This is a genomic window from Mesobacillus selenatarsenatis SF-1 (genome assembly GCF_000813125.1).
In the GTDB taxonomy this organism is placed as follows: domain Bacteria; phylum Bacillota; class Bacilli; order Bacillales; family Cytobacillaceae; genus Mesobacillus; species Mesobacillus selenatarsenatis.
Genome location: NZ_BASE01000025.1, coordinates 1 through 54572, shown reverse-complemented (window position 1 = coordinate 54572; position 54572 = coordinate 1). Strand labels below are relative to the sequence as shown.

At 41.3% G+C, this 54572-nt stretch carries 52 protein-coding genes and 1 pseudogene; 18 read left to right on the top strand and 35 right to left on the bottom strand.

All coding sequences use genetic code 11. From position 1 onward, the window contains the following. Positions 1–205 precede the first annotated feature (205 nt). The 4 genes from TY49_RS05930 to TY49_RS05915 all read left to right on the top strand — a co-directional run bounded on the left by TY49_RS05930 (position 206) and on the right by TY49_RS05915 (position 3581). Positions 206–1174: an ATP-binding protein gene (locus TY49_RS05930; protein ID WP_052442100.1), complete on the top strand. Its 969-nt coding sequence runs from the start codon at positions 206–208 to the stop codon at positions 1172–1174. A 105-nt stretch (positions 1175–1279) separates the two neighbouring features. After that, positions 1280–1468: a hypothetical protein gene (locus tag TY49_RS05925; protein ID WP_041964986.1), complete on the top strand. Its 189-nt coding sequence runs from the start codon at positions 1280–1282 to the stop codon at positions 1466–1468. Between the two features lie 575 nt (positions 1469–2043). After that, positions 2044–3210, top strand: coding sequence for a CapA family protein (locus TY49_RS05920; protein WP_041964985.1), 1167 nt, complete (start codon positions 2044–2046; stop codon positions 3208–3210). A gap of 77 nt (positions 3211–3287) precedes the next feature. Further along, entirely contained in the window at positions 3288–3581 is a 294-nt protein-coding gene (locus TY49_RS05915; RefSeq protein ID WP_023614220.1) for a HesB/YadR/YfhF family protein, read from the top strand. Between the two features lie 29 nt (positions 3582–3610). Here the strand turns inward: TY49_RS05915 and TY49_RS05910 are convergent, their stop codons facing one another. From TY49_RS05910 to TY49_RS05865, 10 genes are all read right to left on the bottom strand, one after another. Further along, positions 3611–3907, bottom strand: coding sequence for a hypothetical protein (locus TY49_RS05910; RefSeq protein ID WP_041964984.1), 297 nt, complete (start codon positions 3905–3907; stop codon positions 3611–3613). Position 3908: 1 nt separating this feature from the next. Next, positions 3909–4352 (bottom strand): acyl-CoA thioesterase, encoded by a 444-nt coding sequence (locus tag TY49_RS05905; RefSeq protein ID WP_041964983.1) that lies wholly within the window; start codon positions 4350–4352, stop codon positions 3909–3911. 30 nt (positions 4353–4382) lie between these two features. Then, the gene (locus TY49_RS05900; RefSeq protein ID WP_041964982.1) at positions 4383–6704 is read right to left on the bottom strand and encodes an AAA family ATPase; all 2322 of its coding nucleotides are present in this window, start codon (positions 6702–6704) and stop codon (positions 4383–4385) included. Between the two features lie 117 nt (positions 6705–6821). Next, a complete protein-coding gene (gene tlp / locus TY49_RS05895; protein ID WP_041964981.1) occupies positions 6822–7043 on the bottom strand; it encodes a small acid-soluble spore protein Tlp in 222 nt (73 codons plus the stop codon). Between the two features lie 193 nt (positions 7044–7236). Next, positions 7237–7380 carry an acid-soluble spore protein N gene (locus tag TY49_RS05890; RefSeq protein ID WP_023627804.1) on the bottom strand — a complete coding sequence of 48 codons (144 nt, stop codon included), beginning with the start codon at positions 7378–7380 and terminating at the stop codon, positions 7237–7239. Positions 7381–7447: 67 nt separating this feature from the next. Next, a complete protein-coding gene (locus TY49_RS05885; RefSeq protein ID WP_041964980.1) occupies positions 7448–7579 on the bottom strand; it encodes an FbpB family small basic protein in 132 nt (43 codons plus the stop codon). A gap of 167 nt (positions 7580–7746) precedes the next feature. Continuing rightward, the gene (locus TY49_RS05880; protein ID WP_041964979.1) at positions 7747–8268 is read right to left on the bottom strand and encodes a peroxiredoxin family protein; all 522 of its coding nucleotides are present in this window, start codon (positions 8266–8268) and stop codon (positions 7747–7749) included. Positions 8269–9081: 813 nt separating this feature from the next. Further along, positions 9082–10131 carry an S-methyl-5-thioribose-1-phosphate isomerase gene (mtnA, locus tag TY49_RS05875; RefSeq protein WP_041964978.1) on the bottom strand — a complete coding sequence of 350 codons (1050 nt, stop codon included), beginning with the start codon at positions 10129–10131 and terminating at the stop codon, positions 9082–9084. Positions 10132–10286: 155 nt separating this feature from the next. Then, entirely contained in the window at positions 10287–10823 is a 537-nt protein-coding gene (locus tag TY49_RS05870; protein ID WP_041964977.1) for a DUF3231 family protein, read from the bottom strand. Positions 10824–10884: 61 nt separating this feature from the next. After that, positions 10885–11775, bottom strand: coding sequence for a LysR family transcriptional regulator (locus tag TY49_RS05865; protein ID WP_041964976.1), 891 nt, complete (start codon positions 11773–11775; stop codon positions 10885–10887). A 136-nt stretch (positions 11776–11911) separates the two neighbouring features. Between TY49_RS05865 and TY49_RS05860 the strand changes: the two genes are divergently transcribed. Further along, positions 11912–13198: an NCS2 family permease gene (locus tag TY49_RS05860; RefSeq protein ID WP_041964975.1), complete on the top strand. Its 1287-nt coding sequence runs from the start codon at positions 11912–11914 to the stop codon at positions 13196–13198. Positions 13199–13388: 190 nt separating this feature from the next. Here TY49_RS05860 and TY49_RS05855 read toward each other — a convergent pair whose 3' ends face one another. The 3 genes from TY49_RS05855 to acnA form a co-directional block, all read right to left on the bottom strand. Continuing rightward, positions 13389–14258, bottom strand: coding sequence for a DMT family transporter (locus TY49_RS05855; RefSeq protein WP_041964974.1), 870 nt, complete (start codon positions 14256–14258; stop codon positions 13389–13391). Between the two features lie 334 nt (positions 14259–14592). Next, positions 14593–15141, bottom strand: coding sequence for a hypothetical protein (locus TY49_RS05850; RefSeq protein WP_041964973.1), 549 nt, complete (start codon positions 15139–15141; stop codon positions 14593–14595). A gap of 357 nt (positions 15142–15498) precedes the next feature. Further along, entirely contained in the window at positions 15499–18207 is a 2709-nt protein-coding gene (acnA, locus tag TY49_RS05845; protein WP_041964972.1) for an aconitate hydratase AcnA, read from the bottom strand. Between the two features lie 332 nt (positions 18208–18539). Here acnA and sspO point away from each other — a divergent pair, with 332 nt between their 5' ends. Next, the gene (gene sspO, locus TY49_RS05840; protein ID WP_041964971.1) at positions 18540–18689 is read left to right on the top strand and encodes a small acid-soluble spore protein SspO; all 150 of its coding nucleotides are present in this window, start codon (positions 18540–18542) and stop codon (positions 18687–18689) included. Positions 18690–18725: 36 nt separating this feature from the next. Here the strand turns inward: sspO and TY49_RS05835 are convergent, their stop codons facing one another. Next, the gene (locus tag TY49_RS05835) at positions 18726–18983 is read right to left on the bottom strand and encodes a hypothetical protein (protein ID WP_041964970.1); all 258 of its coding nucleotides are present in this window, start codon (positions 18981–18983) and stop codon (positions 18726–18728) included. A 114-nt stretch (positions 18984–19097) separates the two neighbouring features. Between TY49_RS05835 and TY49_RS24165 the strand changes: the two genes are divergently transcribed. After that, entirely contained in the window at positions 19098–19241 is a 144-nt protein-coding gene (locus tag TY49_RS24165) for a small acid-soluble spore protein P (protein ID WP_023614207.1), read from the top strand. 81 nt (positions 19242–19322) lie between these two features. Here TY49_RS24165 and selA read toward each other — a convergent pair whose 3' ends face one another. Together selA and TY49_RS25545 are read right to left on the bottom strand one after the other, a co-directional pair. Next, positions 19323–20729: an L-seryl-tRNA(Sec) selenium transferase gene (selA, locus tag TY49_RS05830; protein ID WP_041964969.1), complete on the bottom strand. Its 1407-nt coding sequence runs from the start codon at positions 20727–20729 to the stop codon at positions 19323–19325. Positions 20730–20892: 163 nt separating this feature from the next. Then, positions 20893–21081, bottom strand: a pseudogene (locus TY49_RS25545) (Rdx family protein); the annotation flags it as partial. 191 nt (positions 21082–21272) lie between these two features. Between TY49_RS25545 and selD the strand changes: the two are divergent. Further along, positions 21273–22325, top strand: coding sequence for a selenide, water dikinase SelD (gene selD, locus TY49_RS05825; protein WP_084135392.1), 1053 nt, complete (start codon positions 21273–21275; stop codon positions 22323–22325). Positions 22326–22355: 30 nt separating this feature from the next. Here the strand turns inward: selD and TY49_RS05820 are convergent, their stop codons facing one another. Together TY49_RS05820 and TY49_RS05815 are read right to left on the bottom strand one after the other, a co-directional pair. After that, positions 22356–23300: an L-threonine 3-dehydrogenase gene (locus TY49_RS05820; protein WP_041964967.1), complete on the bottom strand. Its 945-nt coding sequence runs from the start codon at positions 23298–23300 to the stop codon at positions 22356–22358. A gap of 66 nt (positions 23301–23366) precedes the next feature. Next, positions 23367–24557, bottom strand: coding sequence for a glycine C-acetyltransferase (locus TY49_RS05815; RefSeq protein WP_041964966.1), 1191 nt, complete (start codon positions 24555–24557; stop codon positions 23367–23369). 472 nt (positions 24558–25029) lie between these two features. On the opposite strand from TY49_RS05815, the gene arcA reads away from it, so the two are divergent. Further along, entirely contained in the window at positions 25030–26262 is a 1233-nt protein-coding gene (gene arcA / locus TY49_RS05810; protein ID WP_041964965.1) for an arginine deiminase, read from the top strand. A 199-nt stretch (positions 26263–26461) separates the two neighbouring features. On the opposite strand, the gene TY49_RS05805 is transcribed toward arcA, so the two are convergent. The 3 genes from TY49_RS05805 to TY49_RS05795 form a co-directional block, all read right to left on the bottom strand. After that, complete coding sequence (locus TY49_RS05805; RefSeq protein ID WP_041964964.1) at positions 26462–26743, bottom strand: AbrB/MazE/SpoVT family DNA-binding domain-containing protein; 282 nt, start codon at positions 26741–26743, stop codon at positions 26462–26464. A gap of 254 nt (positions 26744–26997) precedes the next feature. After that, on the bottom strand, positions 26998–27726 hold the full coding sequence (locus TY49_RS05800) for a YqcI/YcgG family protein (protein WP_041964963.1): 729 nt from the start codon (positions 27724–27726) through the stop codon (positions 26998–27000). 110 nt (positions 27727–27836) lie between these two features. Then, positions 27837–29240 (bottom strand): LVIVD repeat-containing protein, encoded by a 1404-nt coding sequence (locus tag TY49_RS05795; protein WP_041964962.1) that lies wholly within the window; start codon positions 29238–29240, stop codon positions 27837–27839. Positions 29241–29541: 301 nt separating this feature from the next. Between TY49_RS05795 and TY49_RS05790 the strand changes: the two genes are divergently transcribed. From TY49_RS05790 to TY49_RS25195, 5 genes are all read left to right on the top strand, one after another. Beyond that, positions 29542–31095, top strand: a complete 1554-nt coding sequence (locus tag TY49_RS05790) for an ABC-F family ATP-binding cassette domain-containing protein (RefSeq protein WP_041964961.1) — start codon at positions 29542–29544, stop codon at positions 31093–31095. Between the two features lie 238 nt (positions 31096–31333). Continuing rightward, positions 31334–32206 (top strand): putative selenate ABC transporter substrate-binding protein, encoded by an 873-nt coding sequence (locus TY49_RS05785; protein ID WP_041964960.1) that lies wholly within the window; start codon positions 31334–31336, stop codon positions 32204–32206. Between the two features lie 9 nt (positions 32207–32215). Next, positions 32216–32962, top strand: coding sequence for a phosphonate ABC transporter ATP-binding protein (locus tag TY49_RS05780; RefSeq protein ID WP_041964959.1), 747 nt, complete (start codon positions 32216–32218; stop codon positions 32960–32962). A 1-nt stretch (position 32963) separates the two neighbouring features. Beyond that, a complete protein-coding gene (locus tag TY49_RS25200; RefSeq protein ID WP_041964958.1) occupies positions 32964–33764 on the top strand; it encodes a PhnE/PtxC family ABC transporter permease in 801 nt (266 codons plus the stop codon). Then, the gene (locus TY49_RS25195; protein WP_041964957.1) at positions 33761–34597 is read left to right on the top strand and encodes a PhnE/PtxC family ABC transporter permease; all 837 of its coding nucleotides are present in this window, start codon (positions 33761–33763) and stop codon (positions 34595–34597) included. Before TY49_RS25200 ends, TY49_RS25195 begins: the two co-directional genes overlap by 4 nt. 27 nt (positions 34598–34624) lie before the next feature. Here TY49_RS25195 and TY49_RS05765 read toward each other — a convergent pair whose 3' ends face one another. Together TY49_RS05765 and TY49_RS24915 are read right to left on the bottom strand one after the other, a co-directional pair. Next, complete coding sequence (locus TY49_RS05765) at positions 34625–35047, bottom strand: hypothetical protein (RefSeq protein ID WP_041964956.1); 423 nt, start codon at positions 35045–35047, stop codon at positions 34625–34627. A 192-nt stretch (positions 35048–35239) separates the two neighbouring features. Continuing rightward, a complete protein-coding gene (locus tag TY49_RS24915; RefSeq protein WP_198135591.1) occupies positions 35240–35392 on the bottom strand; it encodes a hypothetical protein in 153 nt (50 codons plus the stop codon). 213 nt (positions 35393–35605) lie between these two features. Between TY49_RS24915 and TY49_RS05760 the strand changes: the two genes are divergently transcribed. After that, complete coding sequence (locus TY49_RS05760) at positions 35606–36691, top strand: AI-2E family transporter (protein ID WP_041964955.1); 1086 nt, start codon at positions 35606–35608, stop codon at positions 36689–36691. A 43-nt stretch (positions 36692–36734) separates the two neighbouring features. Here TY49_RS05760 and TY49_RS05755 read toward each other — a convergent pair whose 3' ends face one another. Then, a complete protein-coding gene (locus TY49_RS05755; RefSeq protein WP_041964954.1) occupies positions 36735–37463 on the bottom strand; it encodes an esterase/lipase family protein in 729 nt (242 codons plus the stop codon). 212 nt (positions 37464–37675) lie between these two features. Here TY49_RS05755 and TY49_RS05750 point away from each other — a divergent pair, with 212 nt between their 5' ends. Further along, a complete protein-coding gene (locus tag TY49_RS05750) occupies positions 37676–38179 on the top strand; it encodes a YhcN/YlaJ family sporulation lipoprotein (RefSeq protein ID WP_041964953.1) in 504 nt (167 codons plus the stop codon). 223 nt (positions 38180–38402) lie between these two features. Here the strand turns inward: TY49_RS05750 and TY49_RS05745 are convergent, their stop codons facing one another. Beyond that, positions 38403–38951: an HD domain-containing protein gene (locus TY49_RS05745; protein ID WP_041964952.1), complete on the bottom strand. Its 549-nt coding sequence runs from the start codon at positions 38949–38951 to the stop codon at positions 38403–38405. A 144-nt stretch (positions 38952–39095) separates the two neighbouring features. Continuing rightward, positions 39096–42575: a hypothetical protein gene (locus TY49_RS05740; RefSeq protein ID WP_041964951.1), complete on the bottom strand. Its 3480-nt coding sequence runs from the start codon at positions 42573–42575 to the stop codon at positions 39096–39098. 288 nt (positions 42576–42863) lie between these two features. Here TY49_RS05740 and TY49_RS05735 point away from each other — a divergent pair, with 288 nt between their 5' ends. After that, positions 42864–43223, top strand: coding sequence for a hypothetical protein (locus TY49_RS05735; protein WP_041964950.1), 360 nt, complete (start codon positions 42864–42866; stop codon positions 43221–43223). A 243-nt stretch (positions 43224–43466) separates the two neighbouring features. Here TY49_RS05735 and TY49_RS05730 read toward each other — a convergent pair whose 3' ends face one another. The 3 genes from TY49_RS05730 to TY49_RS05720 form a co-directional block, all read right to left on the bottom strand. Further along, on the bottom strand, positions 43467–44183 hold the full coding sequence (locus TY49_RS05730) for a 3-ketoacyl-ACP reductase (protein WP_041964949.1): 717 nt from the start codon (positions 44181–44183) through the stop codon (positions 43467–43469). A gap of 149 nt (positions 44184–44332) precedes the next feature. After that, positions 44333–45004 carry a hypothetical protein gene (locus TY49_RS05725; RefSeq protein ID WP_041964948.1) on the bottom strand — a complete coding sequence of 224 codons (672 nt, stop codon included), beginning with the start codon at positions 45002–45004 and terminating at the stop codon, positions 44333–44335. Positions 45005–45015: 11 nt separating this feature from the next. Next, positions 45016–45897: a carbon-nitrogen hydrolase family protein gene (locus TY49_RS05720; protein ID WP_041964947.1), complete on the bottom strand. Its 882-nt coding sequence runs from the start codon at positions 45895–45897 to the stop codon at positions 45016–45018. 236 nt (positions 45898–46133) lie between these two features. Between TY49_RS05720 and TY49_RS05715 the strand changes: the two genes are divergently transcribed. Continuing rightward, positions 46134–47360 carry an MFS transporter gene (locus TY49_RS05715; RefSeq protein WP_041964946.1) on the top strand — a complete coding sequence of 409 codons (1227 nt, stop codon included), beginning with the start codon at positions 46134–46136 and terminating at the stop codon, positions 47358–47360. A gap of 49 nt (positions 47361–47409) precedes the next feature. Here TY49_RS05715 and TY49_RS23860 read toward each other — a convergent pair whose 3' ends face one another. From TY49_RS23860 to TY49_RS05685, 6 genes are all read right to left on the bottom strand, one after another. Next, a complete protein-coding gene (locus TY49_RS23860) occupies positions 47410–49455 on the bottom strand; it encodes a sensor domain-containing diguanylate cyclase (RefSeq protein WP_052442099.1) in 2046 nt (681 codons plus the stop codon). Positions 49456–49623: 168 nt separating this feature from the next. Continuing rightward, positions 49624–50427 carry a serine hydrolase gene (locus TY49_RS05705; protein ID WP_041964945.1) on the bottom strand — a complete coding sequence of 268 codons (804 nt, stop codon included), beginning with the start codon at positions 50425–50427 and terminating at the stop codon, positions 49624–49626. Between the two features lie 14 nt (positions 50428–50441). After that, positions 50442–51452 carry an ABC transporter ATP-binding protein gene (locus tag TY49_RS05700; protein ID WP_041964944.1) on the bottom strand — a complete coding sequence of 337 codons (1011 nt, stop codon included), beginning with the start codon at positions 51450–51452 and terminating at the stop codon, positions 50442–50444. A gap of 2 nt (positions 51453–51454) precedes the next feature. Further along, positions 51455–52384: a C40 family peptidase gene (locus TY49_RS05695; RefSeq protein ID WP_041964943.1), complete on the bottom strand. Its 930-nt coding sequence runs from the start codon at positions 52382–52384 to the stop codon at positions 51455–51457. After that, on the bottom strand, positions 52371–53477 hold the full coding sequence (locus TY49_RS05690) for a dipeptide epimerase (protein ID WP_041964942.1): 1107 nt from the start codon (positions 53475–53477) through the stop codon (positions 52371–52373). Before TY49_RS05690 ends, TY49_RS05695 begins: the two co-directional genes overlap by 14 nt. A gap of 20 nt (positions 53478–53497) precedes the next feature. Beyond that, entirely contained in the window at positions 53498–54418 is a 921-nt protein-coding gene (locus TY49_RS05685) for a S66 peptidase family protein (RefSeq protein ID WP_041964941.1), read from the bottom strand. Positions 54419–54572: the final 154 nt, after the last annotated feature.

The following is a 54572-nucleotide window of genomic DNA, read 5'->3' as shown; positions in this document are numbered from 1 at the left end:
AGTTCTTTTTAAAATATTTTTTGTTCTTTATAAAAAATACACACTTTTGCTGGTATAATTTAAATGAATATGTCATATACATTCGAAAGAAATCGAATTTAGGTTGCCCAGGTTAAAAATTGTGAATTCCTGTTGAAATTACCCGAATCTAGATTGCTTCAAACAAACACAGTTCAAAAGTACATTTAAAAAAGAAGGGATACAGATGGAAGCTATGAAATACTCCCCACGCTCACAATTCTGTGCTGGAATGGAGAAGAAACGGTCATATGCAAGGAGCTTAATCTTACCAGGACCAGAAAATCCTGTTTTATTTCCAACTTTCTTATCAATCGAAAGCTCTTTCCCATATCTTAACCTGGCAATTACGAAGGATGAGTTGACAATGGTTGATTTATATCAAGAAAAGGCAATTCTCGAAAGCAAAAATCTAAAGCTCGAACAGGAAATTTTTGAAAAACAGCGAACCTTAAAGAATTTACAACTGGCCATTCAATCAGCCACAAGTGATTTTCAATCTGCTTCAGCGAGCCATTTGGCTGCTGGGTTAGCCCATGAAATAAGGAATCCGCTGACAACGTTCAAGGGTTTTATCCAGTTGCTCCAGCCGGAGCTTCAGGCTGCCGGCAAGCAGGAGTTCGCAGATGTAGCTCTTGATGAACTTAATCGAGCCAATAGCTTACTGACTGAATTTCTTTCCGTATTGAAACCTGCCTCCTCTGAGAAAGAGAAGATATCTGTTAACCAGTTAGCTGCAAGTATGTTCAAGCTTTTTTCAAGCGAGTCCATTCTAAAGGATATCGAAATAGATATTGAACTTCCTGATGAAGAGTTGTATGTACTTGCAGATGAAAATGCGATCAAACAAGTGTTAATCAATTTATTGAAAAATGCCATAGAGGCTGTTGAAGGAAATCGAGGGAATAAAGGTTCTATAAAATTGGTCGTGAATGAAGATGGTGGATTCGTTCACGTTAGTGTATTAGATAATGGCAAGGGAATTGATGAATACTCTCTGAAAAAAATCTTCACTCCATTCTATACAACAAAATCTGACGGAACCGGTATGGGACTGGTAATCAGCAAGCAAATAATAGAAAATCATGGAGGAGAAATGACTGTTACCACTCAACCCTTTAAGACCATATTCGAATTTTCCCTCCCCGCTATTTAAATTACAGCTTTTCGATTAGTCGAAAAATTGTCAAATTGAACACATTTCACCCCTTCTTTCACTGGTAAAATGTAGGTAAGAACAGGAGAAAGAAGGCGGATTGAAATGGAAGAAGTTATAAAGCTGGCTGAAAATTATGTGTACACAACCACAACAGCTGATGTAACGTCGCCAGATGATTTTATTGTAGAATTTCTGGCTGATATTCATGACAATGACAAAAATGATCCTTCTACAATAAAAATAAAGAATATGAACGAACTAATGGATTTCCTGGAAAAAATGGAATGGTAGTATAGTTTCCTTCTAACTTAAACCTTACGAGCCCTGCAAATAGTCCATGTGCTGATACCAAATTAACAAAATGCGGTCCCTAGAGTACCGCATTTTTGGCTTATACAAAATTACACTTTAAGGAGTTTAAACTTTCCCGAACCAAAAACATCTTTTAGATAATCTAGTTTGGTATTATTGAAGTAAACTGAATCACCCTCATGAATCAGGATTGAAACCTCGTCAAATGAAAAAATCTGATCATTTGTTAATGGCTGCTCCTCCAGAGCAACTCTAAGCTGAGGCCCTCCTCAGCCGATTCCCATCGTCAGTCGGACATAAAGCTTTTCCCCATCTTCGCTTTCCTTTTTGATGGCCTTGAGCAATATTTTATAAGCGCTATTAGTAATTCTAAACATATCCGCTCTCCCTCTCTTAGCAATTATTATCAATATACTTTTTTTAAATAAATTATCGAATTATGACAAAAACATGAAAATCATACTGAAATTTATACATTTATCACCATTCTTATAATATATTATCCTTAGGGGCTTAAAAATAAAAATGCCTCATTCTAATCTGGGGAGATTAATATGAGAAAAAAGAAGAAAAAACCTTTTGGACTGGCCTTGTTTGCTGGCTTAGGTGTTTTGGCATCTGTATTAACATTTCAGATGTATCATGAAGCCGAGGCCAAGGCACCAAGTATTAAAATGAAATCTCAAAAATCACATCTTGAGAGAAGCTATGATGTTTCTGGAAAGAGCTTTGTGGAAACGGTGAAATTAGGAGCAATTGGTGATATCCTGATCCACGATACGGTTTACGAAGATGCCTTCGTGAACCCTGGGTATGATTTCAAACCGATGCTCAGTAATGTTAAGGAATATTTAATTGAACCTGACCTATTGCTGGCGAACCAGGAAACGCTTCTTGGCGGAGTGGAAATCGGACTGTCAAGCTATCCTATGTTCAATAGTCCTGTTGAGGTTGGTGAGGCGTTTATAGATGCCGGAGTGGATATTGTATCCAATGCGAATAACCATTCGCTTGATAAGTCTGAAAAAGGTGTGATGGCTTCTATTAAAAACATGGAAGCTGCTGGGCTCCCTTATGTAGGTTCATACAAGGATGATGCCGACAAGCAAAAGTTGCGCATATTGAATAAAAATGGGATTAATGTTTCCTATCTATCATACACCTATGGAACGAACGGGATTCCAGTCCCTATAGGCAAGGATCATCTCGTGAATCTCATTGACAGAGAAGCAATGAAGGCTGAGATTCATCGCGCTAAAGCAGAGTCTGATGTTGTGGTCATGAGTATCCACTGGGGAAATGAATACCAGCGTTTCCCTACAACTGAACAAAAGGACCTTGCACAATTTCTCGTCGACGAGGGTGTTGATATCATCTTTGGCCATCACCCGCATGTTCTTCAGCCTATGGATTGGCTGACGGCGACAGACGGCAGAAAAGCATTAGTTGTCTACTCTCTTGGCAACTTCCTGTCAGGTCAAATGTGGGATTATAAAGACATTGGCGGTCTTGCCACTGTGGAAATAACTAAAACCATCACACCGGAAGGTAATGAAATCGTATTAAATAACCCTGAATTTATCCCGACCTTTGTTTCAAGCAGCAGGCAAAGGAATTACCAGGTGGTTCCTTTGCAGGAAGCCGGTAAATTCGGTCTTGCTGGTGCAGAAAATAAATATAATGAGATCATGCATCATATGACTCAATTTATAAAAGAATAAGGTGTGAGTGCCCGGTCCATGAAGACCGGGCATTGCTTATGTTATAATTGGTCTATCTGGTATGGAAGGAGAACAATATGAATATTACAATTAATGATGATGCAGCAGCATGGTATGAAAATGAAATGGACCTTTCATCCGGAAGCTATTTACGATTTTTTGTCCGGTATGGCGGCTTCAGTTCAATTCAGAAAGGTTTTTCATTAGGTGTCTCCAAGGAAGAACCGGATCACATTGGCGTAAAAACAGAAAAAAATGGGATCACCTATTATATTGAAGAGAAAGATATTTGGTATTTTGACGGCCATGATATGACCGTGGAACTCCACCCGGTTGGCCAGGAACCTGATTTCAAATTCGAAAAGAAATAAGGCAGACGCATTTAGCGCCTGCCTTATTTCTATCCTTTTAAAAAAGGATTCACAATGCCCTCTTGTTTCAAAATTTCAGCTTGCTTCGTTCCTAAAAGATCGAAATGAGGATAATTCGTCTTCCTTTTGTCGATCCACTCCGGCCTCAAGCCATATTTTCTTCCCCACTCAGCTAACTTTTCAAGGTCCCGGCAACCTACTTTTGTAACCGTTGAACAATCTGGAAAGCGGTCATCAATCCAGTAATGGGTCAGGAAGGCGAGCTGTCCACTATCGATTTTAGCTTTCCACTCCTCAAGCTCATGACGCTTTATCCCGAAAGCCAAATCAGACTTTCTCCTTTTCATCTTCTGGCTTCTTCATTGCCTTTAGATAAGCTTCATGCCAGTCAGGGTAGCTCCTCTTTAACGAAATCGGCCGGAAGCTATCCTTTTTAACACAGACATGTTTTGAGCTGCCAGTCAAAGCAAGCTCGCCCTCACCATTGAAGATTTCATATTTATAGACGGAGCGAATGCCATCATATTCCTCCACCCAAGTTTTGATTGTAGCTGTATCTCCATATCTCAGTGGTTTTTTATAGGAAGCTTGGATATCAAGAACAGGTGAGATGATTCCATCCTTCTCCATTTCTGCATAATTAAAGCCAAGCTCTTTAATCAATTGAGTTCTGCCCAGCTCCATCCACACCAGATAATTAGCGTGATACACGACACCCATCTGATCTGTTTCCGCATATCTAACCTCGATCTCCCTAGAAGAAATTTTCATTGATAATCCCCTTTGTTTTTTCTTGTAAGTTTAATCTATCAGTTTTTTTAAAGCCGCTTCAAAATCCTGTTTTTCCAAGTATAAAACATCTTCACCTAAATTCTCAAAATTTTCGCCGTCAATCAATCGATATGCCTGGGATTGAATCGCTTCATCCACTAAGTTAGTAGCGAATCGACCGTTTCCATTGATTTCTGTTTCTGATAGCTTTGCAGTTAAAAAAGCTTCAGCTTCCACCTTTATCTTATATTGATATTTTCCAGCGTAGTTCTTAATGATGAGCAGCAAATCACTCACATTATAGTCTGGAAAATGGAAAAACTTCTTGAACCTTGACCTGAGACCAGGATTGCTTTCTAACAGCATATCCATTTCGGCAGGATAACCAGCCAGGATTACAACAAGGTTTTCATTATGCCTTGTCATTTCATCGACAAGAGTGTCAATTACTTCCTTGCCAAAATCACCTGAGCTTTGACCCAGCAATGAGTATGCCTCATCTATGAATAGTACTCCTCCGAGTGCCTCCCGGATTTTTTTCTTTGTTTTGATGGCTGTCTGTCCGACATAACCAGCTACAAAATCCGCCCGGCTGCTGACAATTAGATGACCGCGCTTTAGCATACCGCATTCCTTCAGGAGCTCAGCGTAAATCTTTGCGACAGTAGTTTTTCCAGTGCCCGGATTGCCGGTAAAGACGGAGTGAAGCTGTATCGGCACAGCAGGCAATCCCTTTTCCTTTCGAAGCTGCTGCATCCTCACGAAGGAGATCAGGGAGGTAACCTCTGATTTGACAGTATCTAATCCGACAAGAGCATTCAACCTGTCTAGTGGTTTCTCCGCTGAAGGATCCGAAGGTGATTCAAAGTCTTCTTTTTCCAATAATGTATAGGTCGAAAAGTCATCTTCTTCAAAAGGCCGGGACCCCTTTTTGAAAATTGCTTCTAACACAAGGTTGCGTACCGTCCTGGCATTTCCGAAGGTATCGTCGACTCTTTCCTTTTCAATACGATCACTAAGCTCGAGCTTCGCTGATTCTGTCATGGCATAATCGTTATCCTGCGCCGCTTGCACAGCAATTTGCAAGAGTTCATCATCCGAATAATCCGGGAGATGGATTAAATTCGATTGAGGGAATCGTGACCTTAATCCTGGATTGGCATCAAGAAATTGGCGCATTTCTTCTGGATAACCAGCAAGGATTACTGCGAATTTGCCTCCATACTCATTTCCTGTCATTAAGGACACTAGTGTATCGATTGCAGTTTGACCATAGTCATTTCCAGTCTGGCCTTCTCTCTTAAGACTGTATGCTTCATCAATAAACAGTACCCCTCCCAATGCTTGCTCGACGACCTTCCTGACATTTTCTTCTGTCTGCCCAACATAAGCACCGACAAGCTGGGACCGGTCAGCCTCAATTATTTCTTCTCGCGGCAATACTCCAAGCTGATGATATATTTTGGCAAGCAATCGGGCTAACGAGGTTTTTCCTGTTCCCGGATTCCCGGTCAAGACCATATTCAAGCTTTGATCATCCTTCGTTTGCAGACCAAGCTCTTTACGTTTTTGCTGATACTTCAAGAACCGGTAAAAATCATTCACTCTCTCCTTTACTGACTGTAGTCCAACCATTTTATTAAGTTCAGCCAGAGGATCTATTTCAGACTGTGTTTGGCTATCCAAATCCTCCGCAAACTCTTCTTCCCATTGCACCCTGATCTCTTCAAGGCTTTGAAGTCTTTTCTGCATTTCTTCATAATGGACAGCTGTGTGGAAAACCCCGGTAACTGACTCTTCATATAGCTCTGTGGCTTTTAGGAGAGCTGCCGTCTCTTCTATAGCCTTTTCCAGCAAATGAGTCAGCCTGTTGAACTTCACCTCAACTTCAGACCCTTTTTCAAGATTCTGGGCAGTTAGGTCATCAAGTTCTTCTTCAGCGTGTGAGAGGAATTGCTGTGAAATATCTATGTACTGCTCTGCTGTTTTCTTTTTTAATGCCCGATTATCCGTTTCCCTGATCCGAGGGTAGACAAGCTGGTCAAAAAGGTTCCCTTTATTTTTCCATTGATTCCTGGCGAGCAAGGATTTTGCCTTCTTGTTTGCCGGGTCGTGTTCAATCGCAGTCTTTAGCCACTCGAGGACAAGAGAATCATAACCGTTTTGTTGGGCCCTCGATTGAGCAGCCAGAGTCAAAGTTTGAGACAGTTTCTTAATCTCTCCACTTTTTGTCAGTATCCTGACCACGGTGATCAAACTGGCTTTATCCTGAATATATCCTTTTGTATTTATCTCTTCTTCCCATAGCAAAATCTGTTCATCTATAGGAATTTGTTTTTTTTGTCGATCCATCCAAATCACTTCTTTATCTAAAGTTAATTACACGCGATATCTTAGTTCACATTCCGTATATTATCACATTTTTAGCGAAACGGAAAAAGACCCGCCTGTTGACGGGTCTTTTCAGAATTACTGCTGGTTGTGCGCTTCATCCTTGATCTCAGCCCTAAAGGCATCAATGCTTTCTCGGCGGCGCTCATTTTTTTCCTTGATTCTTTGCTGGTCTTCAGGACTCGAATTGACCATTGCAGCTTCAGCATCCTCCATGTTCTCAATCGTATGATGGATCATGGACTGCAGCTTTTCCACATTATCGCTTCGATCGTCTGGCTTTGGTGTATGATTTGCCATTGTAATGTACCTCCTTTTAAAAAGTACAACAATAGTATGCGACTACTCACTTTGATTATTAGCGGAAAACAGTGGATAACTTTAAGAAAAGCGAAAGTGCTTTGGTCAGCCTTAACACAATCGCTGGAGCTAGTAACTAATTTAAGTGTAAAATGAAATAAAGCCCGCCAAAAAGGCAGGCATATTCATTCCGTTATTCACCTTTAGTTTGTATTACCTGGGCATGTTCACCCGACTTATCATTCATTTTCTTTCCTTTATTGCCACTGAATCCACGCGGCTGCGTTCCAAGGTGGCTTGGAACATAGTGCTTGCTGTCCCTTTTAGGATTGCTCATGTATATCCCTCCTCTAGAATAAGTTTTTCCTAAAGAAGAGGTTTTCATAAATGGTAATGTATGATATTTACTCAGCTTTACCCAGGTGTTTTTGCTCTAATTTAGCCTCGATCCTCTCGATCGCATCACGGTCATTCAGAAGTTGGCGTTTGTTTTCCATTACAAGCTCTTGAAAAGAACGCTTTCTAGGTTTTCTCATCGTGTTCACCATCCTTTGTCATCATTGTAACAGTTATTATGTCCGGAAACGGTTGCAATTATTACAACTTTTTGAAAATTTAATCGTATTTTATTCTTACCCGATATTTCCGTGTATCCTCCATGCAATTTTTTCCATAAAAAAACCACCAGTAGCCTGTACTGGTGTCACTTCATTAGTTCCTGCATTTGTTCGAATGTCATGGAACCAATATGCTTTTTTAGTATCAACCCCTGTTCATTAATAATGAATGTGGTAGGAATTGAAATGATTGAGTATGTTTGCTGAGTGGTTCCATCTTGATCAAGTAATATGGGGAAAGTTAATTCATTGTCCTTCACAAACGACTTAACATTGTTCTGGGGATCCAAATTGACGGCAAGAATTTCGACTTCCTTTGAATTCTCTTTATAAAATTGCTCCATCGCCGGCATTTCCTCTTTACAAGGCGGACACCAAGTAGCCCAGAAATTCAGCATTACCTTCTTACCTCTGTAATCTTTCAGGCTAACCTCTTCACCAGCAAGGTTTTTCAGTGTAAAAGTAGGAGCTACCATCCCTGCACCGATTCCAGTTGTTGCTTTTGAAGCTTCAATCGCTTGTGGCTCCTCCGTTTTATAAAAATGCTGGACTAAGGCAAACAAAACCAGACCAGCAAGAATACCAGCAGCAATCGCTTTTTTGACCATAGGAAAACCCCCTTTGGTTTATTTACAAGTAGGATATCCCAAGTATACAAAGATAATGAACGTGGAAAAGTGAGAAAATTTGAGGATTATGTGAATTTTAATTAAAAAGCTATGGCTGGTCGATTACTGTGTAACTCCTTCAGACAAACAATGCCGTCACTCCCGATGATTTGTCCGAACTCGGGTCACCTTCGGACAAATAGTACCGTCACTACCGATGATTTGTCCGAACACGGTTCACCTTCGGACAAAACGTGCCGTCACTCCCGATGATTTGTCCGAACACGGGTCACCTTCGGACAAATAGTACTGCCACTCCCGATGATTTGTCCGAACTTGGGTCACCTTCGGACAAATAGTACTGACACTCCCGATGATTTGTCTGAACTCGGGTCACCTTCGGACAAAAAGTGCTGTTACTCCCGTAGATTTGTCCGAACATGGGTCACCTTCGGACAAATAGTACTGCCACTCCCGATGATTTGTCCGAACTTGGGTCACCTTCGGACAAAAAGTACCGTCCCACTCGCTGATTTGTCCGAACATGGGTCACCTTCGGACAAAAAGTACCGTCACTCCCGATGATTTGTCCGAACTTGGGTCACCTTCGGACAAAAAGAGCGTCCCACTCGCTGATTTGTCCGAACATGGGTCGCCTTCAGACAAAAAGTACCGTCCCACTCGCTGATTTGTCCGAACTTGGTTCTCCCTCGTCCAAAATCTGAGCCAGGATTCTAAATATCAAATGCAGATCACTTAATACAGCCATAAATAAAAAAATGCCAGGGTTACTGCCCTGGCATCCAAATATGCTTATTTCTCAAACAAACGCGCCAATTCTTCGCTGTAGTTTCCTCGCATGATCCCTTTTTCTGTAATGATTGCGGTAATTAAGTGATGTGGTGTGACATCAAAGGCTGGATTGAAAACCTTAACGCCTTCAGGTGCTGTCGATTTTCCGAAACCAGCAGTGATTTCCTCTGCTGCACGTTCCTCTATAGGTATTTCATCGCCTGTTTTTGTTTCAAGATCAATTGTCGATAGTGGCGCGGCGACATAGAACGGGATGTTGTGTGCTTTTGCTAATAAAGCGACGCCATATGTTCCAATTTTATTGGCTACGTCTCCGTTGGCTGCTACACGGTCACAACCTACAATGACTGCTTGTACCTTGCCCTGTTGCATGACCATGGCCGCCATGCTGTCAGTGATAAGGGTAACATCGATTCCAGCCTGCATTAATTCCCACGCAGTCAGACGTGCTCCCTGTAGCAATGGACGGGTTTCATCAGCATAAACTTTGATATCCATTCCGCGTTCCTTAGCCAAATAGATTGGCGCGAGCGCTGTTCCATATCTTGCTGTCGCAATTCCTCCGGCGTTGCAATGCGTTAAAACGGTCATACCGTCTTCGAATAAGCTCAAAGCATTCTGGCCAATGGAACTGCAGACATTTTCATCTTCCTGGCGGATTAAATGTGCTTCTTCTTCCAATAGCCTCTTAATTTCCTTTACCGGTTTGCTACTTTCAGCTTTTGTACGTCTATTCATCCTTTTCAGTGCCCAGAACAAGTTGACAGCGGTAGGACGGGATGTAGCAAGATAATCTTCTTTTTCTTTGAAAAACTTATAAAATGAATCAAAGTCATTTTCGGGTGAATCCTTAATACCAAGAACCAGCCCGTAAGCAGCTGCGATGCCAATTGCTGGAGCACCCCTTACTTTTAGCTGTTTAATCGCATCCCATACATCTTCAATATTGTCGATTTCCAGGAACTCAGTGACCTGGGGAAGTTTTGTTTGATCTAAAATATATAGTTTTTCACCGTCATATTTTACTGATTGTAAATATGTTTCTTCCATGGTGATCCTCCTTATGGCTTTTAAGACAATTCTGAAACTACCTATCATTTTATCAATTATAAGCCACAGAGCAAATGAAAATTATATTTACAGCATTTTTCACCCACCATTGTGAAAATCGGCGCATTCAAAAAGCAGCGCCATTGACGCTGCTTTTACTCTTTACCAGTAATATAGTATGGTGGCACCCTTAGCCAGCCCTTTTCCTGCATAAGCGTTTTAAGTGTCAAGGAAAAGGTAATTTTCATCATATGGTATTTTGCAAATAAGTAACCAACATCCGATCGTACAGATTCAGTAATTCCCCTTGTTGCTGACGTGATTCCTACTACGAGATTGTATGCGATCAAATTGGCGATTTCCTCATCATTCATCCTTGCCCCTTCAGGAAGTGCCTTGAATTCCCCGACGACTTTTTCCGCTCCGACATCAGGGAGCGGGATTCCTTCATCCTTGAAAAACTGGGTCAATTCATTGATCATTGGTCTGTGTACATTTTCGATGATATCTGCGATCTTTTCTTTGAGTTCAGGGTCCTGGGCCAAATTGTATGCGTGCTGATCGTATCTGAGGGTTTGCTCAGTCCCATGTAGATAAAACCAAAGATTCATTACTTCCCCGACATGCAAAGGCTTTTTGTCCCCGTCCATAAAAGGACCGAAAGCATCCTTCATCACTTCAAAAAGATTCAAAGCAGGACACCTTCCTTTCTGCAACAGAATTTGGGGTTATTATTAGATTTATAAAGCTATTCTATTCACCATTATTATCGGATAACCCTAGTCTTTGCTTGACCAATCCAATGAAATTCCTTGCCGGTCTCGAAAGGTGATGCTGCTTTAACCAGATTAAACCAACAGATGATACCAACTCGGCATCTGAAATATTCCGGGTGTAAAGATTCGAGTGTCCGTATGATTGAAAAACAGAGGCAGGAACTATCGTTGAACCAATCCCTGAGGATACCATTTGCATGAGCACATTCATATCTGAGCATTCACAAATAACCTGAAGCGGAAGCTGGGATTTTGTAAATGCGTCGTGGATGATATTGTAGCTCCCTAGTCCCTCTGTTGAAGGAAGAATTAACGGATAATTGCTTATTTCTTCTATTGATATCTCGTCTTTCCCACTTTGCTTGCAAACGAACACAAATGATTCATTATATAAATGAAGGTAGTTAAGATCTTGATTAGCCAATGGCAGCCTGACCAGTCCCAGTTCAATTGTTCGATTTTTTACAAGTTCAGCCAAGTAGGCAGAGTCATTTTGGACAATCCGCATGTAGACAAGCGGAAAGGATGTGTGAAATGCTTCCAGCCATTCAGGAAATTCCGGCACAGATAGAGTGTTGATGCCAACCGATAAATTTCCCTTCCTCCCTTCATCCGTCTCTTGAAGTTCATTTTTCACTTCCTCAAAGGAATGGACAATGTTTAGGGCATGTCTATATAGCAACTGACCCTTATCAGTCAATTCAAGCTTTTTTCCATGCCGCTCAACCAGCATTACTCCTAGTTCTTCTTCCATTTGTTTTAATTGAAGGCTTAACGGTGGCTGTGACATATGAAGTCTATGTGCTGCAGCTGTTATATTCTTTTCTTCGGCGATCGCGATAAAATATCGCATTTGTCTAATATCCATAAAAACTCCTTCTATTTAAAAAAGATATGTTTTTAATACAAATTATATATTTTAAATATACCTAAGGTCTATGGTACGATATTTTCATTCGTTTCAAAACGGAAAAAATTTATCTGTAAAAGAGAGAGGAGAAAAAATGGATAAATTATTTCAATTAAAGGCACATGGTACAACGTTTGGAAGAGAGTTATCTGCAGGTCTCATATCCTATATAACAGTTGTATACATCATCATTGTCAACGCAACAATATTAGCAGCAGCAGGCATCCCACTCGAAGCAGGAATCATCGCTACGATTCTTACAGTATTCGCAGGCTGCTTGCTCATGGGTTTCTGGAGTAACACTCCGATTCTAGTGATTCCTGGTATGGGATTGAACGCGATGTTTACATATACAATCGTGCAGTCCGGCGGTTTCACATGGCAAGAAGCTCTTGCAATGGTTTTTGTTTCGGGTATCCTGTTCATGCTTTTAGCTTTTACTCCGCTGGCGAAGACAATCATCGCATCCATACCTGATTCATTGAAAGAAGCAATTACAGTCGGTATAGGGATTCTTTTGATTTTGATCGGTTTTGATAATAGCGGAATTATCACAAGTTCAGAACATACCCTACTAGAAATCGGGGATCTAAGCAGCTCAACTGCACTCATCACATTGATTGGTCTAATCGTCACAGTTGTCTTATTTATTAAAAATGTTCCAGGCAATCTATTGCTGAGCATAGTCTTCACGTCTGTACTTTCTCTTATTTTCGGTAATTTTGGAAGTGGTGGAGTTTTGTGGAACATGCCGTCTATAGGTGAGTATACATCGGTTTTCGGGCAGCTGTCATTTGCCCAGGCAGGTAATTTCGTATTCTGGCTGACAGCCTTTTCCCTTGCAATGGTCGTTATTTTTGAAAACATCGGTCTGATCCATGGCCATACAAAAATGCTAAACCAGACTCAAAAAAGTAAGAAGGCACTTCAAGCTAATTCGATTTCGGTTGCCACTGCAGGTATTTTCGGCACGAGCCCAACAGTATCATCTGTAGAAAGTGCTGCTGGGATAGCGGCTGGCGGCAGAACTGGTTTAACGAGTATTACTACAGGTGTCCTGTTCCTGGCTTCGATCGTACTAATTCCTGTTATAAAAGTCGTGCCTGAAAGTGCGGTATCACCGGTATTAATTTTAATAGGGATATTGATGCTTCAAAATATAACGAACATCAAGCTTGATGATTTAATGGAAAGCTTCCCAGCACTTCTGATTATTGTTTTGATTCCATTAACCTACAGCATTGCAGATGGCATGGCGATTGGTTTTATCCTTTATCCGCTCTTAAAGCTGCTTATGGGAAAAGGTCGGGAAATCCAGCCAGCACTTTATATGATTGCATTGCTGTTCCTTGGTAACTTCGTGTTGCAATATGCACTATAAGAGCTACGGAAATGATCTTTGGAATTTTATGAGTACCTGAAAGATGTTACATGCATAAAACAATAAATAGACCAAAGAAAAAGGACGGCAGGTGTAAATTATACTGCCGTCCTTTTTCTTTGGTCGTTGTGTTTTAAAACGAAAATGCCGTTTCACAATAAAATGATCCATTAAATTAGTTGAAGATTGCTCAGTCGGACTGCTTCACACTAAGTACAGTGATCGTAACCAAGATGACCATCATTCCAATAAGTTGAATGGTGGTCAAATGATCACCGATAATTAGAACGCCAAATATTGAAGCTGTAACCGGCTCTACCATAGCAACCATTGAAGCAGTTGTTGGGGCAGTCCTACGAATGCCAATCACATAAAATATAAATGAAATTCCAGCACCAACGATACCTAATAGAAGAAACCATCCTATGTCGCTTGACGTCACCACAGAAACTGCTTCATCTTTGTCTGCAAAAAGAAAAAGGATGAGACATAATGAAAAGAATGCAATGGTTAACGTGGTTTGCGGCTTTCCGATAGAAGAGGCATTTTTAAACCCGAAGATAAACAATGCATAGGAAAGACCAGCAGCTAGCCCAGCAGTCACTCCTAGAAAACTCACTGAAACCGATTGGGTGTTGTAGGCACCTGTAAGAAGGGTAATTCCTATAAGTACGCCTGCAATGCACCCCCATTTAAACCAAGTTGAACGTTCTATTCGCAACAAAAAAGATATTAAGAGGACGAAGACAGGCGCCGTGTACATTAAAGTAGCAGCAACAGCAATGCTTGAAGCTTGAATACTTAGAAAATAAAAAGTGAAATTTCCGGCAACTCCAACACCCGCCAATAAGGACCACATGTATAAGCGAGTGGAGAAGGTCCAATTTTGACTAATGCGAAAGAGAAACCAAGCAAAAAAACATATAAAACCAACAGCCCCTCGGTATAGTGAAATCACAATAGGATCCCAGCCTCTGGTCATTAAAATATCGGCAATTCCTCCACTAATGCCCCAGAATATTGCGGCTAGTATAACCAAGCCTACCCCTGCAAATTTCATCATGTGCCCCCTTATGAGAAGTATTGGTTTGAATTTTTTGATCCCGCGCCATTATTCTCAAAAATTTTCAAACAAATAATTCTCTTTAAGATCCTCATTATCAATATATGTTTTAAAAAAGGTATTTACGATAATTCCCTTGTTTTCCTAACTAAAACCTGCTGACATCGTTAACGTTGCTGGTTTATGGTGAATAATATTGTTAATATTCTGGATACGGAAATATGACATAAAAATGGCGTGTCAAAACTGATATCAGTTTACACGCCATTTCATTGTCTTTATAAGTTATGCAATCTAAAACGGTACAGTTTAAAAAATCCCCGGGCCGGTTTTAATTTGCCTTTTTCAGAATATGTGATGAAGCGATTGTATGAACGTTCGGAATGAACTTTGAAGCCTCCTGCAACAGATGGGTTTGAGCTGCCTGTGCCTGGTCAGCAGTCCCCATGCCATAAATCTTCAAAGACTTCTCAAGTACAAGCATCGATTCATGACCGTTTACATAGTAGAGACTCTCACCAGTACGAGGGTAATAGGATTCAAGAGGCTTTATATTGGATATGACATGATACTGTGCTTCCCCGTTTTGTGAGTATCCCGCGACCACTGCTTCAAAGGGCCGTTCATCCACCATGAGTATAGAATTCTTGATTGATGACTGGATTGATTCAGCCAATTCCTTAAGACTCATTCCTTGATTAACGAGAATTTCAGCAGCACTTGCGGCCATCAAGGCATATTCTTCATCACCTGAGAAAGCTATTACTGCTGTATTTGGTATCAATTCTTTAAATCTGATATCATCGGCCTTCTGATGAGTCCCATAATCTGTTACCAATGAAATAAAATCCTCTCTTGCTACTATCGATACAAGGCCCATAAAAACCACTCCTTATGTTCCATCTATCTTAAACATACCTTTTTGCCAGCAAATATCAATAGGAGAAATTGTCGTAACATTGGAAGTTTTCGCGGATTTTGTAAGACTTGTTAATAAAGAGAGGAAACAAGGTTAAAAAGCGAAAGACTAAGAGGATTGAGCCAGCTAGCGATCCCTTATGCTAGCACTTCCTCCCTCATAAGGGTACCGTTCTGGCAGTATCATACCCTTATGCAAGTCATTCCCATCACCCACTGAAAAACAGTTCAAATTAAACTGGTATTCTCATAGGTTTTATCCCAAATACACCAAAAACCCCCTGGTCAGCATAATGGCCAGGGGGTTCAGTTTAATTATTTAAGCTTTTAGTTTATCACGAAGAACCATTTGCAGGATTCCGCCGTGACGGTAGTAGTCGATTTCGACTTCTGAATCGAAACGTACAAGAGCTTCGAAAGTTTTCTTGTTTCCGTCTTCGTCAGTAGCTGTCACAGTGATGATATCGCGTGGGCGAACCTTTTCATCGATCTGGACGTCGAATGATTCTCTTCCTGTCAGGCCAAGAGTTTCTGCGTTCTCACCAGCTTTGAATTGAAGTGGCAGTACGCCCATCAATACAAGGTTTGAACGGTGGATACGCTCGAAGCTTTCAGCGATAACAGTCTTGATTCCTAATAGGTTAGTACCTTTTGCAGCCCAGTCACGGGAAGATCCCATGCCATAATCTTTGCCTGCGATAACCATCAGGCCAGTGCCCTGCTCTTTGTACTTCATGCAAGCATCAAAGATGGACATGACTTCGTTCGTTGGCCAGTAAGTAGTGAAGCCGCCTTCTGTGCCAGGAGCGATTTGGTTCTTGATACGGATGTTTGCGAATGTACCGCGCATCATGACTTCGTGGTTACCACGGCGTGAACCGTAAGAGTTGAAGTCACGAGGTTCTACACCCTTTTCACGCAGGTATTTACCAGCTGGTGTATCTTTGCCGATTGCACCTGCAGGAGAAATATGGTCAGTTGTTACAGAATCACCGAACTTACCAACAATACGCAAGTTGTTTAATGGAGCAACTTCCCCAGCCTCTGGAGTTAAACCTTCAAAGAATGGTGGGTTTGCGATATAAGTTGAATCCTCATCAAATGTATAAAGTGGATCGCTGTTTGTTTGGATCTCATTCCACTTTTCATTATCAGTAAACACAGTTTCATACTCTCTGCGGAATAGCTCTGGAGTTACAACTCGGTGAACGACTTCGTTCACTTCTTCAGTTGATGGCCAGATATCTTTAAAGAATACATCGTTTCCATCTTTGTCTTTACCGATAGGGTCATTCTGAAGATCTACGTCCACTGTTCCAGCAAGAGCATATGCAACAACCAATGGCGGTGAAGCCAGGTAGTTTGCTTTTACAAGTGGATGGATACGTCCTTCAAAGTTACGGTTTCCGGAAAGGACAGACGTAACAAGAAGGTCACTTTCAGCTACAGACTTTTCGATTTCAGGCTTTAATGGACCGGAGTTACCGATACATGTCGTACATCCATAACCAACAAGGTTGAAGCCAAGAGTTTCAAGGTAAGGAAGCAATTCTGAATCACGAAGGTATCCAGTTACAACCTTTGAACCAGGTGCCAATGAAGTTTTAACGAACTTAGGAACTTCCATTCCTAGCTCAACAGCTTTCTTGGCAACAAGGCCTGCGCCTACAAGTACGTATGGGTTAGATGTATTTGTACAGCTAGTGATCGCTGCAATAGCGATTGCACCAGTCTTCATTGTTGTTTTGTCACCATTAGCGAACTCAACAACAGCTTCTTTCTCGATTTCTTTCTTGTCTAAGCCAAATCCCTGGTTTCCTGCAGGTGCAGTCAATGCTTCTTTGAATGACTTTTGCATATCTGAAAGCGGGATCAAGTCCTGTGGACGCTTAGGACCGGAAAGGTTCGCTTCGATTTCTGAAAGGTTAATTTCTACAACATCTGTATAAACTGGCTCTAATGCAGGATCGAAGAATAGTCCGTTCTCCTTGCAGTATGCCTCAACCACTTTAATGTGATCTTCTGTGCGTCCAGTTAAACGCATGTAATCCAATGCTTCTCCGTCAACTGGGAAGAATCCGCAAGTTGCGCCGTATTCTGGTGCCATGTTGGCAACTGTCGCACGGTCAGCAAGTGGAAGTGTAACTACGCCAGGTCCAAAGAACTCGACGAATTTGCCAACAACGCCTTTGCTGCGAAGAACCTGAGTCACTTTAAGTGCAAGGTCAGTTGCAGTAGCACCGTTCGGCATATCTCCTACTAATTTTACACCTACTACTTCTGGAACTGGGAAGTATGAAGGCTGGCCAAGCATTCCAGCTTCTGCTTCGATACCGCCTACGCCCCATCCAAGAACACCAATACCATTGATCATTGTAGTATGTGAGTCAGTACCCACCAATGAATCAGGGAAAGTTTCAAATTCGCCATCTGCATTTTCTACAGCATGAACAACATTTGCAAGGTACTCAAGGTTAACCTGGTGCACGATACCTGTTGCTGGTGGAACAGCACGGTAGTTATCGAATGCTTTCTGTGCCCAGCTTAAGAACTGGTAACGTTCAGCATTACGTTCGAATTCAAGTTCCATATTTACATTAAGTGCGTCTGGAGTTCCGTATTTATCAACCTGTACTGAGTGGTCAATTACTAGATCAACCGGCTTTTCAGGATTGATTTTTTGCGGGTCTCCACCCATGTCTGCCATTGCTTTTCTAAGTGATGCGAGGTCAACGACTGCTGGTACACCAGTGAAGTCCTGGAGAATGACACGTGAAGGCTTGAAAGGCACATCCACTTCTTTAACTTCGCTTGTTCCCCATTTTGCTAGATTTTCAACGTGCTCTTTTGTGATTACAAAGCCATCATGCTGGCGAAGTACGGATTCAAGCAAAACCTTCACTGAGTAAGGTAGTTTTGATACATTGCCGATTCCAGCCTTTTCTAATGCTGCCAGGCTATAGTAATGATAGCGTTTCCCGTCAACTTCAAATGAACTACGGGCGTTAAAAACATCTTGGTTTGACATATGTTTACCCCCTTCTTTTACGTAAACATCATAAACTAAATAAAAGTAATTGTCGAAAAGTTTGAATCTTGTATTCCATCCTAACTTTTCTCACAATTTCATATTAATATAACCTTGTGTATAAGTAAATAACAAGAAAGTTATTGTCATTGATAAGTTTTTCTTATTATAAAAATTGTAAACAGTGTTAAAACAATCTTAATGGGATTTTATCAAAGGAAAATTCCTTCTCTTTTCTACGCCAACTTGGACAAAAACTATTTCACAAAAATGAAAAAGCTGGATTGTGTAATAGATTTTGGGAAAAAATATGGCAGATGGAGGTGAATTCTGTGGTAAAAAGAAAAGCAAATCATGTCATACCTGGAGCGAATGCTGCAAAAGCCCAAGGCAGTGGAGCTGGGTATAATGAGGAAATGGAAAATGAACCATTATCAGAACTAGAAAAGCAAAACAATAAGAAGAGGAAAAAGAATCAGTAACAGAAAAAGCGGAAGGCCTCCCTTCCGCTTTTCCTGTTATTCCATATTTACCTCAGTTACAATGCTCCGCAAATCCTGCTGGAACCTTTCAAGCTGCGCCCGTTGGTGTTCAGATGCGTTTTCAAGGGCATTTTCGATTTGCTGGAATGCTTCATTCACTTCATTTTTAAGGTGCTTCAGCTGATGACCATAGCTTGCGCTGTCACGTACGATTTCCGAGTATAGTCCTTGCGCGTCTTCGAATCCTTGCTGTGCTGCCTGAAAGGCTTGCTGTTTATCTTTATGATAAGGCATATGTGATTTCCTCCTGGTGTATTAAATCTATACCGTTAAATTGCTCAGTTATAAGTAATTTATTCAGTATAATTTCGGTGGAAAATCTAATCCTAAAGTCAGGAGGGATGAGCAATGAATAAAAATGATTCCAAAGATATGCGCAAGAATGCTCCGAAGGGCGATCAAGACAGCCAGCCTGCTCCACTAAGCGGATCTAAGAAAGTGAAAAATCGAAACCATACTCGCCAAAAACATAACTCACACCACGACATGTAAAAGAGGCGAAGCGAATTGTCGCCGAAAATAAGTTTTTTTAACAAAAAGGAAGGGCTGCCAATAAAAATGGCAGTCCTCTTTCTAAATTTGTTTAAACGCATTCAGTAAAATATTTTCTTCCTCGGTTGTAACGGTCCTAAGATCTATATTAACCTCTTCCTTCTGTATCCGAACAACGATTGCCGGGGAATGTTCTGTTCGGAGCTTTCTGGCAATATGTTCAGCGCTAACATCCGGATGACTTATTGAGACAAGATAAGTTGGAAGCTGAACATCGGGCATCGTCCCTCCGCCAACCTGGCTAGTTCCTTCTGTCACAACCGCTTTTAGCCCACCTTCAAAGGAATTAATGTCCTCCGCAAAATGATCAGTCCTGGCTCTCAGTTTATCGAGAGGAACAAGCAATTCTCTTAGTGTCGGGATATGGAGTAACCCCTGCTCACCCCTTAAGTAATCCATCAAAGTTCCCTCTAACGCCGCGAGTGTCATTTTATCTACTCGAACGACTCTTGCCAGCTGGTGTTTTTTCAGCTTATCAATCAGTACTCTCTTCCCTGCGATGATTCCAGCCTGTGGACCGCCAAGGAGCTTGTCTCCGCTGAAAGAAACTATATCTGCACCCATTTTCAATACTTCTCCTACAACTGGTTCGTCACCGATTCCATGGCTGGTGAAATCATAAAGTACACCGCTCCCGAGGTCTTCGTAAAAAATGACCTGGTCGTGCTTACTTGATAGTTGCGCCAATTCCTCTGTATCGACAGTTTTCGAGAATCCATATATTTTAAAATTACTTGTATGGACCTTCAAAATCATCCCAGTGTCTTCGGAGATTGCATTCTCATAGTCATATAAATGCGTTTTATTGGTTGTTCCAACTTCCACTAAATGAGCTCCGCTTTCTTCCATAATGGAGGAAATCCGAAAGGAGCCACCGATCTCAACAAGCTGCCCGCGCGAAACAATGACCTCCTTGTTTTTTGCAAGTGCACTCATGATTAAATAAACTGCTGCAGCATTATTATTAACGACCATCGCTGCTTCAGCCCCAGTGACTCTTTTAACTAAGCTTTCAACATGAGTGTGCCGGGACCCGCGCTCGCCTTCCTTCAACCTGTACTCAAGGTTGGAATAATTCCTCGCAGTTTCTACCACATGCTTTACTGCATTCTCGCTCAATCTTGCTCTTCCAAGATTCGTATGTAAAATGGTCCCTGTAGCGTTAATGACCCTTTTCAGTGTATATTCAAATTTCTCTGTTGCCGATGAATCAAGCAACGTAAATAGCTGGTCAACAAACAATTGGGTACCAGGCTCTGGCCCACTCCATTGTTCGTTAACAATTTCTTTCCTTATATCATTTAATACATCTTTAATTATGTCTGTAAAACGATCAACGTCCGTATCATGCTTTTTCATTAAATCAAAAAACCTAGTATCCTTCTGTAATTCATGTACGGCAGGAAGCTGCCTTAAAAATTGTTTCAAAATCTATCTCCCCCACAACGATTGTGCATTCATTAATTATATCATTATTGCCCAATTAAAAGTTTTTTCAAAACGGTGAACTTGAAGGAATAATGGAAAGTGCATAAACCGTAAACTATCCCGAAAGAGAGTATAAAAAAAGGCCCGGCTAATTGCCAGGGCATTAATTCATCGCTTCCATTTGTTTGATCATGTCGTCTGTATCAGGAAAAACACCTGTATCCAGTTTCGAATATATTGTCTGGCCATTTATTGTTACTTCAAAAGCTCCTTTGGAAGCTGGAATCAGCTCCATCTTCTCAATCTGGCTTCGGAAATGGGTGAATAATTCTTCCGCGAAACTCGCGGCTTTTGGTGCATAATTTCACTGCATGCAAAATTGGATGGTTACTTGAAAATTCTTCATTGCAAAATCCCCCTGTAATACTTTTTATATGTTTTTACTGTCATTTTAGTGTAAAGCCATTGTCAGTGCAAATAATAATAGCTTAAGGATGATTTTAAAAACAAGAAAGAGTATACTTTTTTGTGGAGGTGATCAGGTTGAGTGAACACGAGAAAATTCGTTTAACATCACTATCAACAAAGGCTGGCTGAGGATGCAAAATCAGTCCCGAGGACTTGACGCAAGTTTTGCGTCTATTGCCAGAACAGGAAAATGTTCCTGAATTGCTAGTCGGACATGAGACTTCCGATGATGCAGGTGTATATAAACTTACTGACGATATCGCCCTAATCCAAACGATTGATTACTTCACCCCTGTAGTGGACGACCCATATATGTTTGGACAGATTGCAGCGGCGAATGCCCTGAGCGATGTATATGCAATGGGCGGCGAACCTAAAACAGTCCTTAATATGGTGGGATATCCGATCAAAAAGCTTGGTCCGGATATGCTTGCTGAAATATTAAGAGGTGCCAGTGACAAAGTGAAGGAAGCTGGGGCAGTGACGATTGGCGGTCATTCAATTGATGACCAGGAACCTAAATTCGGCTTATCCGTGACGGGTCTGGCCCACCCAGGTGCCATTTGGAAAAATGTCGGCGCACAGCCAGGTGATTTACTTGTTCTATCAAAACCTATCGGAGTCGGCATCATGACAACAGGAATCAAGCGCAACGCAGTAACTGCCGAACAAGAGCAAGAAGTAACGGAAACAATGGCCTTGCTGAACAAATCGGCAGCTGATGCGTTAAAAGCTTTCACTCCACATGCGGTAACGGATGTAACAGGGTTCGGACTGCTCGGACACGGGAGTGAAATCGCTCGTGGCAGCAATGTCAGTTTTGAAATTTCGTTAGGTGACGTACCTGTTTTAGAAGGTACATATGAATTGGCTGCAAAAGGAATTGTGCCTGGAGGATCAAAATCCAACCATAAATGGCTGGATAACGATGTAGAGTATAAGGACATTTCTAATGAAGAGCAGTTAATACTCTGTGATGCGATCACTTCCGGAGGACTCCTTGTTTCGCTTCCTGAAAGCGAAGCCGGGCAATATGTGGAAGCCTTGAAGAACCAGGGGCTTGTTCATGCGGCAATTGTTGGGAAAGTCACAGAAAAGAATGATAAACTTATCTATGTAAAAAGGTGAAATCAATGAGATTTCACCTTTTCCTTTTATCTATAGCTTTGCTTTTAATTTTTCCAGCATGTCAGCAGTCATACTTGAGAGATCAAACTTCGCCTTGAAGCCCCACTCTTCAGCCGCAGCTGATGCATCGATAGAATTCGGCCAGCTATCCGCGATTGCCTGACGTACAGGATCAACATTATAGGATATTTCAAACCCAGGAATATGCTTCTTGATTTCCGCTGTCAGTTCCTCAGGTTCAAAGGTCATTGCTGTTACGTTGAATGCATTTCTGTGAATCAACTTGGAAGGGTCAGCTTCCATCAGGTCAATGATCGCCCCAAGCGCATCTGGCATATACATCATGTCCATGTAAGTGCCTTTATCAATATATGAACTGTATTTCCCATTCTTGATTGCTTCATAGTAAATTTCAACCGCATAATCAGTTGTTCCGCCGCCTGGAGGTGTCACATAAGAAATCAATCCAGGGAATCTTACTCCCCTTGTGTCTACCCCGAAACGGTGGAAATAGTAATCTGCAAGCAATTCGCCGGCAACCTTGTTCACACCATACATTGTAGTTGGACGCTGTATGGTGTCCTGAGGTGTACTGTCCTTAGGAGTATTAGGCCCGAATGCACCAATTGAGCTTGGTGTGAAAAATTGCAAATTGAGCTCCCTAGCGGTTTCAAGGGCATTCATCAGGCCGCCCATATTAAGGTTCCAGGCGAACACCGGCTTGGTTTCTGCCGTTGCAGACAGCAATGCTGCCATATGCATGATCGTATCTACATTATATTTATTGGCCAGTTCGACCATTTTGTTTGCATCCATTACATCAAGAATCTCGAATGGACCGTTGTTAGCAGCTTCAGAATCAGTTTTCCTGATATCCGTGGCAATGACATTATCCTGTCCATAGATGTCACGAAGTTTAACTGTTAGTTCAGAACCAATCTGGCCAAGCGCGCCAGTTATTAAGATTTTCTTCATTCTATGTATTCCTCCCGGTTACTCTGAAAAAGGAAGCCGGCTTGTCACGCAAACCGGCATATCCAATTAAATAATCTCTAATTCCTTGCCTACTTTTTCATAAATAGAAATAGCATTGTCTAGCATTTCCTTCGTATGTGCCGCCGAAGGCATATTCCTTACACGGCCAGTTCCTCGTGGTACGGTAGGGAATACGATTGATTTCGCGTATACTCCCTCTTCGTAAAGCCTTTTGCTGAACTGCTGCGTCTTGACTTCATCGCCAACGATACATGGGGTGATTGGCGTCTCAGAATGGCCGATGTCGAAGCCGAGTTTTTGCAGACCGTCTTTCAGATAATTTGCATTCTCCCATAAACGCTCGTTCAATTCTGTGCTTTCCATCAAAATTTCGATTGCTTTCTTGCTGGCAGCAACGTCGGCCGGAGTCAGTGAAGTTGAAAAAAGGAACGGACGGCTTCTAACCTTCAACCAGTCGATCAAGTTTTGTTTACCAGCAACATACCCTCCGACTACACCAATAGCCTTTGATAGAGTACCAATTTGGAAATCGACTTTATCAGAGAGGCCGAAATGTTTAACCGTCCCAGCGCCTTCACCTAGCACACCAGAACCGTGTGCATCATCGACATATGTAATAAGGTCGAATTCTTCGGCGATTTCAACTATTTCCGGAAGCTTTGCGATGTCTCCGTCCATCGAGAATACACCGTCTGTGATGACCATGATTTTATTATATAGGCCTGACTCTTTAGCTTCCTTCGCTTTTGCGCGAAGGTCTTCCATGTCTGAATGGTTAAACCTGATGATCTTCGCTCTCGACAAACGGCAACCATCGATGATTGAAGCATGGTTCAGTTCATCGGAAAGGATAGCATCGTTTTTATCCATTACAGCTGAAATGGCAGCCATATTGCACATGAATCCTGACTGGTAGGCAATCGCAGCTTCTGTCTTCTTGAATTTCGCCAATACTTCCTCTAGTTCAATATGCAGCTGTAGCGTTCCGTTAATTGTACGTACTGCACCTGCTCCCACTCCAAATTTTTCAATTGCTTCATCTGCAGTCTTTTTCAATCTTTCATCAGTAGCGAGTCCAAGGTAATTATTCGAGGAGAGGTTGATCATCTCTATCCCATTAATAGTTATGACTGGTCCATTTGGGCTCTCAAGCGGGTCGATTACATTATATAAACCCTTCCCTTTTAAATCCTCCAGGTTTTCATTTAAAAACTGATCCAATGTTTTACTAGACATCGTAAATCCCCTTTCTGCCATCACATTTGGCATGTCATTATAATGGATACATCTGTCTTTTTGGAGAGGACAATAATTTTACCTCTTATTCCATGTTTAATGTGTGTTCACAAACTATACTTTATCATATTTATTTTATTTGTACATCTATGAAGGACAGAAAACGCTTTCTTTTTTATCTGTTTAGTTTTCCCTATTTTTTGTCACAATGCATGATTTTTTATGAATGGCCGATTTTGCAATGAAGGTTGGCTTCCAAGTTAAACGCTATCCCATTAAAAGAGGTCTCTTTCCCTAAACTTTTAAAGAGGAGCTTTAAAAATAGGTTTGAAAGTTTTTATTAGGGTATAGAAAAGGGAGCCAGTCTGCAGGCAAGCAGTTTGGCGGGGGCAGTGAAATTTGAGGTTTTACATAATAATCACTTCCTCCTTATTTCATATAGAAATAGATACTGAATATGGAGGCTACTTATATGAAACACCCTTTGAATGTAACATCTGAAATTGGTGAGTTAAAATCCGTCGTCTTGCACCGTCCAGGAAAGGAAGTCGAAAACCTGACACCCAAATATCTGGAACGACTCCTTTTTGATGATATTCCTTACCTTCCAGCAGTCCAGAGAGAACATGATTATTTCGCGGATGTACTAAGAAACCGCGGCGTTGAAGTTCTCTACTTGGAAAAGTTAATGGAAGAAGCATTAAAAACTGATGAGTTACATCAACAGTTCATAGATCAAGTATTGAATGAAAGCAAGAGCAATTTGAATGGCTCGAGACAAACAGTCGAAGAGTATCTTCATTCATTTTCAACTGATGAAATGATCCGAAAAGTCATGTCTGGGGTTCTTAAATCAGAAATCGAGCCAGAGAAAAAAGTTCACTTACATGAGTTGCTCGATGATTACTATCCTTTCTTTCTCGATCCAATGCCAAATCTTTATTTTACACGGGATCCCGCAGCCGTTATTGGAAATGGTGTCTCTCTAAACAAGATGTGTGAAGGTGCAAGAAAAAGAGAGTCATTGTTCATGGACTTTATCATTAAACACCATCCTAGATTCTCACAGCATGATATTCCACATTGGTATGACCGTGATGAATATTATCCTTTAGAGGGTGGAGACGAGTTGGTACTCAGTCGTGAGGTGATTGCGATTGGGGTTAGTGCAAGGACGTCTGCACAGGCGATTGAAAAATTGGCGAAACGAATTTTTGCAAGGAACGGTACCATTAAAAAAGTAGTTGCAGTTGAAATTCCTAAATTAAGAGCTTATATGCATCTTGATACTGTATTTACAATGGTTGATCATGAGAAATTCACAATCCATCATGGAATTGAAGGCCCTAATGGAAATATGAAAATCTATATTCTCGAAAAAGGCATGGATCCTGACACTCTTAACATTTCCGAGCGCTCAAATCTGACACAAACACTAAAGGAAGTCCTTGGTCTGCAGGAGCTCGTCCTGATTCCTTGTGGAGGCGGACATGAAATTGCAGCGGCCCGCGAACAATGGAATGATGGCTCGAATACACTGGCAATTGCTCCTGGCGTAGTCGTAACTTATGATCGTAATTATGTATCGAATGATCTGCTGAGGAAAAATGGCGTTGAAGTAATTGAGATTCCAAGCTCTGAGCTCTCTAGAGGCCGTGGCGGCCCACGCTGTATGAGCATGCCGATTTACCGGAAAGACTTGTAAACAAAAAGCAGTCCTCGAAGCAGGACTGCTTTACATGTTAACTTTAAATTAGTATAACTCTTGCACAATGATTAGTATCTAGCTCCAGCGCCTAGCCCCTCGAGTCACTTCGGTCCGCCCAATGAAGTCAAAGAGCGACTTCACTGGTCAGCCCTCCAGTGCTTGTCGGGGCTGACCAAGGCGCTTACGCTTTTATTTTCTAGCTGGTTGTAAGGTAGCTTTGCAGCTCTTTGATCAATTGTTCTGCTCCCTCTCTGCTTAAAACGATTTTACCATCGGCCAATTTCATGTTGTCATTGCTGATCGTTCCGGTAATGAGACAAGTTAGATCAGGCTGATACTTTTTAAGAATGATCATGTCATCATTTACAAATATCTCCAAGGGATCGTTTTCTCCTATGCTCAGCTTTTTCCGCAACTCCATGGGAATTACCACTCTGCCAAGCTGATCCGTTTTCCTGACAATTCCTGTAGCCTTCATATAGCATCCTCCCCTACTGAAAAATATATGGGATTTGGATGTCTGTCCTGTGAATCGATTCTAGCCCAATACAATTATATCAAAACAAGGCATAATTTTACATTGTTAAAGTGTCAGTTTAAGTAATCCGTGATTGACCATTGCTATGATCTATTTAACTTCATCTAATCATCCAAGTATCTATAATAATTGAGTTTATTTATTCCAACACACAAAAAGGCTAAATTCTAATTTTAGAATTTAGCCTCCTAGTCTTATTTATGGTGAAAAGGACATTTGCCTTCTATTGGTTTGCTGTCGTCTCCGATAAAATACATTTTCCATTCTCTATGATCCGGGTCGCCATAGTGGCTTACATTAGGGTGCTTTGGCAGGTTGTCCCATTTCTCAACACGCTCCCTTACCTTTTCCCGTGACATAATTCCGCCCTTTGAAGTTCCTTCAAGTCCCTCAAAAATTCGACGCGGCTGAAAACCAAGAACAAGACTATTACCCAGATCCCTAGTTTTTCGCTGTTTATAGGCGGGTGCATTTCCGAAGGCAAAGAATGGTTCGCCTGCAAACGAAAATGCCCATAAATGATGGTCAGGATCTTTCGGATAATCTGCCGGCCATGGCTGCGTATCTTTTTCATGTAAGAACTGAAGTACATTCCAGAAGTATTCACGATAGTATTCAATTGTTTTTTCTTCCATTTCAGGCTCGACGAATACAAACAATCCATGTCTTATAAGGGGCTTGGCATCATCAAACAATGCAATGAATTCTTCAATAGCGCCGGGTAATTGATTCCAATTGTCCCGGCTTATATATGAATAACGGAGTTCTCCTTTTTTCTCGGCAGACATTCCAAAATAGCAAGGAAACTCTCGATTTGTGACAACATCCCGGAAATTTTTATATTCTTTTATAACCCATTCAGGTACAAGGTCTGGATTGATCATATCTTCCTTAGTAAACAAATAACTATTGGTAACTGCCATATTTTACACCTCAATTTAGTTAGTCAGTTACCATTTACCCTGTCTCTATGGTCCTAAACTTTATAAAGAAAAAGTAAAAACACGCATTTCTGCGTGCTTTTACTTTTTCTTTATCTTACTCCCTGGCTCTGTGGTGTGGAGGAACTATTATTCTTCAATAAAACCTTTAATCCAGATCCAATATCAGAAGCAAGAATGTAATTCCTGTCCACAAACACTCCCCATACATCACTTCTTTCAGGAACATATTGGCCTACTTGAACAGGTTTCGCCGGATCAGTAATATCTACCGCATATATTCCTCCCGCATAGTGTGACAAGTATAATGTATTTCCATGGACTTTAGGGTCGTGGACGGTATTTGCGAATGTAATACCATCCTCGAGGTTATCAACTAAATCAGTCTTGAACTCACTTAGCAATTTAGGATTTGTTTTATCCTTGATATCGAAAATCCTTGTGTAGCCATAGGATTGTTCATAACCTTCTTTCGTTGGGTTATAGACTTCCCTTGTCTCAATCAGAACATTTCCTCCTTTTGCAAGAGTAGCCGAGTGTGCTGAACCCTGTTGGTCGGAACCGAAATCTGTACGTCCAAGGTATTGAGGGTTTTCGGGATTGCTGATATCAAAAATGACTGTTCCCAAATCCCACATCGAGACATAGGCATACTTTCCGGTTTCATCTATCATCGTGCTGTGATTGAATACTGGACGGGTTTTTCCGTCAGGAGAATTCCAATGGTATCCGTTAAAATCGTCCGGAATTTCTTCAAGCATTCTTGGATCGAACTCCCATAGTTTTTGAGGGTTTGCAGGGTCGCTGACATCCACAACCTGTAAGTCCTTTTCCCCCCCATGGCTATAATAGTCTGCATAAGGATTGGCAGCAAGTACGATCGCGCGGTTCCCCTGCATAGTTAAATATAACTCATGAGTTCCTCTCGTTTTCTTTGTTACCTCGTAGAATCCTAGCTTTTTTGGTTCAGTTGGATTTGTAACGTCATACAGCAGGAAACCGCCTTTGGAATCAGGGTTTTTACTATCTAGTTGCTGCACACTCACCACTGCAAGGTCTCCTTTAAACGATGGAGTATTGACGCTTTTTACGATCACTTTTTCCTGCCAGGTTCCTGGGATATCATTATTGGCAAAAACAGCAACCTCTTTAGGATTTGACGGATCTTTCATATCAAATACCCTTACCCCGCCATTTCCACCATTTTTTGTGTGAGTTCCAAGGTAGGCATAACCTTTATGGGCATAGACATCTGCAAAGCTGTTTTGCTTTCCGTCAGCCCTTACCGTTTCCATTTGAGGAGCGGCTTCTTCATGTAAGAATTGAAGGTTTTTGGTGCCCTCCATTACAGGGACAGAAACGTTGCTATATCCAGCCCTCTCTCCTTTTTCAATATTGACATCCCCAAGTTCGTCATGGGCAAGGACATTGAATGGGACCGAAGAGACCGTCAGAGCACCAGCTAAAATAAGACTCGATAACAATCGTTTTTTCATAATTTAAACCTCCTTCTATGTATTGAATAACAATATAGCAGAGGTGAAAACTTCGCTTCAATCAATAAACTGTATTTTTTGTAAATTCAGTTAATTTATCCTAATTTTGTAATTTACTACTATGTCTATGGTAGTTGTTTCGGATTCCGAATTAGGTAAAATTCCACAAAGCTGATAGGAACAGTTTCCATATCTTCCAGCCTAGAAAACGCTGGTCGAAAACCAGAGATTTTAGTATGATTAAGAAATGTGATTGTAAAATATTTGTTTTCTTAAAATAGATTAAAGCGAGGATTTTATCATGAGTTTATTAAATGTAGAAAATTTAAGCCACACATTTGGGGATCGTACCCTTTTTAAAGACGTCTCTTTTCGTTTGCTAGCAGAAGACCATGTTGGCCTTGTAGGAGCGAACGGTGTCGGAAAGTCGACATTGATGAATATCATTACTGGGCAGTTGATACACGATTCCGGTAAAGTTGAATGGACTCCAAGTGTTGAGTATGGGTATCTTGACCAGCATACAGTTTTGACACCCGGAAAAACAATCCGCGATGTATTGCGTGATGCGTTTCTTCCTCTTTTTAAGAAAGAAGAAGAATTAAATGAAGTTACTGGGAAAATGGCTGATGCCTCACCTGAAGAACTTGAAAAATTACTTGAACAAATGGCCGAAATCCAGGATGCCTTAGATGCAGGAGGTTTCTACTCCCTTGATATAGAGGTCGAGGAAGCTGCTCGGGGTCTGGGTTTGGACGCAATCGGTATAGACCGCGATGTTTCAGCTTTGAGCGGCGGTCAGCGTACAAAGGTTCTGCTTGCAAAGCTATTGCTTGAAAAGCCAAAGGTTCTCCTGCTTGATGAGCCGACTAACTACCTTGATGTCGAGCATATCCAGTGGCTCACAAAATACTTGAAGGATTACCCTTATGCTTTTATCTTGATTTCACATGACACTGAATTCATGAACCCAGTTTCGAATGTTATTTTCCAGTTGGAATTTTCAAAGCTGACGCGCTATACTGCTACCTATGAAAAATTCCTGGAATTGGCCGAGATTAACAAGAATCAGCATATCAACGCATATGAAAAGCAAAAGGAATTCATCAAGAAACAAGAAGATTTCATTGCCAAAAATAAGGCACGCTATTCGACAACAGGACGGGCAAAGAGCCGCCAAAAGCAGCTTGACCGTATGGAACGAATTGACAGACCTGAAACAGCCGTCAAACCTACTTTTGAGTTTAAGGAATCACGCGCAAGCAGCCGTTATGTATTTGAAGGCACAGACTTTGAAATTGGATATACTCACCCACTTCTCCCTAAAATGTCGGTTACGATCGAGCGTGGTGAGAAGATTGCGATTGTCGGGATGAATGGTGTCGGTAAATCGACCTTGTTAAAAACGATGCTTGGGAAAATCCCTGCATTGAGCGGTAAAATCGAACGTGGCGACTTCCTCTTCCCTTCTTACTTCGAACAGGAAGTAAAAGCAGGAAGTATCACTCCGATTGAGGATGTCTGGAGCGAGTTCCCAGGCATGGATCAGCATCAGGTCCGCGCTGCATTAGCACGCGGGGGCCTAAAGAATGAACATATATCCCGTCCGTTGAACCAGCTTAGCGGCGGTGAGCAGGCGAAAGTACGCCTGACAAAATTGCTTATGCACGAGAGCAATTGGCTTCTGTTCGACGAGCCTACCAACCACCTTGATATTACTGCGAAAGCGGAATTAAAGCGTGCGTTGAAGGCATATAAAGGAACAATTGTCCTAGTCAGCCACGAACCAGATTTCTACGAAGACTGGGTAACAAAAGTCTGGAATGTTGAAGAATGGATTGAAAAATCAAAATAGAATCCAAAGGAACCTGACGGCTATTCCGTCAGGTTTTTCTTTTTATTATGATTCTGACAACTCCTTAAAGAACTTGTTGAAAACAGCCTATGATAGAGATATCGAACTGCTTGGACACTGAATTCTCCTGACATCCCATAATATTCATATTAAATTTCATCAAAATGTATTGAGTTATCCACTAGTTATTGATAAATTTTATAGGGTACATAAAAATATTTTATAAAGGTGATAACAAATGAAAAAATTGATTACATTATTAAGCTTATTGATGATTTTTACCATTACGGCTTGTTCTGACAATGGTACAGACGAAGGACAAAAAGACACAATAACAGAAACAATTAAAATTGGTGCGATTCCTGATCAGAATGCAGCAGACTTGAACAGGAGCATGGAGGATTTTGCGAAGGACCTGGAAGAGAAGACGGGATTGAATGTTGAGTATGTCCCTTCTGTCGACTATTCAGCGCTTGTTACGGCATTTGAACGCGGCGAAATCCAGCTAGCCTGGTTTGGCGGTCTTACTGGTGTACAGGCGAGAAACTTAGTTCCTGAAGCTGAAGCTTTTGCACAAAGACCAATCGATGAAAAGTTTAAATCAGTATTTATTGCCAGCAGTGATGTAAATATTGATGGCCTGGAAGATTTAAAAGGAAAATCCTTTACTTTTGGCAGTGAAAGCTCGACTTCCGGTCATTTAATGCCGCGCTACTTTATGATGGAAGCTGGCATAGACGCGGATCAGGACCTTGATGGAAAGCCGAACTACTCAGGTTCACATGATAAAACATATAAGCTAGTAGAATCAGGTGCGTTTCAAACTGGTGCATTGAATATTTCTGTATGGGAAGCAGCTGTAAAAGAAGGAAAAGTAGATGAATCTAAGGTAAAAGTAATTTATACAACTCCTGAGTACTATGACTACAACTGGACATTAAACAAGATGGATGCTGAGACAAAAGCTACACTCAAAGAGGCTATACTTTCAATGACTTCAGAGGATAATGAAATAATGGAATTATTGCAGACTGATAAATTCATAGAAACGAAGAATGAAAATTACGAAGCAATTGAAAAGGTCGCAAAGCAACTCAAGATCATCAAGTAGGTGGATTTCATGCAAGAAGCGATAAGCATTACGCAAATTTCGAAAAGCTATGAGCGGAAGATTGCCTTATCTTCCCTCTCTTTTACAGTTAATAAAGGAGAATTAGTTGCCCTTATTGGTCCAAGCGGAGCCGGCAAAACTACATTGCTGAACTTGCTGGCAGCCATTCTTCCACCAAGCCAGGGTCATATCCTTATAGACCGGCAGCCTCTCTCTGAGCTAATGGATCATAAAAAGAGAGCAAAAAAAATCGGGATCATTCGCCAACAGTTTGACCTTGTGGGAGAGCTCCCGGTCATCCATAATGTTCTTGCTGGCAGGCTTTCTGAATGGGGGATTTTCAAATCGATTCTTTCCATGCTGGTCCCTCAGGATAAAGAATATGCTGTCCAGGCACTAATTCGTGTCGGATTGACAGATAAATTGTATGAAAAAACCTCTTCTCTCTCAGGCGGAGAACAACAACGGGTAGCGCTTGCAAGGCTCCTTGTCCAAAGTCCTGAAATTGTTTTAGCTGATGAGCCGGTTGCCTCATTGGATCCTGCTCGTGCGGAAGACGTGCTGGAATTATTGGTTAAAATCGCTTTAGAGGAGAACCAAACACTAATTGCAAGCCTTCATTCAGTGGAATATGCAAGGAAATACTTCGATAGATTGATAGCACTTAAAGATGGTGAAATCTTCTTTGACCTCCCCGCTTCCTCCGTAACTGATGACCATATCAATAGCCTTTACAGACTAAAGGAGCTGTCTTGATATGGATAAAAGATGGTTGAATTTTGAGCTCCATAAGCGAAAGATCCTTACACTGATCCTATTGCTTGCATTCATGTTGAGTCTTTTCTTTGTTGAATGGCATAGTAACTTGATTCATAGCGGAGGATTCATAACAGCAAAACAAATCGCGGCAGCATTTTTCACTCCTGATTTATCGGGTGACATCCTTCTTCTGGCCTTGGAGTCAAGCTGGACAACTCTTTCTTATGCAGCTGCCGGCATGAGTCTGGTGATTATCATTGCCTTTTTCTTTGGCATTTTCGCCTCAGGAATTTTGGTATCAGAAGGTAAAATCAAAAGGTATATACGGCCTCTTTTTAGAGGGCAGCTTGGTATCATGAGAGCCATTCATGAACTCGTTTGGGCCTGGTTATTCGTCGCGTCGATCGGTCTCTCTTCTTTTGCCGCGATTTTTGCCCTGGCAATACCTTATGGTGGCATCCTGGGAAGGATTTTTGCAGATATGCTGGAGGACATACCGAGGGAACCGATTAAAGCTTTGGAAGCAGCAGGCGCTTCTAAAATTCAGGCTTTATGGTATGGTTACTTGCCGATGGTCAGGGCGAGCATTACCAGTTATGCGATGTACCGATTTGAGTGCGCAATTCGTTCTTCTGCCATCATGAGCTTTGTAGGCATCGGTGGCCTGGGGTATCAAATTCAGTTGAGTCTTGATGACCTTCATTATGATGAAGTTTGGACTTTCGTGTTCTTTTTAATCGCCCTAGTCCTCATCATCGATCTTTGGAGCAACCAATTAAGAAAGAGGCTGGTACAATGAAGAAATATAAACTTAGCTTCGTGACAGCTTCTGTCTATGCTCTATTGCTACTTATGATTGGATCCTGGGCATCGATAATTATTGGAGAAAAAGCAAGCTTGTCCTTACTGTTTACAGAAAAGAATCTTTTTTACGCTAGCAAGTTCTTTAAAGGGCTTTTGGGTATAAATGAAGAAAGTCCGGCTTATCTAAATGCCGAAAACTGGAAAAATGCATTGGATCTTACGATCGAAACATTGGTCATGAGTGTGATGGCTACAGGCTTTGCGACAATTGCCGCACTCCTGACAGTTGTGCCAGCAGCAAGGAATGTTGCAGACGGGTCCCTCACGCTGGCTAAAAAATGGCATGGTTGGCTTTCCTTTGGTGTTGTTCGCGGAGGGTATATCTTTTCTCGGGCAGTCCCGGAGCTTGTTTGGGCAATGATCATCATCTTCATTTTTAAACCTGGAATATTGCCGGGTGCAATCGCACTTGCACTTCATAATTTCGGGATTCTTGGAAAGCTTTTTGCAGAGGTCATCGAAGATTTAGACTCAAGGCCGGTTCGGAATCTTTCTTCATCCGGGGCAGGACGTTTTCAGCTCTTTTTGTATGGAGTATTGCCAGCTGCTCTTCCCCGATTCCTGACGTATATACTTTACCGTTGGGAGGTCATCATGCGAACGACGATTGTCGTTGGCTTTGTTGGCGCAGGAGGCCTGGGCCAGCAATTCAAGCTGAGTATGAGTTTCTTCCATTACACAGATATTACGCTCTTGCTATTTTTCTATCTTCTCCTGGTTTTCGCAGCCGATTACATTTCAGAAAAAGCGAGAATATTCATAAAATAATCCGGCCATGATTGGCCGGATTTTCCCTTATAAAATATCAATTTTGTTCAGACCATTTTCCAAGAAGTATTTCTCATAACGTGCTTTAAGCTCGAAAAGTCGATTGATTTTTTGTTCAATAGAAGTATTGATACTGACTTCGCGCTTCAAATCGATCGTTGCGAGCTTATGTGTAAGCTGATCCCAAAAAACATCTTCCTCGTATTCATCAATTATCATTTCCACTGTATCTCTAAGGTGTTCCGAAAGATAGTAATACTCCTCTTCCTCATCGTAGTAAATCCCGTCACCAGCTTCAAAATCCCTTGAGAGGGAGAAAATATATTGTTCAAGATCCTCCGCTTTGCTCACCAGTTCTTGATTTGCTTCAGTCAGTCCAAGCGGCCAGTTTCCAAGCTGCAATAATTTTACGAGTGTCAAATATTGATCCCTTGAAAGGTCAATCCTCATATAAACCTCCCCTTTCATATGCTTGTTTCATATATATGAAAGAACTACTGCTGGCTTTCCTAAATATCACCATAGTTGGACTCTTTTTTTGTTACCTGCTCTTATTCATCATACTAGCTGGTAAATCAAAGCTTTTATAATCCTCAAAATAAAAACGGCAATCCCTCAGAACAAGGGCTTGCCGAAATCTATTTAAGCATAGTTACCGATATTGATCGCTTCACCTAATAACTGAATATCTTTATAAATCTCATTTTTCAGTTCCTTATCCTCGCATTGCGCGTACTCATCGAATAAACGGCCAAGTTCTTTGATAAATAACAGATGTTCTTCGACTGCAACCATACAGAGACCCCTTTACACAGAAGATGACCAGTGGCTAATGCTGCGATTCTATTTCTGTTGACCAGAATATTTACCCGTTAAGATTTATATCAAACTACCAATTTTTATAATTATATGTTGAAACTGTCCACTATATGACAACCAGTTTGTTTAGTGTCCATTTCTTTAAGGTAATTAATAGGAAGAGACATAAATATTCAGGGGGCTATAGACATGTGGATTCAACGACCTTTTTTTAAATACGCAACCGGAACCATTCTCCTGCTTCTTATCATTTTCCTCTTTGGTAAGATAGACTACTTTGCTTGGCCGCTGCAAAACTTTATTATCGCCATTTTCTTTCCTGTTTTGATTTCAGGTCTTGTCTATTATATATTAAGGAAACCAGTTCAATGGCTTAAGCAATACATGCCAAAAATAGTGAGTATTGTGATTGTCTTTGTTCTGGTAGCTGGATTTTTTTCAGGATTTACTTATTTTGCAGGTTCCCAATTAGGAGAACAGATCAGCGAAATACAGGGAAACTTTCCTCAAAAAGTAGATGAAATTACGGAAGAGTCGAAAAAAGTCATCAATGATAATCAGCTTGGTTTTGTTAATGCAGAAGAGATCAAGCAAAGAGCACTGAACTATTTGAGCAAGGTCACACAAGGTCTGGGAGAAAATCTCTTGACAGTATTTTCGGTGATCACTAGTGTCGCGACTGTTCTTGTCGTTGTTCCGTTTCTTGCGTTCTTCTTTTTAAAGGATGATGAAAAGTTAAGGCCTTATATTTTAAAACTAATTCCAGAAGAACATGTGCAGGAAGGCAATAAAATCTTAAAAGATATTGATAAAACTCTATTCACCTATGTAACTGGCCAATTCATCATCGCTCTAGTGGACGGGACGCTAATGTATATTGGATATAAAATCATTGGACTAGATTATGCCCTAATCCTTGCAATCTTCACGATGTTCTTAACTGTTGTTCCATTTTTGGGCCCGATTATAGGTGTTATTCCAGCATTATTCGTTGCCCTTACAAGCAGTCCGATGATGATGTTAAAGGTACTGATTGTCCTAGTCATCGTGCAGCAGCTTGAAGGGAATCTTGTTACTCCTCAGGTGATGGGCAAAAAGCTCAGCATCCACCCTATTACCGTCATCCTTCTGTTAATCGCTGCCGGTTCCTTATACGGCTTTGTGGGTATCCTGATCGCCATCCCACTTTATTCTGTTGTCAAGATTGTCATAAAGGATGTGTGGAAATTTTATAAACTTAGGGAAAAAAGGAACCTGATCACCCCTGATTCATAAACAAATCACAAAAGGCCAGCATAGAAGCTGGCCTTTTGTCTGTTTAATTTGTATTCTTTCCTCCATCCTCCAACCCAGCCTGAATAAGAGGGCGGACTGATGAATCTGTCAACAGGCCGCTATGGCTCACACCACTAATTTCAACATTTTCTGCTCCATTTATTATTGAGCTCGTATAAGGGTTAATGACTGTATCAGCACTGCTGTAAATTGATGTGTATTGAATCGGTGCTGAAGTGTCACTTCCATTTGGTGTTTCATCAACACTGTTTAAGTCGTTCAGGAAAGCACTTCCGGGAACCATTTCTCGTGCTCCCTGAGTCCATAATCCAAAATATGAAGAGTTTGTTCCGTGATGAGGGGAACCTAAGGTGACTACATCATCGACTTTTTGGGCACCTTCCAGGTATTTTACATAGTATCGAGTACTTAGCCCACCCATACTATGTGAGACTATATCTACTTTTGATGCTTTCGTCTGGCGCAAAACGTTTTTAACGAATGATTGCAGTTCATACGCATTGTCGACACTGCTTCCTGTAGTATCTGAATATTGGATGGCATACAGGTAATTGGCCGGCCATCCCTGGCTAACAAGCCATTGTTTCAAGTTATCAAAGCTGGAAGACGAACCTGTAAAACCGTGGACAAAAATGACAGGATCCTTCTCTGAAGCAACAGGCACTTTTTTTGCCGCTTCGGCTGTTGAAAAGACGGATAGAAGAAAGACCATTGTAATAGCAAAACTAATCAAACCCCTGAACTTATTCATTAAAAACCCTCCTAAACTTTTTATCTATTAATCTTATGGTGGCGCTTTCATAAAATTCCTCTATCATGTCAAATATTACGTCGCCATACAGAACTAATTGGCCACGACAAACAATATTCTTCAGTCGCTCGGTTTAGTTAGGAAAAGTTCCGAATAAAACTTCAAGGTATTGGACATTCTATTTGCGATTCAAAAATTAGGAGGATTTGCCAATGAAACGAATTAGCGTACAGATGCTTATTCTGATTATGACCGTCCTTTTGTTCACTGGGTGCAATACATATACGGATGAGGGAGCCGAAACTTATCAGATAAATAATGATGGTGCACGAATCCAGAATATCAACCAGGAGTACACCTCCAATTCATATAATCAAACATACAAGATGCATGTGGATGAAAATGCGGAGGAACAGGTAAAAATAATGAATGAAGTTCAAAGCGCCACCATCATTACCGTGCATCGAAATGCGTATGTTGCCGTCGTACTTGAAAATGGTGATACAGAGGCTGTTCCTGGTGATTTAAAAAACAAAATTGCTCAACAGATCAAAGGCTCCGATGAGTCCATTACTGATGTTTATGTTTCATCCAATGCAGACTTTGTTGTCAGTATGACAGACTATAGGGAGCAGCTTCAGAGCAGGAGACCGATTGTGGGGCTTACTGAAGATTTCAATGATACAATCGAAAGGTTTTTCCCTAAAAATCGTTAATAATAACCAGCAAAGGGCATCGAAAAGATCGATGCCCTTATTTTCACCAGATAAGAAGGTGTAAATTTCCACTTCGAGAATTGTCTAGCTTCAGCGCCTAGCCAGTTTTCATCCCTGAGAGTGCTTCCTCGAGTATCTTGCGATAAGCGTTAGCTTTGAGCAGCTCGAGTCGCTTGTCTGCAGCGCTTGTTGGGGCTGAACAAGGCGCTTACGCTTTTCTTATTTAAGATGGCAATTGTGCTCCTCCCCCGCTTTTACCACTCATAATCTCTTCATCAATCATTTTATCAAGCCTGATAATGCTTTGTTTTGCACGTTCATGTTCTATTTTCCTGTAATGATGGTTTCCACCTTCTTCTTCGTCTTTTTCATCTGCCCATTTCACTACCTGCTGAAGTGGCGTACGGATAATATCGTTTGAAGGCAAAAAGGAGTCTGTATGGAAAAGGATTGCAAGTGAAGTGGCTTTCGCCTGCACGGGGTTTTCACCCAATCGGATCAAGAGTTTATGCGCTCTTTCCGCTCCCTTAATTGGATGGATGTCATTTTTCCTGTATAGCTCGTAGTCCCATTTTCCGTTCCTGTACCAGGTAAAATGCCCTATATCATGCAGGAAACCGGCTTTTGCGGCAATATCTACATCCACCTTATGCTCCCTGGCAAGATGGAATGCGTGGTAAGCGACAGCGATAGCATGGGCCATGCCAGAACGCTTCAAGTATTTCTGGGCAATATGGTGCTCAAATATGTCCAAAATAGTTACATCCCTCATTTCATAACCTCCTTAGCTGATGTGATACACTTATTTTTATGAATGTTAACAGAAATCATCCAGAAATGCACTTTTTTGCATCCTTACTTTCACATAAAACAAAGCTGGCAAAGGATTAAAACATTCCCCCTTTGCCAGCTTCTATTAGTTCCAGTTTTTCATTTTCATAAGTAAGCTCTCTTTTAACTTTTCGAGGAGAGTTTTCTCCCCTCTAGCTCCTTTTTGTTTATTCCACTCATTAATGCTGGCAACACTGATCAGGATCGAACCGGCGATCAAGAGGTAACCCCACCAAGGGAGATTTCCCCAGAATGGGCGGGTTTGCAGAACCACATTAAGAAGTAGAACTCCTGCCCCAACAAAGAAATAAGCTTTTACTCTCAGCCACATACCGGCCAGCATGGAAATAAGCGACAGCGATCCAAGAATCAAGGCATCATAAACCGTATTGCTTTCTAGACCATCCTGAATGAGTAAAAGCGAGACTATAATCAATACTGCCCACTGAATATAGCTGGTGATTTGCTTGTATCTCTCTTTGAGCATATATCGTAAGAAAATCACAAGGGCCACTAGCGGAAGTACGAATACCTCCCTTTCAAATAAGGCTGGGATATTAAGCTGTTCTACGGCTGCATAATAAGGAATCAGCAGGTAAGATCCTGCGATAAATTGAATTACACTTACTCCTTTACCATGAACCCTGTTCTTCTGCAGCCATAATCCTGCAGATAGAAGGAGTCCATGGACAATGAGCGCCCAAAAGGTTTCACCATTCATCAGTGCCACGGAAACAATGAACAAGAATCCGACTAATGAATAAGCATCCAGGCTTTGTAGTCCCAAAACTCTTCCCTTTTCCCAGAGATTGCTATAAATCCTTCTCCCTGAAAAAATAAGCAAAATTCCTGATCCTGAAAGAATAGCCATATCCCAATACACATGCAGCTGTGCCAGGAACATGATTTGGATTGTGCCGTAAAAGATCATCAATAACGGGATCATTGCGGCTAAATCCCATTTCACTCTATGGAGCAAAGCCAATATCGCTGCTGCATAACCAATTGTTATTCCGTACAACAGCCAGCTGTATGGATATGCTGCCAGGAAGCTTGCTACTCCTAAGAGTGAAATCGGGACAAGATAATATAAGGTTCTTTGTTTAAAACTCGCGGATGACAATAACCAGAATAGAGTCAACAAAACACTTGTCACCAGGAAGGCGTAATGACCTGTATCTGTTTCTGTAAATTGACTGATACCCGTCTTGATCGCCAGGAACAACGTAGTGAATGCAGCGTATAAGAACGATTTCACTTTCCATTCCTTTTTCACAAAGAAAATACTCCCTGCATAGACTCCAGTTGCAATCAAGTAGCTTAAGATTGCTTCTTCCCCGTAGATGATAAACTCAACTGCCATTATTGGAGCGAGGTAGATATGAGCAATCCATGAATAAGCAATTGCAAGACCTCTCTGCTTTTGAAAAAGTAAAGCCGCTACCCCCAGCAATAACCATCCACCTCCTGGGATGATTAAAGACTCTATTGTTGTACTAAAATCAAATATCTTTTGATTAATCGAGTCCATAGTCATCAGGTACCAGGCAAGACTGACTGCACCGGAGAAAAATGCGACCAGTGACTCTTTTGTGACTCTATAAAGCAAGAGAGACATCAAGATTCCGCCAAACCAAATGATTGATTCTCCGTAAATATTTGTCATCGGAGACGCGAACGTATAAAACAGGCTTGCCGCATAGAAACCATGCGAACTGAAAAATGCATTTTGTGACAGGATGGTTTCCTTTGTTTTGCCAAGTACAAAACTGACACCTAATAAAAAGACTCCCGCAAGTGCGAAATTTCCGGGCATTCCAATAAAATCGTTATAAAAGCTGGAATGTAACCGTATTTCCTCCCCGATGGCAGCGGCTGATAAACCGAGTGAGATGGGTGCTGCCCATTGAGCAATCAAAGGCAAAAACGGTCTGCTTTCTATTTTTATCATGATATACAAAGCACAGCTGGTCAGCGAGAACATCAGGGCCAGCTCCCACCAGTCGAACATGGAAAAAGCAACAAGAATCATGAAAAGCATGATCACTTTTCCGACATCCCGCGAGCTGGTTTTAATGGCTTGAAGATACTTCATCTTGACCAGCCAGCCTGGAAGAATGAAGAGAATGAACCCAATGAAATAAATTGGCAAAACAAGGTTTTCGAAACCAATCCATTTCCCAATTTGCAAAACGGCCTCAAACATAGCGGCTGCAAGGAAAATCGGACTTAAATATTTAAAAATGATATTTTCATTGGTATTCGCAAGATAAATGAAGTTAGCTGAAATGATCAGGTAAGCTGCCATAAGAATAAAGGATGGATTTTCTGTATGAATCATCATCCCTTCGGCTGTGATGAATAAAAAGGCAAGACCTGATACAACTGCACTAGTCATTTGGAAAGCTCTTTTCAAGGCGTGTTTATCATCAATGATTCTTGGAACTAACAGAAAAACGAAACCAAGAAGTGCATAACCTATCACGCTTACCTCTGTAAATCGCCAATTATCAAGAATTTGATATGCACCATAAATGAACATGGCACTGAAAACAAAATGATACTCTTTATGCCCATTAACGAAGATCATAGACAGATAGACAACAGCGGTCAAAATCAAATTAAAGCCATTGAAAACATGATTTTCATAAAAGAAAAGCATTAATAAGGTAGACAGGACCAAGTTCGCCTGTGAATATACTGCAAGTTCCTTGGTGAAGAGCGGCAGCTGATCTTTTATTTTTAGCTGGTGATAGGCTGCAATCAGAAGTGTATTGAAAATAATCAGGCCGAGGTAAAATCCGTCTGTTTTCAGCCCAATCGCGCTCAACATATATGCTGCTGCAATCGAGGTTGTAATAAACGTAAACCATACGAATAACCTCGAAGATAGCCTCTTTGCCAGAAACCCATATATCGGAATCAACACTGAACTGCTTATTGCCCCTAATATGAAGCGGCCTTCTCCATAGAACGATAAGTAAGGGCCGAGCAATTCAAACCAGCCTAGTGATAAGGTGAAGATAGGCAAGAAAAGGCTGCCAAGTACCACAAACGCAAAGGCTGTTTTTTCAATTTTAATGATCTTGTAGCTAATATAGGCCATTCCGTAAAACAAAGCCGAAACCATTGCGATTGACCCTGTCTTCATCCATGGAGTCATACTTTCCCAGTTGCTTGTAGCTAGGTACAAACCGCCAATCAAAAGCATGATCACCCCTATATTCAAAGACCAGGAAATATTCCGTTCACGAATCTCTTCCGCTGATTTCTTTGGTCTGGCTTTTACCGGGCGTGGTTTAGACTGTTTTATTTGATTCTCCTTCACTGCAACGCTATCTGTTGACTGAACTTTTTCGTTCTCAAGTTCAAGTACTTTACGAGTAATGTTCCTAGTTGCCAAGTCTTTCTCCTGCCGGTCTTTTGCCAGCAAATCAAGAAAGTATTCATTATGGGCTTCTGATACACTTTTGTATTCCCCTGGTGATACATAACCTAATTCTTTTAAATTATAGAGCTCATTACGGAAAATCCTGCGTCTTTCCTCTTTAGGAGCATGTTCCATTTTTATCCCCCAATCCCTCTTTAACCCATATTCGAACTGTTTAGTGTAATTTTACACCTTTCATAAAATAATTCAACATTCTACATAAAAAAATCACAAGTCATTTTTCGACAATTTCTATTCCAACATTTCCTATTCACCTTTATAATAGGATAGGTGCGTTTAAAGGGTGTTCTTCTCGGACAAAGCGACTTACCACTATCATTCTGTTTCGATTTATAAGTTTCAGAATCAGGAAGCTTAAATCAATCTGATAAGAAACTAATTAAAAGATTACGAGGTAAGAAAATGACTGATTTTTTATGGTTAATGTATTTAGGATTTATGGGTACCACGGCAATTTGGTTTCTGATCAAGGGTAAATATAAAAACAATATCACCAGGCTGGATTTTGTCATTTCAATCATCACTTGGCTTGGATTATTTGGATATGTGACTGAAACAGAAATGCTAACCCCTTTAGTATGGAAAATTGTCTTCGTTTTCGGTCTCCTTTGGGATGTGATTTTTACAATATTCTTTGCGGAGCGGTTTGCAGGGGACTTTGACCTGCACGAAGAGGAAGAGCCCATGCCGCTTCCAGCTAAACTGAGTGGATTGATATTTGTACTGCCCCTTTATTATGGGATATTCCAATATGCTTTTTAAAACGGCTTAGGCCGTTTTTTTGTTACTTCTCTTAAGTTATACCAAAATAATAGTATCGTTTTTTAATATAATAATAGCCGTTCTAGAGTCTAGAACAGCATATTTAAGCGGTATTCCTCCAACTAATTAGTACCAGGTACTATCACTGATCGTGAGTGTCTTTTTCAGGAAGACACTTCAGTTTTTGTTTAGTTTTATAGAAAAAAGAGGATAAAACCTTTGTAGGTTCTACCCTCTGAATGATTATGGATTTGTTGACCACATTCCAGCTGTCTTGATGAAAACGCGGCGGTTTAATTTTAGCTGAGCTACCATTAACTCAGCCAGATCTTCTGGCTGCATGACTTTTTCCGGATTGCCATCTGTTAAGTTCGACTCAATGGCCAGGTCAGTAGCTACTGTGCTTGGAGTAAGAGCGCTGACACGAATGTTATGCTTTCGGACTTCAAGCATTAACGATTCTGTCAACCCGAGGACTCCGAATTTTGATGCACTATATGCGCTTGTTACCGGCGCTCCCTTTTGCCCTGCTGTGGAAGCAACATTGATGATGTCACCAGTTTTTCGCTCAATCATTCCTGGCAAGACAGCACGAGTCACATTATACGTGCCCATCAAATTGACCTTGATAATTTTTTCCCACTCCTGTGGTTCTAGCTCGAGAAAGCCGCCAAATTTTGCGATTCCTGCATTGTTAATCAGGATATCTATTGGACCGATTTCTTCTGTTACATGCTCAACAGCGTGCTGTACAGATTCGATGTCAGATACATCGGCTACAGCTCCTGAAACATTTACTCCATATTCCTCAAGTTCAGTTGTAACCTTCTCCAGATTGGCAAGTGTTAGCCCAATCATGCCAATATTTACGCCCTCTTTAGCCAGAGCTATAGCAGCAGCCCGGCCGATACCTCTGCCAGCACCCGTGATCAGCGCTGTTTTCCCTTTTAAAGATTCCATATGATGACTCCTTTCAATTATGTAGTCAAGGGTTAATTATAGAAAATCTCATCGGTGAAAACAAATCTTGTGACTCATTTGAAAAGAAGGCAAACGATTTGGCACAGAACAAAAAAACCAGCAGTAATGGTTCACTGCTGGTCTACACATTATAATGGCAACAATGCCACGGTTTTTTTATTATTCAGTTGATCCACCATCTTATTCCACTTCTCTGGCTTCTTTTGAAGAACGGAATAATAAGTGGTAAGAAAATCTGTAATTAACGCTGCAGGCAGTTCATGAGTATTCTCATCAGCTGGCATAAAGCATAAATCGAGTCCCTCAACTGCTTCTCCGTCATTTTCCCATGATGGATGGACGTATTCCATATCCAGACGCTTATACCCAAGGTGAGATAATACTTCGCGCCTTACAAATGGGTCCATCGTTTTTACACCACCAAAATCATGATCTGTCTTACGGTACGGATCATAAATTTCTGCGAACATCCCAAACAATTCTACCCCTTGTTCACCAGCGAGTTCCTGCAGGTCTTCCATTCTTTTATTGGCAAGGAATCTTCCAAGACTTAATCCCGGTTTTCCGACAATGGTAAAGTCAGTCATCGCTATATTCCAGTCAGGATAATAGCGATATTCGGTTACTCCAACCACTTCATTCTCATGTACAGCAACAAAAACCCTAATGCCTGGATCTTCGAGTGGCCCTTTCCATAAATCAAACTCCAATACTTCCTCCGGAGGGAAAACTTCCTTCATTAAATTATGGAGCTTGGCAAAAAGCGGATCATCGATACTGTTAACGCGAATATATTCCATGTAACTGCTCCTTATCGTATAAAATTCTTTTCGGCTTGTTCCCAGTCTGGATAAAGGTCAGTACGGCGGTCGCGCCATGTAGTGACCGAACCGCGCTCACGCACTTCGTACAATAGTTCCAAATCAAGGTCGGCAGTAACAATCATGTCATCATTAAGTTCCCCTTCAACCTGAAGACCTTTTGGAGGGAACGGAATATCATTAGGCGTAATCACTGCCGCCTGGCCAAAGTTAGCGCGCATAAAGTCAACTGTAGGCAATGCGCCTACTGTTCCTGTCAAAACGACGTAGATCTGGTTTTCAATAGCCCGTGCATGGCTCGTATAGCGAACTCGATGGAAACCATGACGGTCATCTGTACAAGAAGGAACGAAAATGACATCTGCACCTTTTGCTTTAGCCATCCTTACAATTTCAGGAAACTCAATATCATAGCAGGTTAGCAGCGCGATGCGCCCTTTCTCTGTATCAAATACCCTGAAATCTTCTCCCGCACTCATATTCCACTCATTTACCTCGGTAGGTGTAATATGAAGCTTCGCCTGCTCGACGATTCTGCCATCCGGGTAAAACATGTGAGCGACATTAAAGAGCTTTCCTTCTCGAGCAATGACATGTGTTCCGCCAATGATGTGCATCCCTGTTTCCAATGCGAAACTCTGGAAAAGGTTTAAATATTGCTCGGTAAAACCGGGGAGTTCATTGATGGTCAACCTCGTACCCTGCTCACTGCCGATTGATAATAATTGAGTAGTAAAGAACTCAGGAAACAAAACGAACTCTGAACCATACTCCTGTGCTGTTTTTACATAATGCTCACACTGCTGAGCAAACTCTTCGAACGACCTGATCGTGTGAAGATGGTATTGGACTGCGGAAACCCTCATTTTCATCCATCATTCCCCCTGTATCTATAAACATTTTTCATCTCGAATTCAAATTTTCGGAAATACGAAAATCATTATATAGCATTTTACTTTTTATGAATACATTTTTCATTAAAATTAGGCAAGAAATTTACCATATGATAGACGCAACCCCAGCCAGCGAAAAAAAACAGTTCCTTTCACCACTCGATTAGACTATAATCTAATTAGATATATATATAATCAGATTGATGGAGGACACTATGTTTAAAACATTTAGTCTGGAGAAATCCTACCGGAAACTATTCTTCGCGGGAATAATTAATGGCATTGGTGACCGGTTCAGCCAGGTGGCGCTGCTGGCACTCATTCTGCAAATGACTGGTTCTGGCTTCTCTGTCGGGATCACAATGGCTCTCAGGATGATTCCATTTTTATTCTTCAGCCCTTTGAGCAGCAGCCTCGGAGTAAAATACGGAAGAAAAACAATCATGATCGTTACCGACTTAGCCAGAGCGGTCATAGCATTGTCTTTTCTAGCGGTCGATAATCCTGATGATATGTGGATTGTCTATGCTGCCTCCTTCCTGTTGGCCTCCGGAGAAGCCATTTACTCACCCATTAGAAAATCAAGCATCCCTGCCATGGTTTCCTCGAAATCACTAAAAGATATAAATGGCTGGGAACAAGTATTAATTGGATTTGTATTAGTAATTGGAGCATTAAGCGGCGGGATTGTCTCATATTTTCTGGGAGCGAAAGCAGCATTTTTGCTAAATATTGTATCCTTCGTTGCCGCTGGCTGGATTTTATCGACACTGCCTTCCCTTGAGGCTATGAAAGAAAATGACTTGATCATTAAACCAAATCATGAAAAGTATACTGAACTGCTGCCAATTATTGCGGCTTCCTCTTTCCTGTTGTTGTTAATGATGTTCGAGCTTATTATCCCGCTGATTAATGGGATTGAGAATGTGTTAATAAGCGTGTATGCCGTCGAGACGTTTGAAAAAGCTAATCTAGGAGTGGGCGTCTTTTACAGTGTTCTGGGCCTGGGGTTGATTATCAGCCCATTATTAACAAGGATGATCCAAAATAGATTTCTATTATTTTCTTTTATATGTATTATTGGCGAAGGATTGTTCTTGACGACGATAAGCCAGACAAAATCCTTTTGGCTGGCCGCTGCACTATTTGGCATGACCGCAGTGTTCAGCGGAGTCGGCAACACACTTCTCGACACGGTGGCAATGGATACTATTCCTTCAAAATGGCACGGAATGTATTTCGGTATCACGAGTATGCTGTCCAATACTTTCATCGGGTTCTCGATGTTCTTTACAGGACTAGTACTAGAATGGTTCAACCCAAGATTGGTGGGGATGTTCGGAGGGATCATGTATATTGCTTTCGGAATCTTGTTCTTAATGTGGTCTCTAAAATATAGCGTTGACCAAGAGAAAGTAAAATTAGCGCAAAAAGCTCTGTAAAAAAGCAAAGGCACCATCGTTCTGCAGACGATGGTGCCTGTTAATTATCTTAGAACTGTTTATTTTGCGCACTTTCACATACTTCAATTCGATTTCGGCCGTTATGCTTAGCTTTGTAAAGCGCCCGGTCCGCAAATTCGAGTATCTGCTTCATTTCTTCTGGATCCGAAGGCTTGACACATGATACACCAATACTGATTGTAACGATTTCACTTACCTTGGAGTTTGCATGTTCAATCTTCATCTCCCGGATGGCTGACTGGAAACCCTCAGCTAATCCTGATGCTTTCTGTGCATCCGTGTTCGGCAGGACAACAGCGAATTCTTCGCCCCCATATCTTGCAGCGAAATAACCTTTTTCATGGAAAAATCGTTCAAGCTCGCGGGCAACTGATTTCAAACATTCATCCCCCTGGATATGCCCATATGTGTCATTATATTTTTTAAAGTAGTCGATATCCAGAAGAAGCAAGGATACTGGCGTTTTATGCTTGCAAGCGAAAGCCCATTCTGTTTTAAGGAATTCGTCAAAGGCCCGCCGGTTATAGATTTCGGTCAATCCATCAAGAGAGGAAAGCTTCCTCAGGAGTGAATTACTTTCTCTTAACTGATTTTCAATGGTCCTCCTAGCACTTACATCCCTTGTGGCGAACATCATTCCCGAAGCATTGCCTGATTTGTCCTTCACCGGTCTGACTGTAGTTTCAGCCCAAATATATCCGCCGTTTTTATGCAGCATCCTGTAGCTCGATGTCACTATGCCACTTAATTCCTTAGGGTTCCCATATTGCTCAATCAGGCTCTCGCGGTCATCAGGATGAATTTTTCCATAAATATTTTTCCCTATCAATTCATCGTTTCTGTACCCCAGAATTCCTCTGCTCGAAGGAGAAATATAAATAATAATTCCATCACTTGAAAGCCTTCCGATCATATCAGATGAATTTTCAGCGATAAAGCGATACTGCTCTTCACTTTCACGCAAAGCTCTTTCCATGCTTTTACGCTTTGTTATTTCCTTTATAACAGTTAAAACAGCTTTTTCTCCCTGATACGTAATCAAAGAAGAAGATACTTCAATATCGATATATGAATCTCCCTTTTTCAGCTGTTCTTCAAAACTAATTACAGACTTTTGATCAAAATCAATTTTAGAAGCTATATTCGGATGCTCACTGAAAAAAGAACTCACAGATTTACCAATTACCTCGTTCATATTTGCTCCAAATAAGGCCTCAGTGTACGGATTGGCATAGGCAATTTTATCAAATTGCGAGAGAATGATCGCATTAGGAGAAAGTTCAACGAGAGTCCTGAACTGTTCCTCGCGTTCTTTGAGCTGCTGGGAAAGCATTTCCACTTCGGTAAGGTCAGTATAGACAGCAAGGTAATTCACCAGTTCGCTATCTTTGTTCAATATTGAAAAGATATTCACCTTCATTAAATAATGGCTGCCGTCTTTACGCTTGTTCCATAACTCGCCTTCCCAACATCCCTTGTTCAAAATAGAGTCCCACATTCTCTTGTAAAAAATCGGCGTGTAGCTATGCGATTTCCATATTCGAGGATTTCTGCCAATGACATTTTCCTTAAGATAGCCTGTCAATCGGGTAAAAGAATCACTAACAGCCTGTATCTTGCCATCTGGAGTAGTGATGACAATTCCTTTATTTGCGCTAAGTATAAGTGAGCCGGTCTCTTCCAAGTAATCGTTATTAATGCTCATGGGCGTTATGAACCGCAGGCAAGTCTTGATTGCCGATTCTCCATTAAATATCGTGTTTTCAGAATTAACCTGAAAATCCATTGGAGTACCATTAATTGAAAAACTCATTATACTACCTTGTAGAATTGTTCCTTGTTCGATCGCAGCGATTCTGGTTGAGATTGTTTCTTGGTTGCCGCTTGATAAAAAGGAAAATATTGATTTCCCTATTATTTCACCTTGATATTTGTATCCAAGCAACTGAGTGCCGCCTTCATCTATAGAAATGATGATTGAATTTTTATGTACGCAAACAAAATAGGGTGACAAATTGTTGGCAGCTGCTACATCTTCAATTATTGTCTCAGTACCGCTTTCCTTTACCATCATTTTACTTCTCCTTGCAAAGTCAAAATTGATACCATATCATTCTGCTTCTGTTTATATTGTTATTCAATAAGAGAATTAGAATAATTATCATTTATTTTTCCAATTAAATACATAAATGTTAACGTATCATATTGCTAGCAACTGATATCTGAATGTTATCGGAAGCTATCATATATGGTCAGTTTCTGTCGAAATACCTGTTATAAAGCGGTTTACATGCTTCCCAATCTGTCGGATGGCCGTTTTTCCTGATTCGGGTTCTGAAAGTCCATCAATCAACACAACAATAAATGCCTGCTTCTTACCGTATGATATAATACCGCAATCGTGCTCGACTCCCGGAAGTTCTCCTGTCTTATTTCCGATTTTTAATAGAGTATCATCCAAATAAAATGGCAGCTTTTCTTTGAATTGTTGTTGCAGGAGGAATGAAAAGAATGTGTTTTTCGAGTGTTTATTTAAAGACCCTCCAGCAACAGCTTCTTTCAGGCATAATGCGATATCAGCGGCGGATGTAAAGTTATCGTGTCCGGATTGAATGGCATCGAAATCCAACATTTTACGCTGCAATATCGAGTTTTTCATTCCGATCATGGTTATAGCCGAATTGATTGAATTTATCCCTATTAAATCAATCAATAGATTAGTAGCCGAATTATCCGACACAATGATCATAAGTGACAACAAATCCTCGACTGTAAGCTGCTTAACTTTCATAGCCTGGAGAACTCCCGTGTCTCCAATTTTGTCGCTTTCTTTAATGGTCACGATTTTGTCTTTTTGCAGCTTACCTGCTTCAATCAGTCTCAAAGCCTCGAATAATATCAGCAATTTTATCAAACTGGCAGACTGGTAAACTACATTGCTGTTAGATTCTATAATTGATCCTTCAATTTCCAAAAACAAACTCGCCCGGCCCTTGCACCCAGCGAGTTCATTCGATAGTCTATCTCTTAATTCTTCTATTTTCATGGCTATTCTGTTCCTTATCTGATATTGACAAGCATTTCTTTTTTATCTTTTCCTTCTAAATGTTCATCATATAAATGACAGGCAACATAATGGTCTTTGTCGATTTCCTGCCAGACAGGTTTCTTCTGGGCACAGATGTCCATTGCGTGCTGGCATCTTGTTCTGAAGACACAGCCGCTCGGAGGATCCATCGGGCTTGGCAGTTCTCCCTGCAGGATGATACGCTCCCGCTTATCCTCCACATCCGGATCCGGTATCGGGATGGCCGAGAGCAATGCCTGAGTATATGGATGCAGCGGTTTATTGTAAAGCTGGTTACTAGCCGTGAGCTCGACAATATGGCCGAGGTACATAACTCCGATCCGGTCGCTGATTTGCTTAACCATGGAAAGGTCGTGAGCAATGAATAGATAAGTCAATCCCTTTTCTTCTTGAAGACGCTTCAGCAGGTTTACGACCTGTGCCTGGACTGATACATCAAGAGCTGAAATTGGTTCATCCGCTATGATAAAATCCGGATCAAGCGCAAGTGCCCTTGCAATTCCTATTCTCTGACGCTGCCCGCCACTGAACTCGTGTGGATAACGGTTCGCATGGTCACGATTCAATCCTACATCTTCCAAGAGCTGATAAATTCGTTCCAAGCGTTCTTTTTTGTTTGGAAACAGTCCATGAACCTCCATAGGTTCAGATATAATTTCCTTTACCGTAGAGCGTGGGTTTAATGAGGCATATGGATCTTGGAAAATCATCTGCATCTGCTTATGGAACTGAAATTTTTCTTTTTCCGAAAGTGAATGCACGTCTTTTCCGTTAAAAACAACTTCTCCATCTGTCCGGTCATAAAGTCCAATCATTGTTCTGCCGGCCGTGGATTTTCCGCATCCAGATTCCCCGACAAGGCCAAAGGTCTCGCCTTTATAAATATCGAATGAAATGCCATCTACTGCTTTAAGGATTTCATTTTTACCCATAGTAAAATGCTTCTTTAAATCTCTTACACTTAATAAAACTTCATTTTCCATATTTATTCCTCCGTATCAATCCAGTAGCGTCTCGCTGCACAGAGTTCTTTTTCGTAGATTGTTCCTTCTAAAGTAATGATCTCGATATTCTTGCCAGTATTCGGAGAATGCAGAAGCTTGCCGTCACCATAATAAATACCGACATGATGGATGCTGCCTTTTCCTTCCTCATAGGCGAAGAAGAGCAAGTCGCCTGGCTGGATGTCTGAGAGTGGTACCTCTTTACCCGAAGCAGCCTGTTCATGGGCGTCCCTCGGGATGATATAGCCATTTGCCAGGCACATATTATAACTGAAGCCCGAGCAGTCATAGCCATAGCTGCTCATTCCGCCCCAAAGATATGGCAATCCGAGGAATTGTTCGCCAGCAGCGACGATTGCGTCCCCATTCTTCTTAGGAATTTCCTTATCCGATGGAATAACTGTTACATCCTCAGCTCTTAAGATGCCAATACCAGTTGGTGTTTTAACGCGGATTCGATCGACTATATCCTCCACGATCGGCATTGTGGTCTGATAGCTCAATTCCATCAACTTTTCGTTCTTTTCGGAATATAGAAGGGCTTTCTTAGCGGTAATGACTGCTGCAGGTCCCTGCTTGATATACCAATCTGATTGTTGAATCAGCTGATCTTTTGGGATCCACCCTGGATATCCACGACGATCTTTTCCGGATGGCTGGTCTGGGACAATAACATGTGCCCATTCATTCACTTCATCAATGATCAAAACTTCCTGATTAAATAAGACCTGTGATTGAACCAGATTATCATCGCACAATTGGAGTCGTGGCTCATAAGTAAGCTTTTCAAGCCATTTATCTACATTCAGGTCACCGGAAATTGCGTCCCTATCGATTTCCCTCGCTGAATCATGTGAAGTCCACAAAGTTGCTACAGGGACATTGACGAGCCAAATATTATTGCTTTCCAATGGAAATTCCTCCTTCTGAAAGGACCTTTTCTAGTCCAAGACCTGGTTGGTCCGGAAGTGTGATTTTTCTACCATTATACTTTATTCCGCCTGAAATCGCTTCATTTGCTAGCATTAATGGCGCGTCGAAATCAAAACGCGTGATGTTTTTCTTGCTTGCTGCGAAGTGGGCAGCAGCGGTAATTCCCAGCCGTGTTTCAATCATACTGCCAACCATGCATTCTATCCCAGCGGTTTCAGCCATTTGGTTAATCATTTGGGCTTGATAAATTCCGCCAGACTTCATTAATTTAATATTAATAAGGTCTGCGCTTCTCCTTCTGATCACCTCAAATGCCTGTTTTGGTGAAAATACACTTTCATCAGCCATTATTAAAGTATCGACTGAATCAGTTACCTGCTTTAAACCTTCCAGATCTTCTGCTTTAACTGGCTGTTCAACCAGCTCGATATCAAATCCAAGGTCCTCCATTTTTCGGATCGCCCTGACTGCATCCTTCGGTTTCCACCCCTGGTTCGCATCGAGCCGAATTTTAATATCATTGCCTATTCTTTTGCGGATTTCCTGGATCCTGGCAATATCGGTTTCAATCTCGCCGATTCCTACCTTAACCTTAAGTACATTGAACCCATTGCTGACATATCCAACAGCATCCTCACCCATTTCTTCTGGGGTGTTCACACTAACGGTAAAATCGGTTTCAAGCTCGTTTCTGTAGCCTCCAAGGAATTGATAGAGCGGAAGGCTGCAATTTTGCGAGATACAGTCGTACAATGCCATATCAACGGCTGCTTTTGCGCTGGTATTATTAACAAGGATGGTTTTTAACCCCTGGAAAATAGCTTCAAAGTTCAATAGATTCTTTTTTAATAAAAACGGCTTGATGACGTCATTGATTGCACCCTCGATACTTACGAGACTGTCCCCTGTTATGACCAATGTAGGCGGTGCCTCTCCCCAGCCGGTAATCCCATTATCACAGGTTATTTTAACAAAAATGGCTTCAGCTACAGTAACTGTGCGGAGTGCGGTTTTAAACGGCTTCTTCAAAGGGACAGCATTACGGAATGTCTCGATTTTTTCAATAATCATAACTCTTATCTCCTTTGGTTCTATTTGATCCCGCTCTCAACAAATAACGTTTTCTCCTTGGTATTCATGGATGCAGCCGCCCCGAGTGGCACACCAATGTGAGGCGAGCAATGCCCCATTTTGAATCCTTTGAGAGCCGGTTTACCGGCAAGTTTAATGTAATGGTCTATAACTTCTTCCAGAGTTAAAGACAGTTCTCTTTCTGGTACGCAGTTATTAAAGTCACCGACAATGATTCCGGCAGATTCCTGAAGCTTGCCAGCCATAAACAGCTGGTTAAGCATCCTATCCACAGCGCGTGGCTCTTCATTAATGTCTTCAATAAGCAGAATCTTACCTTCTGTATCAATTTCAAATGGTGTGCCCATAGAGCTTGAAAGAAGCGAGAGGTTTCCGCCAACCAATATTCCTTTAGCAGAGCCGGGAACCAGCTCATCAATTTGTGACAGTTCAGGAGAATAATTTAGGTCTGCTGGCGTAAACAATTGCTGGAATGTGTCCTTGGTAGTTTGATTAGCTTCTTCTTTTCCAATATCCGAAGCAAGCATTGGACCATGGAAAGTTACCAGTCCTGTCTGCTGCCTGATCGCAGTATGCAAGAATGTAATATCGCTGTAGCCCCAAAAGATTTTAGGATTATCTTTAATAACATCATAGTCTATCGCTGACGCAATACGCGCTGTGCCATAGCCCCCACCAGCACAGATTATTCCTTTTACTTCGTCATCGAGGAACATTTCATGCAGGTCGGCTAATCTATCTTCATCATTGCCGGCCAGATAACCATATTCAGAGTACAATGATTTCCCTAGTTTATAATTAAGTCCTAAATCTTCAACGAATTTTAAGCCTCGCTTAAGATTTTCTTTATTAGGCGGACTCGCTGGCGCTATGACTGCAACGGTATCCCCTTTTTTCAGACGTTTGGGCTTCATTGTCATTTCAATCGACTCCCTATTATTTTCGTTTTTGAAGTAGACATAATTATTTTATCGACTACTTTAAGAGCGCATGTGATAAAGTTAGATACCCTGCTCTGCCCGAACTTCAGTTCCCGGACCATTTTGGGTAAAAGCTGATACCCTGCTCTGCCCT

Coding starts and splice junctions, on each gene's coding strand:
- TY49_RS05930 (WP_052442100.1), top strand. CDS start 206: ATGGAAGCTATGAAATACTCCCCACGCTCACAATTCTGTGCTGGAATG.
- TY49_RS05925 (WP_041964986.1), top strand. CDS start 1,280: ATGGAAGAAGTTATAAAGCTGGCTGAAAATTATGTGTACACAACCACA.
- TY49_RS05920 (WP_041964985.1), top strand. CDS start 2,044: ATGAGAAAAAAGAAGAAAAAACCTTTTGGACTGGCCTTGTTTGCTGGC.
- TY49_RS05915 (WP_023614220.1), top strand. CDS start 3,288: ATGAATATTACAATTAATGATGATGCAGCAGCATGGTATGAAAATGAA.
- TY49_RS05905 (WP_041964983.1), bottom strand. CDS start 4,352: ATGAAAATTTCTTCTAGGGAGATCGAGGTTAGATATGCGGAAACAGAT.
- TY49_RS05900 (WP_041964982.1), bottom strand. CDS start 6,704: ATGGATCGACAAAAAAAACAAATTCCTATAGATGAACAGATTTTGCTA.
- tlp (WP_041964981.1), bottom strand. CDS start 7,043: ATGGCAAATCATACACCAAAGCCAGACGATCGAAGCGATAATGTGGAA.
- TY49_RS05890 (WP_023627804.1), bottom strand. CDS start 7,380: ATGAGCAATCCTAAAAGGGACAGCAAGCACTATGTTCCAAGCCACCTT.
- TY49_RS05885 (WP_041964980.1), bottom strand. CDS start 7,579: ATGAGAAAACCTAGAAAGCGTTCTTTTCAAGAGCTTGTAATGGAAAAC.
- TY49_RS05880 (WP_041964979.1), bottom strand. CDS start 8,268: ATGGTCAAAAAAGCGATTGCTGCTGGTATTCTTGCTGGTCTGGTTTTG.
- mtnA (WP_041964978.1), bottom strand. CDS start 10,131: ATGGAAGAAACATATTTACAATCAGTAAAATATGACGGTGAAAAACTA.
- TY49_RS05865 (WP_041964976.1), bottom strand. CDS start 11,775: ATGGATATTAGACAAATGCGATATTTTATCGCGATCGCCGAAGAAAAG.
- TY49_RS05860 (WP_041964975.1), top strand. CDS start 11,912: ATGGATAAATTATTTCAATTAAAGGCACATGGTACAACGTTTGGAAGA.
- TY49_RS05855 (WP_041964974.1), bottom strand. CDS start 14,258: ATGAAATTTGCAGGGGTAGGCTTGGTTATACTAGCCGCAATATTCTGG.
- TY49_RS05850 (WP_041964973.1), bottom strand. CDS start 15,141: ATGGGCCTTGTATCGATAGTAGCAAGAGAGGATTTTATTTCATTGGTA.
- acnA (WP_041964972.1), bottom strand. CDS start 18,207: ATGTCAAACCAAGATGTTTTTAACGCCCGTAGTTCATTTGAAGTTGAC.
- TY49_RS05835 (WP_041964970.1), bottom strand. CDS start 18,983: ATGCCTTATCATAAAGATAAACAGCAAGCCTTTCAGGCAGCACAGCAA.
- TY49_RS24165 (WP_023614207.1), top strand. CDS start 19,098: ATGAATAAAAATGATTCCAAAGATATGCGCAAGAATGCTCCGAAGGGC.
- TY49_RS05820 (WP_041964967.1), bottom strand. CDS start 23,300: ATGAAGAAAATCTTAATAACTGGCGCGCTTGGCCAGATTGGTTCTGAA.
- TY49_RS05815 (WP_041964966.1), bottom strand. CDS start 24,557: ATGTCTAGTAAAACATTGGATCAGTTTTTAAATGAAAACCTGGAGGAT.
- arcA (WP_041964965.1), top strand. CDS start 25,030: ATGAAACACCCTTTGAATGTAACATCTGAAATTGGTGAGTTAAAATCC.
- TY49_RS05805 (WP_041964964.1), bottom strand. CDS start 26,743: ATGAAGGCTACAGGAATTGTCAGGAAAACGGATCAGCTTGGCAGAGTG.
- TY49_RS05800 (WP_041964963.1), bottom strand. CDS start 27,726: ATGGCAGTTACCAATAGTTATTTGTTTACTAAGGAAGATATGATCAAT.
- TY49_RS05795 (WP_041964962.1), bottom strand. CDS start 29,240: ATGAAAAAACGATTGTTATCGAGTCTTATTTTAGCTGGTGCTCTGACG.
- TY49_RS05790 (WP_041964961.1), top strand. CDS start 29,542: ATGAGTTTATTAAATGTAGAAAATTTAAGCCACACATTTGGGGATCGT.
- TY49_RS05785 (WP_041964960.1), top strand. CDS start 31,334: ATGAAAAAATTGATTACATTATTAAGCTTATTGATGATTTTTACCATT.
- TY49_RS05780 (WP_041964959.1), top strand. CDS start 32,216: ATGCAAGAAGCGATAAGCATTACGCAAATTTCGAAAAGCTATGAGCGG.
- TY49_RS25200 (WP_041964958.1), top strand. CDS start 32,964: ATGGATAAAAGATGGTTGAATTTTGAGCTCCATAAGCGAAAGATCCTT.
- TY49_RS25195 (WP_041964957.1), top strand. CDS start 33,761: ATGAAGAAATATAAACTTAGCTTCGTGACAGCTTCTGTCTATGCTCTA.
- TY49_RS05765 (WP_041964956.1), bottom strand. CDS start 35,047: ATGAGGATTGACCTTTCAAGGGATCAATATTTGACACTCGTAAAATTA.
- TY49_RS24915 (WP_198135591.1), bottom strand. CDS start 35,392: ATGGTTGCAGTCGAAGAACATCTGTTATTTATCAAAGAACTTGGCCGT.
- TY49_RS05760 (WP_041964955.1), top strand. CDS start 35,606: ATGTGGATTCAACGACCTTTTTTTAAATACGCAACCGGAACCATTCTC.
- TY49_RS05755 (WP_041964954.1), bottom strand. CDS start 37,463: ATGAATAAGTTCAGGGGTTTGATTAGTTTTGCTATTACAATGGTCTTT.
- TY49_RS05750 (WP_041964953.1), top strand. CDS start 37,676: ATGAAACGAATTAGCGTACAGATGCTTATTCTGATTATGACCGTCCTT.
- TY49_RS05745 (WP_041964952.1), bottom strand. CDS start 38,951: ATGAGGGATGTAACTATTTTGGACATATTTGAGCACCATATTGCCCAG.
- TY49_RS05740 (WP_041964951.1), bottom strand. CDS start 42,575: ATGGAACATGCTCCTAAAGAGGAAAGACGCAGGATTTTCCGTAATGAG.
- TY49_RS05735 (WP_041964950.1), top strand. CDS start 42,864: ATGACTGATTTTTTATGGTTAATGTATTTAGGATTTATGGGTACCACG.
- TY49_RS05730 (WP_041964949.1), bottom strand. CDS start 44,183: ATGGAATCTTTAAAAGGGAAAACAGCGCTGATCACGGGTGCTGGCAGA.
- TY49_RS05725 (WP_041964948.1), bottom strand. CDS start 45,004: ATGGAATATATTCGCGTTAACAGTATCGATGATCCGCTTTTTGCCAAG.
- TY49_RS05720 (WP_041964947.1), bottom strand. CDS start 45,897: ATGAAAATGAGGGTTTCCGCAGTCCAATACCATCTTCACACGATCAGG.
- TY49_RS05715 (WP_041964946.1), top strand. CDS start 46,134: ATGTTTAAAACATTTAGTCTGGAGAAATCCTACCGGAAACTATTCTTC.
- TY49_RS23860 (WP_052442099.1), bottom strand. CDS start 49,455: ATGATGGTAAAGGAAAGCGGTACTGAGACAATAATTGAAGATGTAGCA.
- TY49_RS05705 (WP_041964945.1), bottom strand. CDS start 50,427: ATGAAAATAGAAGAATTAAGAGATAGACTATCGAATGAACTCGCTGGG.
- TY49_RS05700 (WP_041964944.1), bottom strand. CDS start 51,452: ATGGAAAATGAAGTTTTATTAAGTGTAAGAGATTTAAAGAAGCATTTT.
- TY49_RS05690 (WP_041964942.1), bottom strand. CDS start 53,477: ATGATTATTGAAAAAATCGAGACATTCCGTAATGCTGTCCCTTTGAAG.
- TY49_RS05685 (WP_041964941.1), bottom strand. CDS start 54,418: ATGACAATGAAGCCCAAACGTCTGAAAAAAGGGGATACCGTTGCAGTC.